52 protein-coding genes and 2 pseudogenes (1 of these 54 running past the window's edge) are annotated in these 57,671 nt (G+C 35.7%); 30 read left to right on the top strand and 24 right to left on the bottom strand.

What is annotated here, in order from left to right:
• From NBX25_RS22685 to atpB, 7 genes are all read right to left on the bottom strand, one after another.
• Positions 1 to 29, bottom strand: the 5' end (the start) of a protein-coding gene (locus NBX25_RS22685; protein WP_250255554.1) for a hemolysin family protein. The gene continues 1,330 nt to the left of window position 1, outside the view; 29 of the gene's 1,359 nt are visible here — the first part of the coding sequence; the start codon lies at positions 27 to 29; its stop codon lies beyond the left edge, outside the window.
• 269 nt (positions 30 to 298) lie between these two features.
• A complete protein-coding gene (gene atpG, locus NBX25_RS22680) occupies positions 299 to 1,162 on the bottom strand; it encodes an ATP synthase F1 subunit gamma (protein ID WP_123911282.1) in 864 nt (287 codons plus the stop codon).
• Positions 1,163 to 1,238: 76 nt separating this feature from the next.
• A complete protein-coding gene (gene atpA / locus NBX25_RS22675) occupies positions 1,239 to 2,816 on the bottom strand; it encodes a F0F1 ATP synthase subunit alpha (RefSeq protein WP_123911281.1) in 1,578 nt (525 codons plus the stop codon).
• A 16-nt stretch (positions 2,817 to 2,832) separates the two neighbouring features.
• Positions 2,833 to 3,372: an ATP synthase F1 subunit delta gene (gene atpH, locus NBX25_RS22670; RefSeq protein ID WP_065394237.1), complete on the bottom strand. Its 540-nt coding sequence runs from the start codon at positions 3,370 to 3,372 to the stop codon at positions 2,833 to 2,835.
• A 2-nt stretch (positions 3,373 to 3,374) separates the two neighbouring features.
• On the bottom strand, positions 3,375 to 3,869 hold the full coding sequence (locus NBX25_RS22665; protein WP_115973782.1) for a F0F1 ATP synthase subunit B: 495 nt from the start codon (positions 3,867 to 3,869) through the stop codon (positions 3,375 to 3,377).
• A gap of 104 nt (positions 3,870 to 3,973) precedes the next feature.
• Positions 3,974 to 4,192: an ATP synthase F0 subunit C gene (locus tag NBX25_RS22660; protein WP_007844726.1), complete on the bottom strand. Its 219-nt coding sequence runs from the start codon at positions 4,190 to 4,192 to the stop codon at positions 3,974 to 3,976.
• 50 nt (positions 4,193 to 4,242) lie between these two features.
• A complete protein-coding gene (atpB, locus tag NBX25_RS22655) occupies positions 4,243 to 5,370 on the bottom strand; it encodes a F0F1 ATP synthase subunit A (RefSeq protein ID WP_123856076.1) in 1,128 nt (375 codons plus the stop codon).
• A gap of 707 nt (positions 5,371 to 6,077) precedes the next feature.
• Between atpB and ffh the strand changes: the two genes are divergently transcribed.
• Positions 6,078 to 7,439: a signal recognition particle protein gene (ffh, locus tag NBX25_RS22650; RefSeq protein WP_123856077.1), complete on the top strand. Its 1,362-nt coding sequence runs from the start codon at positions 6,078 to 6,080 to the stop codon at positions 7,437 to 7,439.
• 82 nt (positions 7,440 to 7,521) lie between these two features.
• Here ffh and NBX25_RS22645 read toward each other — a convergent pair whose 3' ends face one another.
• From NBX25_RS22645 to NBX25_RS22620, 6 genes are all read right to left on the bottom strand, one after another.
• Positions 7,522 to 8,181: an OmpW family outer membrane protein gene (locus NBX25_RS22645; RefSeq protein ID WP_123911280.1), complete on the bottom strand. Its 660-nt coding sequence runs from the start codon at positions 8,179 to 8,181 to the stop codon at positions 7,522 to 7,524.
• A 14-nt stretch (positions 8,182 to 8,195) separates the two neighbouring features.
• Positions 8,196 to 8,849, bottom strand: a complete 654-nt coding sequence (locus tag NBX25_RS22640) for a porin family protein (protein WP_250255553.1) — start codon at positions 8,847 to 8,849, stop codon at positions 8,196 to 8,198.
• Between the two features lie 82 nt (positions 8,850 to 8,931).
• On the bottom strand, positions 8,932 to 9,603 hold the full coding sequence (locus tag NBX25_RS22635; protein WP_250255551.1) for an outer membrane beta-barrel protein: 672 nt from the start codon (positions 9,601 to 9,603) through the stop codon (positions 8,932 to 8,934).
• A gap of 452 nt (positions 9,604 to 10,055) precedes the next feature.
• A complete protein-coding gene (locus NBX25_RS22630; RefSeq protein WP_250255549.1) occupies positions 10,056 to 10,553 on the bottom strand; it encodes a hypothetical protein in 498 nt (165 codons plus the stop codon).
• 148 nt (positions 10,554 to 10,701) lie between these two features.
• Positions 10,702 to 11,367, bottom strand: a complete 666-nt coding sequence (locus tag NBX25_RS22625; RefSeq protein WP_123911276.1) for a porin family protein — start codon at positions 11,365 to 11,367, stop codon at positions 10,702 to 10,704.
• A 116-nt stretch (positions 11,368 to 11,483) separates the two neighbouring features.
• Positions 11,484 to 12,443, bottom strand: a complete 960-nt coding sequence (locus tag NBX25_RS22620) for a PhoH family protein (RefSeq protein ID WP_123911275.1) — start codon at positions 12,441 to 12,443, stop codon at positions 11,484 to 11,486.
• Positions 12,444 to 12,576: 133 nt separating this feature from the next.
• Between NBX25_RS22620 and NBX25_RS22615 the strand changes: the two genes are divergently transcribed.
• The 10 genes from NBX25_RS22615 (at position 12,577) to rplI (ending at position 20,747) form a co-directional block, all read left to right on the top strand.
• Complete coding sequence (locus NBX25_RS22615) at positions 12,577 to 13,404, top strand: SAM hydrolase/SAM-dependent halogenase family protein (protein WP_123911274.1); 828 nt, start codon at positions 12,577 to 12,579, stop codon at positions 13,402 to 13,404.
• A gap of 63 nt (positions 13,405 to 13,467) precedes the next feature.
• Complete coding sequence (locus NBX25_RS22610) at positions 13,468 to 14,775, top strand: dihydrolipoamide acetyltransferase family protein (RefSeq protein WP_250255547.1); 1,308 nt, start codon at positions 13,468 to 13,470, stop codon at positions 14,773 to 14,775.
• 176 nt (positions 14,776 to 14,951) lie between these two features.
• Positions 14,952 to 16,382: a serine hydrolase domain-containing protein gene (locus NBX25_RS22605; RefSeq protein WP_250255545.1), complete on the top strand. Its 1,431-nt coding sequence runs from the start codon at positions 14,952 to 14,954 to the stop codon at positions 16,380 to 16,382.
• 171 nt (positions 16,383 to 16,553) lie between these two features.
• A complete protein-coding gene (locus NBX25_RS22600; protein WP_250255542.1) occupies positions 16,554 to 16,802 on the top strand; it encodes a hypothetical protein in 249 nt (82 codons plus the stop codon).
• 71 nt (positions 16,803 to 16,873) lie between these two features.
• Positions 16,874 to 17,164 carry a hypothetical protein gene (locus NBX25_RS22595; RefSeq protein WP_250255541.1) on the top strand — a complete coding sequence of 97 codons (291 nt, stop codon included), beginning with the start codon at positions 16,874 to 16,876 and terminating at the stop codon, positions 17,162 to 17,164.
• A gap of 43 nt (positions 17,165 to 17,207) precedes the next feature.
• Positions 17,208 to 18,557 (top strand): chloride channel protein, encoded by a 1,350-nt coding sequence (locus NBX25_RS22590; protein ID WP_250255540.1) that lies wholly within the window; start codon positions 17,208 to 17,210, stop codon positions 18,555 to 18,557.
• Positions 18,558 to 18,562: 5 nt separating this feature from the next.
• The gene (locus NBX25_RS22585) at positions 18,563 to 19,321 is read left to right on the top strand and encodes a hypothetical protein (RefSeq protein ID WP_250255539.1); all 759 of its coding nucleotides are present in this window, start codon (positions 18,563 to 18,565) and stop codon (positions 19,319 to 19,321) included.
• A 136-nt stretch (positions 19,322 to 19,457) separates the two neighbouring features.
• A complete protein-coding gene (gene rpsF, locus NBX25_RS22580; protein ID WP_047095723.1) occupies positions 19,458 to 19,799 on the top strand; it encodes a 30S ribosomal protein S6 in 342 nt (113 codons plus the stop codon).
• Positions 19,800 to 19,832: 33 nt separating this feature from the next.
• Complete coding sequence (gene rpsR, locus NBX25_RS22575) at positions 19,833 to 20,135, top strand: 30S ribosomal protein S18 (protein ID WP_034706728.1); 303 nt, start codon at positions 19,833 to 19,835, stop codon at positions 20,133 to 20,135.
• Between the two features lie 108 nt (positions 20,136 to 20,243).
• Complete coding sequence (rplI, locus tag NBX25_RS22570; protein WP_123911268.1) at positions 20,244 to 20,747, top strand: 50S ribosomal protein L9; 504 nt, start codon at positions 20,244 to 20,246, stop codon at positions 20,745 to 20,747.
• 84 nt (positions 20,748 to 20,831) lie between these two features.
• Here rplI and NBX25_RS22565 read toward each other — a convergent pair whose 3' ends face one another.
• Complete coding sequence (locus NBX25_RS22565) at positions 20,832 to 21,635, bottom strand: helix-turn-helix domain-containing protein (protein WP_250255536.1); 804 nt, start codon at positions 21,633 to 21,635, stop codon at positions 20,832 to 20,834.
• Positions 21,636 to 21,848: 213 nt separating this feature from the next.
• Here NBX25_RS22565 and NBX25_RS22560 point away from each other — a divergent pair, with 213 nt between their 5' ends.
• From NBX25_RS22560 to NBX25_RS22545, 4 genes are all read left to right on the top strand, one after another.
• Complete coding sequence (locus tag NBX25_RS22560) at positions 21,849 to 23,105, top strand: TolC family protein (protein ID WP_250255535.1); 1,257 nt, start codon at positions 21,849 to 21,851, stop codon at positions 23,103 to 23,105.
• A 5-nt stretch (positions 23,106 to 23,110) separates the two neighbouring features.
• A complete protein-coding gene (locus NBX25_RS22555) occupies positions 23,111 to 24,157 on the top strand; it encodes an HlyD family secretion protein (RefSeq protein ID WP_250255533.1) in 1,047 nt (348 codons plus the stop codon).
• Between the two features lie 297 nt (positions 24,158 to 24,454).
• Entirely contained in the window at positions 24,455 to 26,017 is a 1,563-nt protein-coding gene (locus NBX25_RS22550; protein ID WP_250255531.1) for an MFS transporter, read from the top strand.
• A gap of 207 nt (positions 26,018 to 26,224) precedes the next feature.
• Positions 26,225 to 27,586, top strand: a complete 1,362-nt coding sequence (locus NBX25_RS22545) for an aldehyde dehydrogenase (protein ID WP_250255529.1) — start codon at positions 26,225 to 26,227, stop codon at positions 27,584 to 27,586.
• A 78-nt stretch (positions 27,587 to 27,664) separates the two neighbouring features.
• Here the strand turns inward: NBX25_RS22545 and NBX25_RS22540 are convergent, their stop codons facing one another.
• Positions 27,665 to 28,234, bottom strand: a complete 570-nt coding sequence (locus NBX25_RS22540; RefSeq protein WP_123911262.1) for a thioredoxin family protein — start codon at positions 28,232 to 28,234, stop codon at positions 27,665 to 27,667.
• Between the two features lie 80 nt (positions 28,235 to 28,314).
• On the opposite strand from NBX25_RS22540, the gene NBX25_RS22535 reads away from it, so the two are divergent.
• The 3 genes from NBX25_RS22535 to NBX25_RS22525 all read left to right on the top strand — a co-directional run bounded on the left by NBX25_RS22535 (position 28,315) and on the right by NBX25_RS22525 (position 30,845).
• Entirely contained in the window at positions 28,315 to 29,199 is an 885-nt protein-coding gene (locus NBX25_RS22535; RefSeq protein WP_123911261.1) for a lysophospholipid acyltransferase family protein, read from the top strand.
• A gap of 6 nt (positions 29,200 to 29,205) precedes the next feature.
• Complete coding sequence (locus tag NBX25_RS22530) at positions 29,206 to 30,189, top strand: glycosyltransferase family 2 protein (protein ID WP_250255528.1); 984 nt, start codon at positions 29,206 to 29,208, stop codon at positions 30,187 to 30,189.
• 101 nt (positions 30,190 to 30,290) lie between these two features.
• On the top strand, positions 30,291 to 30,845 hold the full coding sequence (locus NBX25_RS22525) for a 3'-5' exonuclease (RefSeq protein ID WP_123911259.1): 555 nt from the start codon (positions 30,291 to 30,293) through the stop codon (positions 30,843 to 30,845).
• A 63-nt stretch (positions 30,846 to 30,908) separates the two neighbouring features.
• Here the strand turns inward: NBX25_RS22525 and apaG are convergent, their stop codons facing one another.
• The 7 genes from apaG to glgB form a co-directional block, all read right to left on the bottom strand.
• Complete coding sequence (gene apaG / locus NBX25_RS22520) at positions 30,909 to 31,298, bottom strand: Co2+/Mg2+ efflux facilitator ApaG/CorD (protein ID WP_123911258.1); 390 nt, start codon at positions 31,296 to 31,298, stop codon at positions 30,909 to 30,911.
• 81 nt (positions 31,299 to 31,379) lie between these two features.
• A complete protein-coding gene (gene odhB, locus NBX25_RS22515) occupies positions 31,380 to 32,630 on the bottom strand; it encodes a 2-oxoglutarate dehydrogenase complex dihydrolipoyllysine-residue succinyltransferase (RefSeq protein WP_123911257.1) in 1,251 nt (416 codons plus the stop codon).
• Between the two features lie 39 nt (positions 32,631 to 32,669).
• Entirely contained in the window at positions 32,670 to 35,483 is a 2,814-nt protein-coding gene (locus NBX25_RS22510; protein WP_123911256.1) for a 2-oxoglutarate dehydrogenase E1 component, read from the bottom strand.
• Between the two features lie 125 nt (positions 35,484 to 35,608).
• Entirely contained in the window at positions 35,609 to 36,649 is a 1,041-nt protein-coding gene (locus NBX25_RS22505; RefSeq protein WP_123911255.1) for an SRPBCC domain-containing protein, read from the bottom strand.
• 391 nt (positions 36,650 to 37,040) lie between these two features.
• On the bottom strand, positions 37,041 to 38,309 hold the full coding sequence (locus NBX25_RS22500) for a glucose-1-phosphate adenylyltransferase (protein ID WP_123911254.1): 1,269 nt from the start codon (positions 38,307 to 38,309) through the stop codon (positions 37,041 to 37,043).
• 82 nt (positions 38,310 to 38,391) lie between these two features.
• Positions 38,392 to 39,798 (bottom strand): glycogen synthase, encoded by a 1,407-nt coding sequence (locus NBX25_RS22495; RefSeq protein WP_250255526.1) that lies wholly within the window; start codon positions 39,796 to 39,798, stop codon positions 38,392 to 38,394.
• Between the two features lies 1 nt (position 39,799).
• A complete protein-coding gene (gene glgB, locus NBX25_RS22490; protein WP_250255524.1) occupies positions 39,800 to 41,746 on the bottom strand; it encodes a 1,4-alpha-glucan branching protein GlgB in 1,947 nt (648 codons plus the stop codon).
• A gap of 198 nt (positions 41,747 to 41,944) precedes the next feature.
• Between glgB and NBX25_RS22485 the strand changes: the two genes are divergently transcribed.
• The 8 genes and pseudogenes from NBX25_RS22485 to NBX25_RS22450 all read left to right on the top strand — a co-directional run bounded on the left by NBX25_RS22485 (position 41,945) and on the right by NBX25_RS22450 (position 51,162).
• A complete protein-coding gene (locus NBX25_RS22485) occupies positions 41,945 to 43,069 on the top strand; it encodes an alpha/beta hydrolase-fold protein (RefSeq protein WP_228412791.1) in 1,125 nt (374 codons plus the stop codon).
• Between the two features lie 5 nt (positions 43,070 to 43,074).
• A complete protein-coding gene (locus tag NBX25_RS22480; protein WP_250255522.1) occupies positions 43,075 to 44,490 on the top strand; it encodes a leucyl aminopeptidase family protein in 1,416 nt (471 codons plus the stop codon).
• A gap of 140 nt (positions 44,491 to 44,630) precedes the next feature.
• Positions 44,631 to 45,845 carry an ATP-grasp domain-containing protein gene (locus tag NBX25_RS22475; RefSeq protein WP_250255520.1) on the top strand — a complete coding sequence of 405 codons (1,215 nt, stop codon included), beginning with the start codon at positions 44,631 to 44,633 and terminating at the stop codon, positions 45,843 to 45,845.
• A 29-nt stretch (positions 45,846 to 45,874) separates the two neighbouring features.
• Positions 45,875 to 46,588: an alpha/beta hydrolase-fold protein gene (locus NBX25_RS22470; protein ID WP_250255519.1), complete on the top strand. Its 714-nt coding sequence runs from the start codon at positions 45,875 to 45,877 to the stop codon at positions 46,586 to 46,588.
• Positions 46,589 to 46,762: 174 nt separating this feature from the next.
• Positions 46,763 to 47,716 (top strand): ATP-grasp domain-containing protein, encoded by a 954-nt coding sequence (locus NBX25_RS22465; RefSeq protein ID WP_250255517.1) that lies wholly within the window; start codon positions 46,763 to 46,765, stop codon positions 47,714 to 47,716.
• Positions 47,717 to 47,746: 30 nt separating this feature from the next.
• Positions 47,747 to 48,868: pseudogene (locus NBX25_RS22460) on the top strand (carboxylate-amine ligase).
• Positions 48,869 to 48,901: 33 nt separating this feature from the next.
• Positions 48,902 to 49,735: a type 1 glutamine amidotransferase gene (locus NBX25_RS22455; protein WP_250255515.1), complete on the top strand. Its 834-nt coding sequence runs from the start codon at positions 48,902 to 48,904 to the stop codon at positions 49,733 to 49,735.
• 242 nt (positions 49,736 to 49,977) lie between these two features.
• A complete protein-coding gene (locus NBX25_RS22450) occupies positions 49,978 to 51,162 on the top strand; it encodes a hypothetical protein (RefSeq protein WP_250255513.1) in 1,185 nt (394 codons plus the stop codon).
• Between the two features lie 131 nt (positions 51,163 to 51,293).
• On the opposite strand, the gene cphA is transcribed toward NBX25_RS22450, so the two are convergent.
• Entirely contained in the window at positions 51,294 to 53,924 is a 2,631-nt protein-coding gene (gene cphA, locus NBX25_RS22445; RefSeq protein ID WP_123911246.1) for a cyanophycin synthetase, read from the bottom strand.
• 197 nt (positions 53,925 to 54,121) lie between these two features.
• Here cphA and NBX25_RS22440 point away from each other — a divergent pair, with 197 nt between their 5' ends.
• The 3 genes from NBX25_RS22440 (at position 54,122) to NBX25_RS22430 (ending at position 56,506) form a co-directional block, all read left to right on the top strand.
• Complete coding sequence (locus NBX25_RS22440) at positions 54,122 to 55,012, top strand: cyanophycinase (protein WP_123911245.1); 891 nt, start codon at positions 54,122 to 54,124, stop codon at positions 55,010 to 55,012.
• A gap of 313 nt (positions 55,013 to 55,325) precedes the next feature.
• Positions 55,326 to 56,168, top strand: a complete 843-nt coding sequence (locus tag NBX25_RS22435; RefSeq protein WP_250255512.1) for an isoaspartyl peptidase/L-asparaginase — start codon at positions 55,326 to 55,328, stop codon at positions 56,166 to 56,168.
• Positions 56,169 to 56,269: 101 nt separating this feature from the next.
• Positions 56,270 to 56,506: a YtxH domain-containing protein gene (locus tag NBX25_RS22430; protein ID WP_123911243.1), complete on the top strand. Its 237-nt coding sequence runs from the start codon at positions 56,270 to 56,272 to the stop codon at positions 56,504 to 56,506.
• Between the two features lie 160 nt (positions 56,507 to 56,666).
• Here the strand turns inward: NBX25_RS22430 and NBX25_RS22425 are convergent, their stop codons facing one another.
• Entirely contained in the window at positions 56,667 to 57,458 is a 792-nt protein-coding gene (locus NBX25_RS22425) for a class I SAM-dependent methyltransferase (protein WP_250255510.1), read from the bottom strand.
• A gap of 86 nt (positions 57,459 to 57,544) precedes the next feature.
• Here NBX25_RS22425 and NBX25_RS22420 point away from each other — a divergent pair.
• Positions 57,545 to 57,671, top strand: a pseudogene (locus NBX25_RS22420) (aminopeptidase P family N-terminal domain-containing protein); the annotation flags it as partial.

Raw genomic sequence — 57,671 nt, 5'->3', positions numbered from 1 at the left:
AGCAAAAGCCTGACTATGTCCGAGTCCATTTAGAAGTTGTATAAATTTTATTAGGTACAAAGATATGCAAAATAAAAATAACCTGAATCCTGGATAGATTATTTCAATAAGGTAATTTTTAAACAAAAATTTGACTTCTTAAAACCCATCTATTTTAGAATAAAAAAAACAATTGGATAAAGACATTCATTTCTGTGCAAAAGAATGAATTTTGGACACTTAATTACATTTTCAACCCTTTTGAAATAAAAAAAGCACCGATAAATCGATGCTTTTGATTGTATGTTAAAATAATTCTTTACGAATTTTTCAAAGCTTCTGCTCCGGAAACAATTTCCAAGATTTCGTTGGTAATTGCAGCCTGTCTCGCTTTGTTGTAGAAGATCTTAAGATCATTTCTAAGCGCTTCTGCGTTGTCTGTTGCTTTGTGCATTGCAGTCATTCTCGCTCCGTGTTCAGATGCTACTGAATCTAAGATCGCTTTGAAAACCTGAGTTTTAATTGATTTTGGAATCAAATTATCAAGGATCTCAGCTCTATTAGGTTCAAAGATATAATCTGTTTCAACCTGTGGCTCTGTAGTTTCAGGCATTGAGATTGGAAGAAGCTGTTCTGTAGTTACTTCCTGAGTGGCAGCATTAACGAATTTGTTATAAATAACGTAAACTTCGTCAAATTTACCTTCTTTGAAGCTGGTCATTACACCTTCTGTAATATGAGCAACTGCATCAAAGTTCAAATTATCATAAACAGAACTTCCATTAGCATATACTGAACGATTTCTTCTTACAGCATCATATACTTTTTTACCTACAGGAAGAACTTCAATCTCATATTGAGAATTGTTCTGAAACTGAAGGTTAAGCTCTTTTACGATTGAAGAGTTAAAAGCTCCCGCAAGACCTCTGTTTGAAGTAACAGCGATGAAAAGTATTCTTTTAACCTCTCTTTTCTGAGCATATACAGAAATCTGATCAGGATCAGAGCTAGAATTTACATTCTGGATAAGCTCCTGTAATTTTTCAGAATAAGGTCTTAACATTACGATTGCGTCCTGTGCTTTTTTAAGTTTCGCAGCGGAAACCATTTTCATAGCACGTGTAATCTGCATCGTAGATGAAATTGACGTAATTCTGCCTCGTATTTCTTTTAAGTTTGCCATTAATTTGGGTTCAAAGTTTAAGGTCTAAAGTTTAAGGCTTAAAACTTACATTTCAAACCTTAAACATTGAATTTTTTTAGTTGTATTTAGAAGCTAAATCGTTAGCTGCCTGCTTAAGAACGCTAGTAATATCGTTATCAATTTTCCCAGACTTGATAGCAGCCATAGTATCAGGGTGCTTAGATCTTAGGAACTCGATATACTCGTGTTGGAATTCTTTAATCTTGTTCAATGGAACGTTTCTCATTAAGTTTTCTGTTCCAGCGTATACGATTGCTACCTGACTGTCTACAGGAAGTGGTGCATTTACCGGCTGCTTAAGGATTTCTACGTTTCTTTCTCCTTTAGAGATTACTGCTAAAGTAGAAGCATCAAGGTCAGAACCGAATTTAGCAAACGCTTCAAGTTCTTTATATTGAGCCTGGTCTAATTTAAGAGTACCAGATACTTTTTTCATTGATTTGATCTGAGCGTTACCTCCTACTCTCGATACAGAGATACCTACGTTGATCGCCGGACGAACCCCTGAGTTGAATAGATCAGACTCCAAGAAGATCTGTCCGTCAGTAATAGAGATTACGTTAGTTGGGATATACGCAGAAACGTCACCTGCCTGAGTTTCGATGATTGGAAGAGCAGTTAATGAACCACCTCCTTTCACGATTGGCTTAAGAGACTCTGGTAAGTCATTCATTTGCTTAGCAATTTCGTCATCAGCGATTACTTTTGCAGCTCTTTCCAAAAGTCTTGAGTGAAGATAGAAAACGTCTCCAGGGTAAGCTTCACGGCCCGGTGGTCTTCTTAATAGTAGAGAAAGCTCACGGTAAGCTACAGCTTGTTTAGATAAATCATCATAAACGATAAGCGCTGGTCTACCAGTGTCTCTGAAGAACTCACCGATAGAAGCTCCTGCCATTGCAGAATATACCTGCATTGGAACTGGATCTGATGCGTTAGCTGCAACAATTACAGTATATGCTAAAGCTCCTTTATCAGAAAGCGTTTTAACGATTTGTGCTACAGTAGAAGCTTTCTGACCGATAGCAACATATATACAATATACTGGTTTACCAGCATCAAAGAATTCTTTTTGGTTGATGATCGTATCGATCGCAACAGTAGTTTTACCTGTTTGTCTGTCACCGATGATAAGCTCTCTCTGACCTCTTCCTACAGGAATCATCGCATCAATTGCAACGATACCAGATTGTAAAGGCTCAGTTACCGGTTGTCTGAAGATAACTCCAGGAGCTTTTCTTTCTAATGGCATTTCGTATAAATCTCCTGTGATAGGACCTTTACCATCGATAGGGTTACCAAGAGTATCAACTACTCTTCCTAACATCCCTTCTCCTACTTTAATAGAAGAGATTCTGTTTGTTCTTCTTACTGTATCCCCTTCTTTTACTAATTTACTTTCACCTAATAGAGCAACACCTACGTTGTCTTCTTCAAGGTTAAGTACAATACCTTCTACATCACTAGAAAATTTCACCAACTCTCCGTATTGTACGTTTTCTAACCCGTATACACGAGCAATACCATCACCGATGGTTAAAACTGTACCTACTTCCTCAACGTTTGATTGAGTATCGAAGTTGGCCAATTGCTGTTTTAAGATCGCAGATACTTCTGCCGGATTTATTTCTGCCATTGTATGGTTGTTTTTCTTAATTTAATTGGAAATCTTTTTTAACTTGGTTCAATTTGGTCTTCACAGACGCGTCTACCTGCTGGTCTCCTACTCTTAGGATGTATCCACCTAAAATATCCTGGTTGATATTTACTTTCAAATCGAAGTTTGAATTAGCATTTACCAAGTTGGTGGATCTTAGAATCTGATCAATATTCTCTTTAGAAAGCTGAGTTGCTGTGGTAAGCGTTACTCTCTGCACTCCGTTGATATCTTCAACTTTGTTGATGAATTCCTGAGCGATATTCTTTAATTGGTTCTCACGTCCGTGCTTAATAACCAATCTGATCAAATTCTGGGAAGATGCTGATAAACCTTTGAAAATTTCGTTTGCTACCTCTATTTTCTTTTTTGCATCAATGTAAGGTGTAAGGAAGAATTTGTTCAAATCTTTAGATTCAATCATGATCTTCACTACATCTTTCATTTCAGAAAATACGGCAGCTGTCTGACCTGATTCATTCGTGAAATCAAGTAAACCCTGTGCGTATCTTTTCGCTACTTTAGATGTAAGCATTCTTAGTTAAGGTTAGATTTGTTGATATAATTTTGAACTAATTCGTTTTGAGCTTCAGTGTTATCTAACTTTTGTTTCAAGATAGATTCTGCAATGTTTACAGATAAAGCACCGATTTGAGTTTTGATGTCTGCCATTGCAGCATTTTTCTCAGCGTTGATTGTTTGCTTAGCAGCTTCGATAAGTTTATCTCCTTCAGCTTTAGCAACATCTTTAGCTTCACCTACGATTCTGTCTTTAATTTCTCTAGCTTCTTTAAGGATAGCGTCTCTTTCGATTTTAGCTTCACGAATAATTCTTTCGTTGTCAGCTTTAAGATCTTCCATCTCTTTTTTAGCCAATTTAGCTTGGTTTAATGCATCAATGATAGAAGTTTCTCTTTCATTAACAGCATTTACAATTGGTTTCCAAGCGAATTTAGCTAGAAGAAATAATAGGATAACAAAAGTAAGCGTCATCCAAAACAAAAGTCCAATTCCAGGTTCAATAATTCCCATATCTGTAAATTCTTTTTTTAAATGTTATTTTATGGATCGTTTTTTTAAAAGATTCTTAGCAGCAGCCAACCGCTTTACTGCTAAGAATGTTTTTTGAGGATAGATTACTTGATGAAAGCACCAAAGATGATCGCGATAAGACCAGCACCTTCAATAAGACCAGCAGCAATAAGCATTGCTCCTTGAATCTTACCAGCTTGTTCTGGTTGTCTAGCGATAGCGTCCATTGCGTGACCACCGATTTTACCGATACCTAGACCTACACCTAGTACTGCTAAACCGATACCTACGTAAATTAATCCTGCTCCTGTTGATAAATCCATAATAAATAAATTATATTAGTTAAAAAATTATTTTAAATTCTTTCTTTTAATTAGTGAGCGTGCTCTTCGTGACCGTGCTCATGTTCGTGCTCTGCAACTGCGATTCCGATAAATAATGCGGATAATACAGTGAAGATGTATGCTTGCAATGCTGCTACCAATAATTCCAATACTGAAACAAATAATGCTAATGGTACAGATGCAAATCCTAATAATGGAGTTTTGAAAATGAAGATCAATGAAACGATCGCCAAGATCATAATGTGTCCCGCTGTAACGTTAGCGAAAAGTCGCATCATTAAAGCGAAAGGCTTTGTGAAGATTCCGATAATCTCGATTGGAACCATAATTGGATACAATAAGATTGGAACTGGTGGCATAAAGATGTGTTTCCAGTAATCTTTATTCGCACTGAATAATGTAATTAACAATGTAATAATAGCTAATACTGCTGTGATTGCAATGTTACCTGTAAGGTTTGCCCCGAAAGGAAAGAAAGGAATCAATCCAAATAGGTTGTTAATCCAGATAAAGAAAAATGCAGTTAATAAATAAGGCATGTATCTTTTATATTTAACAGACCCGATATTTGGAATAGCCACCTCGTCTCTGATAAATACAATCACCGGCTCCATTAATTTTCCAATACCTTTTGGAAGTTGTGATTTTTTATAGTTTCTTGCCATTCCTATGAACACTACTGCCATAAAAATTACTGACAAGAACATTGAAGCTGCGTTTTTTGTTACTGAAAGATCAAAAAACACTTCGTTTGATTTTTGCTTTCCACTGATGATTGAAAATAATGTAGCTTTTTCAACTCCTTTAGTAGAAACTACCTGTCCGTGCTCTAAAGTATACCCATCATGTTCGTGTCCGTGAGCAATACTGCTAGAAAGAAAAGTATGCCATCCTTCATTATCTTTAATAATAACAGGCAAAGGGATAGAAACGTGATGTTCTTCACCACTTTCATCTTTTGTAGTCCATAAATGCCATTCATTAGAATCACCAATGTGCTCCATGATCATAGTGGTCGCATTGAAGCCGTCTTTCACTTCTTTGTTCTCTACTTTTTCCGCTGATACTTCTCCTTCTGATTCGTGTTGAGCTGCAGCTAAACTGCTTATAAACACAAATAAAAATGCGAAAAATAATGAAGAAATTTTTCTGTTCATATCTCTTTTTTAATCGTGTGCAAATATATCGATTTTATTAAACTTTACCAATACTAAAAATTGATTTTTATCATCAAAAAAATCAAGACTTATTAATGAGTTTTATTATGGGTAAATAAATAAGGAATGATGCGATGAGAAAACAGATCACTATAAAGAGAAAATTAGCTTTAGTCTTCTCTATGATTATTAAAGACACAATAAGCCAGATCAGATCCTTAGACAGGTTAATGACAAGAAATTTCATTCCTGCATCCTGTTTACCGTACAAATACTTTTTAAATACTATATATACTATTATATTAAGTAATGATATTAATAATACAATAATGAAACTATCAAGAAAATTCATGCTGCAAAAATAGGATTATAATTTTTGAAACAAAACTATTCTGAGTTCTTCTATGCATTAGAAGCCGGAAGCAGAAAAAAAGGATGGAGGTTATATTGTATTTTAATATCAAATCTAAATTATATAATAAAAACTACCTACTCTTACTTCCCACCTTCGTTAAATCTTTTATAAAACACCTAAGATGATCTAAATAGTCCATAAAACAGCCCTCTTTTATATTATCGGCCTCAAAAACACCCCTTCTCCCCGCCTCCAGCTTCCAACTTTAATCAAATCCTTATAATATTAAGTCTATCATACTCAGGTTTCTTAAAAATTCCTTATTTTTGCAAACCTATAATTTACAATAAATATGTTTAATAGTTTACAGGATAAATTAGACAAGGCATTACATAATATTTCCGGACGTGGAAAAATTACCGAAATCAATGTAGCGGAAACCGTAAAGGAAATCCGTAGAGCATTGGTAGATGCCGACGTTAACTATAAAGTTGCAAAGGATCTTACTAAAAGAGTTCAGGATAAAGCTTTAGGCGAAAATGTTCTTACTTCCCTTACTCCAGGGCAGTTGATGACAAAAATCGTTCATGACGAGCTTGTGGATTTGATGGGAGGTTCTCAGGAAGGAATTAATCTTTCAGGAAAACCATCTGTAATCCTTATTGCAGGTCTTCAGGGTTCTGGTAAGACTACTTTCTCCGGAAAACTTGCTAATTATTTACAAACAAAAAGAAATAAAAAGCCTCTTTTGGTAGCATGTGACGTTTACCGTCCTGCTGCAATTGACCAGCTGAAAGTATTAGGAGGACAGATTAATGTTCCTGTTTATACTGAAGAAGGAGCTACCAACCCTTCTACTATTGCTGAAAACGCAATCAACTTTGCAAAGGCTAACAATCACGATGTAGTGATCGTAGATACCGCAGGTCGTTTAGCAATTGATGAGCAGATGATGAACGAGATCAAGTCTGTACATTACTTCATCAAGCCACAGGAAACCCTTTTCGTAGTGGATTCCATGACAGGTCAGGATGCCGTAAATACTGCAAAAGCATTCAACGATGCGTTGAACTTTGACGGAGTTGTTCTAACCAAATTAGATGGTGATACAAGAGGGGGAGCTGCATTAACGATCCGTTCTGTGGTTGAAAAACCTATCAAGTTCATTTCTACAGGAGAGAAAATGGAAGCCCTTGATCTTTTCTACCCGGAAAGGATGGCAGACAGAATCCTGGGAATGGGAGACGTTGTTTCCTTAGTAGAAAGAGCTCAGGAACAGTTTGATGAAGAAGAAGCTAAAAAGCTTCACAAAAAAATCGCTAAAAATGAGTTTGGTTTTGATGATTTCTTAAAGCAGATCAACCAGATCAAGAAGATGGGGAATATGAAAGACCTTATGGGAATGATTCCTGGGGTTGGAAAGGCTATCAAGGATGTAGAGATCAGTGATGATGCATTTAAGCACATTGAAGCGATCATCTACTCTATGACCCCGGAAGAAAGAAGAAAACCTTCTATCATCAATACTCAGAGAAAGAACAGAATTGCAAGAGGTGCAGGAAGAAAAATTGAGGATGTAAACCAACTGATGAAACAGTTCGATCAGATGGGTAAAATGATGAAGATGATGCAGGGACCTCAAGGAAAACAGATGATGCAGATGATGAGCAAAATGCCAAACATGCCTGGAATGGGTGGAATGTTTGGAAAATAACTCAGAAACAATCTAATCAAAATATAAAATCCGACTCAAAATTGAGTCGGATTTTTTGATCTTTTATCTTTAAACAAATTGATTATTTATCAGACTTCTGAGCTTTCCCTTTGATAAAATAAGAGAAACCAACGTTAACCCCGAAAGTTTTAATATTCGTTTTAACATCGGTATTCATAATAGTTTCCTTATTGGAAAACTGGTCATAAGAAATACCTAAATTGACTCCTAAAGACGAAGTAGCCATATAAGTTACCCCTCCTTTTACTTTCCATGCCAAACCATCTGTAGTAACCTCTGTATCTCGCATTAATAAAGGATCAAGCCCTTCATTATTGATGTCTTTATAAAAAGAATACTTTGTTTTATTGGATGCATATCCAATCCCTGCTCCTAAGAATGGTACAAACTTAGTGGAATTAGTAAAATAATAAGTAGCTGTAGGCATTACAGAAAACGTAGAATTTACAGATTTAAGGCCTTGGTATTTAGTCGTAGTGTTTACATATCCTAAGTCGATACCAACTGCTAATTTATCTATAACGAAATATCCTACGGAAGGCGTAATTGAAAATGTATTTACTTTTGGACCGTCAGTAGACTTCCCTCCTACTTTTACTGTAGTTGTAGTGTTATTAAAACCCATTCCTGTGTTTCCACTGATTACCCAGTCCCCTTTAGTCATTTGGGCATTAGAAAGCCCGAAAAGTGCTACTGCACCTGCTAATAATAGTTTTTTCATGATTATTAATTGAATTATTTAAATTTATAACCTACTCCAAGTTGGAAAAAGTTCATTTTTAGTTTTTCACCATCTACAGGATTTTTGATCATATTAGTCAGACCAAAACTATAACGGGCATCTACAAACAACCCTTTATAAAGGGTATAATCTGCTCCTAAGAATAAACCAAACTCTGTAGACTTAAGGCCGTCATCAAAGGTTTTTTCAAGATATTTCTCTCCTTCATTTAAAGCAGCCTGATTAGAAGGTGCTCCACTAACCTCCATTTTAACTTTTGTATTGGTTCTGAAGCTCACATATGGCCCCGCATAAAGCCCTAGTTCCGGCGTAGCATAATATCTTGCGGACACAGGAATTACAATTCTGTTAAAGTTAAGCTTTTCCGTTACCGTAACACCATACGCTTTAACCACTGCTTTACCTCCCAGATTTGCATATTCAACTTCTCCCTGTAATACAAACTTATTATTGAATTTATGTTCTACCAATCCTCCCACATAGAAGCCGGATTTTGACTCCATACTCGCTTTGATTCCTTCAATTTCAAAATTATCATCATTGGAATTCAAAGTTGATAAAGCATAACCTGCTTTTACTCCAAATTTTGTTTGTGCATGAAGCCCTGCAAATAAAGCAATTGCAGATGCTAATAAGATTTTTTTCATGATTATTATATATTTTAATAGTATAAGGTAAAAAAGCCCTAAGATAATAATCCTAGGGCTCTATTGCTATATGCTTTGTTTATTATTTTGCAAATACATACTTAACTCCGAAAGTTACAGAAGTTAAGTTTAAACCGAAGTTATAGTCGTTAACTCTCTTAGCTCCGTCTACATCTTTCTTGTAAGTGTTGTATCCGAATTCACCGATAGTAGCTTCGATAGTCCAGTTTTTGTTTAAGAAATAATCTAAACCTGGCTTAATGTTTACTCCGATTGAAGTGAAGTTATTTTTAGTAGATCCAGAAACAGAAGTCACAGATGTACCTGCTCCAGTTGTAGTTGTAGTAGTTGTAGTACCTTCAACTTTATTTTGTCCAAATGCCATTGGAACTTCTAATTGACCGAAGATATATAATTTATCAGCTAAAGTCCAGTATTTTCTTACGAATGGAGCTACAACGAATGCTGAAGTAGTTTCTTTACCTTCAGTAACGAATAAAGGATTAGATCCTGTAGTTTTAGTAGCTTTTTCGTTTTCGTTTCTGTAACCTACACCTAAACCTACTGCTAAGTTAGTGTTTACAAAATATCCTACAGTTGGAAGAACGTTGAATTTCTCTTTTTTAACATCTGTATTGTTATCTTCATTTTGAGAATAACCTACTTGTCCTGATAAATATGTAGTTCCTTTAGCAATCTGAGCGTTTGATAAACCAAAAAGTGCAACAGCACCCGCTAATAATACTTTTTTCATTTTAAAAATTTTTAATACTTTCTGGAGGCAAATTTACAGTCGTATCCACTAATATTAAAATTTGTTAATGTGATTAATATCATTGTTAAAATTTAAGCTTTTACAAAAATAAATCATATCCAAGAGAGTCTTTTGAGTTTTTCACAATATTATGAATAAAAAAATCACGATTCCTTAACCAGAGCCTAATATGTTTAGGTTTTGAAATTTATAGATTTTCTCAAAATCAGCATAATTTGGGAAAAGACAGCCAAAACACTCTTGTTAAAATGTTAATTTTTAATGAATTAACTGTTAAAATTTAAACAAATGTTTATAATTCGAGACTGATTTCACCCTCTCAAAGCAGTACAAGAGAGTTATATACCCAAAATTCTATAACATCTAAAATGTCAGCCAATAAAAAACTCCGGCCTTTGACCAGAGTTTCGTATGTTTATTTGAATATATTCTTATTTAATAAAGAAGTTGTATCCTAAGTTAACAGCACCTATGTTCCAGCTGTCTCTGTACCAACCGTAATCACGTCTGTTGCTTACAGACTGGTATCCTATGTATAATTCTCCTTTAGACATCTGGTATCCAAATTTAGGCTGTGCATAGAAACCGCCATCTATACCATCTTTAGTAGAAATACCATATCCCAGGTCTAACCCTACAAAGATAGGAGCTCCTTTAAATTTATATTTACCGGAAACGGCTACAGGAATAAATCCGAAATCATCAAAGTGATCTTTACCGAAGAAATGAGAATATCCTGTTGTTACCCCAAGGTCAAAACCTTTAGCAATATTCCACATATAAGCTCCATCTACTCCTAATGTAAATGAAGATACATTGCTCGCATCAGATACAGGCACACCAATATGTCCGCCTAATTTTAAACCTTCCTGCGCCTGAGCAGCCCCTCCTAAAAGTGCAAAAGCACCTACTAATAATAGCTTTTTCATTTTTTAAGTTTAAATTTTACGCCCCAAAAATACTAATTATTTTCATCACAGGGATATATTTCTATAAATGACACCTATTAAAAACAAAAAAGCAGGACAAGTATTTTGTCCTGCTTATCTATAAGTTGTATGTTTTAAATCTTAAGAATTAGTTTCCTCCGAATTTGAAACCAACACCAACCTGAATAAAGCTGTTCGTTGCTTTTTCACCACCTTCAGGGTGTTTGGCCAAGTTAGAAACTCCAAGGTTATATCTTGCATCAAAGAATAAACCATTTTCCAAAGCATACTCAGCACCTACAAATGGAGCGATATTTAAAGTACTTGTCTGGTCTTTAATATCCTCTTCTCTATCTGCATTAAATTCAAATCCTGGAACACTTATTCCAAAATCAGCTGTATATTTTGCTTTGGCAGAAAGAATCACTCCGAAACTTGCTCCAGCAGAAACAGACAATCCTTCAGTAATAAAATATTTCGCAGATACAGGAATCAATAAAGTATGTAACGTCTGCTTTGATTTAAAGTTAAAAAATGTAGCTGGATCGTCTGGATCAGCCTCAGCTACCTTTACTTTACCTCCTAGTGGGGAATATAAAAGTTCTCCCTGAATACCAAAGTTGTCATTGAATTTATACTCAACAATTCCACCTACATAAAATGTATGTACAGGATCTGAAGTTTCAGAATGCCCATCCGCTTTGTACTTTAATGTAGAGTATGAATACCCTGCTTTAGGACCGAATTTTAAAGACTGTGCGCTTGCGTTAATTCCCAATACAGCTACCGCTGCAATAAGTAAAAGTTTTTTCATTGTTAATTAGTTTTTAATTAAGGTTTGCAAAACTAATTATTTTTTTCAAATTAACAAATTTTAAGACAACTTTTGAAGGTTAATAAAAGGTTAGCAGAACTTTTACCTATAAAGAATTAATCATTTCTCAGTCTTTTATCTTCATCATTATAAGCCAGAATAATCTTTCTTACGACAGGATGTCTTACCACATCTTCTTCTGTAAGATGTACAAAACCAATCTCTTTCACTCCATTCAAAATCCTCATGGCTTCTTTCAACCCGGACTGCTGGTTCTTCGGAAGGTCGATCTGGCTTGGATCCCCTGTAATGATAAACTTTGCGTTCATTCCCATCCTTGTCAGAAACATTTTCATCTGGGCATGCGTTGTATTCTGAGCTTCATCAAGAATTACAAAGGCATCATCAAGGGTACGTCCTCTCATGAAAGCTAACGGAGCTACCTCAATTACTTTCTTTTCCATAAAACCTTCCAATTTTTCATGCGGAATCATATCGCGAAGCGCATCGTATAAAGGTTGTAAATACGGATCCAGTTTTTCTTTAAGGTCTCCCGGTAAAAACCCAAGACTCTCCCCTGCTTCTACAGCGGGTCTTGTCAGGATAATTCTCTTAACTTCCTTATCTCTTAGAGCTCTTGCTGCTAAGGCTACACTGGTATATGTTTTTCCGGTTCCCGCAGGTCCAATCGCAAAAACCATATCTTTTTTCTCTGTTTCTTTTACCAGTTTTTTTAGATTGGTCGTCTTTGCTTTGATTACTTTTCCGTTGACACCTTTTACGATGATATCCTGGTCAAAGACTAATTGTTTTTCATTTTCGTCTTTAATATTTAGGATATTTTCAACGTCTTTCAGCCCTATTGAGTTGTTTTTCGAGATAAATTTTACAATATCATCCAGTTTTTGCTTCAGTATATCTAAAGCTTCCTGATTTCCCATCGCAAAAATATAATGGTCTCTTCCAGTAATCTTAATCGTCGGAAAGCTTGATTTTATTAAGTTGAAATATTGGTTATTAACTCCATAGAAGATTTTCGCATCGATATCTTCCAAATCATATGTCAATTCAAACATGCAGTATTTTTATTTTTAGATTTTAAAATTAAAGCTTTTTTTCAAATTTATATCAAATTCTTTTCAACAATCTTTCGGGCTTTCTTTTTATTTTAAATAACTTTGCAAGACTACACTATTCTATAAATTGCTCATGTCAATTATTACCCTTACTTCGGATTTCGGAAATTTAGATTACAGAGTTGCCGCTGTGAAAGGCAAAATTCTGTCTCTAAATCCTGAGGTTAATATTATTGATATAACCCACGACATCCAGGCATTCAATCTCATACAAACGTCTTATATTGTAAGAAATGCTTATAAATATTTTCCCAAAGGAAGTATTCATATCCTTTGTGTAGACAGTTTTTACCATAAATCAAGAAGAAATATCCTTTATAAAGCCGATGGTTCTTACTTTCTGGCTGCAGACAACGGCCTTTTAAGTCTTATCTTCTTTGATATTAAACCGGAAGCCATCTATGAAATCACACTGAATAACCGTTTTGATGATATTATTAATTTCACCTCTACGGATATTTTTGTTCCGGCAGCCGTACATCTTGCCAATGGTGGTCTTCCTGAAGTAATTGGAAGAAAAATAGATTCCGTAAAGCAACTGATGTTCCCAAGGGCTGTTTATAATGAATCTGAAGGAATGATTATTGGTGAAGTTACCTATATTGACAATTTCGGAAATATAATCTCAAATATCAATCAAGATTTCTTTGAAAATATCAGCAAAGGGTACAATGGTTTTACTATAAAATTCAGAAACCTAAGCCTTTCAAGGATCTTTTCCAGCCACACAGAAGTAGTTTCAGACTGGGAAAGGGAGACTGAATTTCATGGGCAGTCTGCTGCAATCTTCAATGACAGTCAGTTGTTGGAGCTTACGATCTATAAAGGAAGTAAGAAAAACGGAGCTAAAAGCCTGTTTGGGTTGAATGTAGGCGAAAATATCTACATTGAGTTCATGTAAAATTATATATTTCATAAAAAAACCGATTTTTTTTATATATTTGTCAAAATCTAAAAATCAAAAATGGCAGAATACAAATTATTGCTTCCTTCCATGGGAGAAGGGGTTATGGAAGCGACAATTATCACTTGGTTATTCAATGAAGGTGATAACGTAAAAGAGGATGACTCTGTAGTAGAAATTGCAACAGATAAAGTAGATTCAGACGTTCCGACACCAGTTTCGGGGAAAATCGTAAAAATTTTAAAGCAAAAAGATGAAGTTGCAAAAGTAGGTGAGGCCATTGCTATTTTAGAAATTGAAGGAGAAGGTTCTGCTTCTGAGGAAGTAACCACTGAAACACCGGCAGCTACTCCGGATACTGAAACATTACAAACCATTGAGCAGCCTTTACAAACAACAGCTGCATCTAATGTAGAATTCTCAGGAGATCTTTATTTATCTCCACTTGTAAAATCAATTGCACAACAGGAAAATATTTCTGAAACTGAACTGAAATCTATCAAAGGAAGCGGTTTAGAAGGAAGAATTACCAAGGAAGATATATTAGCATACGTTGCTACCAAAGGAAGCCAAGCTGCTCAACAGGCTGCTCCTGTACAGACAGCAACGGCTCCAAAACCAGCAGTTTCTGCACCCGCAGCAACAATTACTGCCGCTGCAGGTGATGAGATCATTCCTATGGACAGAATGAGAAAGATCATCGCTGAAAACATGGTTAAAGCAAAACAAATTGCTCCACACGTGACTTCTTTCATTGAAACAGACGTTACCAACGTTGTAAAATGGAGAAACAAAAACAAAGCGATCTTCGAAAAGCGTGAAGGTGAAAAACTAACGTTCATGCCTATTTTCGTAAAAGCTGTAGTAAAAGCAATTCAGGATTTCCCAATGATTAATGTTTCTGTAAGTGGTGAGAATATCATCAAAAAGAAAAATATCAACATCGGTATGGCAACCGCTCTACCAGACGGAAACCTTATTGTTCCTGTAATCAAAAATGCAGATCAGTTATCACTTTCAGGTCTTGCTAAAGCGATCAATGACTTAGCTTACAGAGCAAGAAACAAGAAATTAAGACCGGAAGATACTCAAGGGGCTACCTATACAATCTCTAATGTAGGAAGCTTCGGTAACCTTATGGGAACTCCAATCATCCCTCAGCCTCAGGTAGCGATTTTAGCAATTGGAGCTATCGTGAAAAAACCTGCAGTTCTTGAAACAGCTGACGGTGATGTAATTGCGATCAGAAACTTAATGTTCATGTCTCACTCTTATGACCACAGAGTGGTAGACGGATCTTTAGGAGGAATGATGCTGAAACATGTTCACGACTACCTTGAAAACTGGGATCTCAACACAGAAATATAAGTAATAAGTAATCAGCAATGGGTAGTTTACTTGATGCTGATTATATACCAGATATAAAACCTTCGATTTTTGATCGGAGGTTTTTTTATTTCTCAATCTGAGTATCTTTGAATTGAAGAGTAATACAACTGTAGGTTGAATTGTCTTATATAGAACAGAACCCATTACAATTACTTATGAAACAATTCATTTTGGCCACATTCGCTTTAAGTATTTCGGTGACAGCCTACTCTCAGAAAGCTGTTTCATCAGCATTAATAGATCAATATGTAAAAGAAGTTATTAAAACCAACCAGATTCCAGGTTTGGCTATTGGTATTATAAAAGATGACAAGATCATTTTTCAACAGTATTATGGTACGGAGACTCTTGAAAATAACAAAAAAGTTGATTCAAATTCAATGTTCAGAATATATTCTACATCAAAGTTAATGTCAAATATTGGTATTTTTCAATTGATAGAAAAAGGTCAGTTATCTTTGGAAGACAACCTCTCAAAGTATCTTGAAAATCTACCTAAAGAATGGCAGGATGTGAAGGTAAAAAATCTATTGACTCATTCTTCGGGAATTCCTAATCTTATTGCTTTTAATGATATTTCGGCAGATGATTCTAATGCTAAAGTTTTTGAACGGCTGACAAAAGAAAAAATGGACTTTAAAACAGGAAATCAATTCAGATATAATCAGACAAATTACCTTCTTCTTACTATGATTATTGAAAAAATCACGGGACAGTCTTTTGAGAATTTCATCCTGAACAATCAGTTTTCCGATTCTAAAAACGAAGTTGTTTTTTCTTCAAATGCTATCGAAAAAATACCCAAACGTGTTGTAAAATACAATTACAATCCAGAAAAAAAGCAATATGAAAAATCTACTGATATTAGCGGAACAAGAGCCCATTCGGCCAACGGAATAGCGATAACACTTCCTGCATTTTTAAAATGGAGTATTCATCTTAGTAAAAATGATTTATTAAATCAAAAAACAAAAGAAATGATGTGGCAGCCCTTTGATTTTGGTAATAAAAAAGATGTTTTTGCTTATGGCTGGGACATCAATAAGGTAAACAATATCACTTCTTACGCTTTTTCTGGTGGAAATGTAAGCGCCTATAAAATTTACCCAGAGAATAATATGGCCATCATCATGATGTCTAACGGATATAACTTATTCCCTATTCAGCATAGGATCATTAATCATATTGCTTCTATGATTGATAAAAATCTAACAGATGATTATTCATTGGCAGATGAAACCATTATTTCTGAATTTTCTAAAAAGAATAATCCTGATGCGGAGAAAATCTATTATTCCATAAAAGTAAAAAATCCAAAGTGGAATTTTGAGAACACCCTGAATGATATAGGTTATATTTTACTGAGAAATTCAAGAATTGACGAGGCTGTTAAGGTTTTTGCTTTAAATGCTAAGGAAAATCCACAGTCGGCAAATGCTTTTGATAGTTTGGGTGAAGGTTATTTTTCTGCTAAGAATTACGTTTTGGCTTTAGAGAATTATAAAAAATCATTAGCAATAAATCCTGAAAATACCAATGCTGTAAACATGATTCGAAAAATAGAAGATGTAATGAAAAAGAAATAACACATACTTTATACTCATCCGTTTTTTCTGAGTGTTCTTCCATAACGATTCTTTTTTGTGCATCAATATTTCAGGACAGGACAATTTTAAAATATAAAACCTTCGTTTTGTGATTGAAGGTTTTTTTGGATTTCTGCCTTAATAATTTTACCTTTAAACAAACTACATACAATGGAACTTGATTTCAGAAAACTCTATGTTACTAAATTATTTGATTTTTCCAAAGAAGATGAGGAGCTGATTTTTGAAATACATAAACAGTTATCAGCAGCCTATAATATTTCGATGGCAGATATTGAAAATTCTCCATACAGCAAGTTCCAGTCTCAGGAGATAAATTTTCTACAGGAGCCCAAGCTCTGTTACAAAATTACAGCCAAAAATAAAACAAGTACTTTTTATCTTTTTATGTTAATTTAATAGAAACAACAATCAAAGGAGCCCGTGCCACAGATAAATATGATACTTTAGAAATTTGGGGATTAAAGGAAATGAATGAAGATTTTGGTTTTATTTCCATCAACAGAAAAAAGTTTGCAGACAAAATCGCAGGGATCTTTAGTAATAGTAAGTCTAAAGAAAATAAAGACTTTTATGTTCTAAGTAGTGATTCTTTCAAAGCAATGACATTCCTGAACCCGAAAAGAAAGGAAATCATAAAGTCTATTTCTGATGAGGATTTCAAAATAGAGGTTAAACATACTATTTTCGGCTTGAGAATATCCAAAGCATTGAGCCTTGAAAACGCATTAATCATTTCAAAATTTTTAGAAGAAATATAAGTTTCAGTTTTTTTAACGTAATTTCATCCCTCAAAACCTACAAATGCTGAAAATCCTCATCCTTATTCGTAAATCCATAAAGAAATCGTTTGATAACATCCGGAATGAACAGTTGAAAAACAATCTTCTGCAAGCCATTCCTTTTTGGATCGGATCTGTAATTACCGGTTTTTTTGCAGTATTATATGCTCAAATATTTGCCTGGGGTGAACATCTCATGAACTTTATCTTCGATTGGCACGCATGGATGATTTTTATTATTGCTCCCATAGGTTTTGTGCTTTCCTGGTGGTTGGTAAAGGAATTTGCTCCCAATGCTAAAGGAAGTGGAATTCCACAGGTAATGGCGGCTGTAGAACTAGCCAATCCAAAAGAACATACAAAGATAAGAAGCCTTTTAAGCCTAAAAATCATCATCTTTAAAATCATTTCTTCTGTGGTGCTGGTAATTGGTGGTGGTGCTGTAGGCCGTGAAGGGCCCACCATTCAGATCGCTGGCTCTGTTTTCAGAAAAGTCAATGAATATCTCCCTGATTGGTGGCCCAAGATTTCTAAGAAAAATATGATTATGACAGGTGCTGCTGCCGGACTTGCAGCAGCTTTCAATACTCCTCTTGGTGGAATTGTATTTGCAGTAGAGGAATTATCTAAAACACACATCAACTACTTTAAAACAGCTTTATTTACCGCTGTAATTATAGCAGGTTTAACCGCTCAGACTTTAGCAGGATCCTATTTATACCTTGGATATCCAAAAACAAATGATGTATCCTTAATGGTTATGTTTCCGATTATGCTTGTGGCAGCCACAGCCGGAATTATGGCCAGCCAACTTTCCGTGATTATGCTAAAGATTAACGACTGGAAAAAGAAAACATTAAAAACAGACAGAGCCCATGTTGCATTTCTGGTTATATGCGCTTTAATCATTGCTTCCATTGCTTATTTCATTAATAGGGAAATTCTGGGATCAGGAAAAGAAATTATGGAACGGGTGCTTTTTACAAAAAATAAACATGAAGACTGGTATGTCCCCATTTTGAGAATGCTTGGTCCTGCCCTATCTTTTACTTCCGGAGGAGCTGGTGGTATTTTTGCCCCAGCCCTTACTGCCGGAGCAAGTATCGGATCTGTTATTTCAGGGGTTATTCATTTAACTCCCAATGAAACCAACGTGGTCATTTTAGGTGGAATGGTGGCTTTTCTTACCGGAATTACACGTGCACCATTTACATCAGCCATCATCGTATTGGAAATGACCGACAGGCATTCATTGATTTTCCATCTGATGCTCGCCGGAATGGTTTCCTCTATTGCTTCAATCTTAGTGAGCAGACATTCTTTGTATGATTTATTGAAAATTAATTTTTTAACAGAAATAAGAAAAAACTAAAAACTATGTCACTAAACAAACCATTTAAAAAAATAATTAGACCATTTATTGATGATAATTATTTAAGAACAGTTTCGAATACTTATTTACTCGAAAATGATTACTCAAATGAAAGAATAAGTTCAATTCGAGCCTTTGAAATAATTGTAAAGGACTACTTAGATATTCTTGATTATATAGAACCTAATGACAATAATGAAAATACATATTCTCATAGGATATATGAATTATTTCTGAGAACTTGTACAGAATTTGAATCTAACTGTAAATCAATTTTAAGTTCAAATCAATTTACAAAAGCTGGTAACTGGAATATTCTTGATTATTACAAAATAAATAAAGCGGCAAAATTAAGTGATTACGAAATACATTTGAACATCTGGAGTCCTATTACAAAAGTTTTAAGACCTTTTATAGACTGGAACTCTTCTACACCCAAATCATTGAGTTGGTACATAGCTTACAATAATGTTAAACATGACCGAAATAATAATTTCCATGAAGCAAATCTTAAAAATCTAACATTAGCCTTATCTGGTTTATTTACTATTTTATTTTCTCAATATTTTATATTTTGTTTTGACTCTCATCAAACAACCACATCCAGTTCTACTGATGACCAAAATTTTATATCCACTCCTAAAAGCATTTTCAAAATTAAGCTTCCTGAAACTTGGGTTGATACAGAAAAATATGATTTTGATTGGAATACATTAAAATCTACAGCTAATAAATTTGAGAGCTTTAATTTTGATGCAATTTAAAATACTTAATACCGAAATAAAAACTCACAATCCGGTAAAAGAATAATATGCATTAGTTTTACACAAATACTCTTGTATATTAAAAATATATTTTCTAATTTTGCACCTCGAAATAATTAACAAATATTTTAACATTATGAACAATTACGAAACTGTTTTCATTTTAACTCCCGTTCTATCTGAGTCACAGGTAGAGGAAGCAGTGAACAAGTATGTAGATCTTATCAAAGAAAAGAACTGCGAAATCGTTGCTAAAGAAAACTGGGGATTAAAAAAATTAGCTTACCCAATCCAATTGAAAAAGAATGGGTTCTATACTTTAATCGAATTTAAAGGTGAAGGTTCTGTAGTAGCTGACTTAGAATTGGCATTCAAACGTGACGAGAGAGTTATCCGTTACCTTACTACAAAACTTGACAAGCATGCTGTTGAGTACGCTGTAACAAGAAGAGCTAAAGTAAAAGCAGCTAAAGCTTAATTAATTAACCCTATTTTTTAAAAAAGACAAGACATGGCAATAGATGAAATGGCTAAACAAGCCTCAGCTGGAGGAGAATCAGAAGTTAAATTCCTTACTCCACTTGATATCAATACAAAATCTGAAAAGAAATATTGTAGATTCAAAAAATACGGAATTAAGCACGTTGATTACAAAGATGCTGATTTCTTATTACAGTTTGTAAACGAGCAAGGTAAAATCTTACCAAGAAGATACACTGGAACTTCTTTAAAATACCAAAGAAAAGTTTCTGCTGCTATCAAAAGAGCAAGACACCTTTCTTTACTACCTTACGTAGCTGACTTATTGAAATAAGACAAAATAAATAAAAGAAGAGAGCAATCTCTTCTTTTGTTGCTGAATAAATAATTAATTCTAACTTGATTTTAGACTCGTCTAAAATCTTTAAAAAGGACAACAACAATGGATATCATCCTAAAACAAGACGTAGAAAACTTAGGACTTGAGTTTGATACAGTAAGCGTAAAGCCAGGTTATGCTAGAAACTTCTTACTTCCTCAGGGAATTGCACTTTTAGCTACCCCTAAAAACAAAGCAGCTCTTGAAGCAACTTTGGAAGCTAGAAAAGAAGAAGAAGCTAAATTAATCGCTGCTGCTAACACTGTAGTAGATCAATTGAAGAAAACTTCTATCACTATTCCTGCAAAAGTAGGTTCTGGTGATAAATTATTCGGATCTATCAACAATGCAGATCTTTCTGCTGCTCTTGCTAAAGCTGGAGTTTCTGTAGAGAAGAAATACATCAAAATCCCAGGGAACACTATTAAGAGAACTGGTAAAGTAACTGCAAACATCAGATTACACAGAAACGTTGAGTACAATTTCGAATTCGATATCGTATCTGACGCTCCAGTTGTAGCTGCACCTGCTGCAAAGAAAGAAGAAGCAAAATCTGAAGAAGCTTAATAAGCGACTGAGATTTTCTCACCATACAAGACCACTTCAATTATTTGAAGTGGTTTTTTTGTGATAAAAACAAATGGCTTAAAACTATCTATCCCCTCTTAATTTCTGTTGATATTCCGTTGGGGCTACTCCAATTACCTTTTTAAAAATATTACTGAAAGAAGATAGGCTATTATAGCCAACCATCATCGCAATCTCATACATATTGTATTTCCCTTCAAGCATTAGCTCTAAAGAACGGGTAATTCTTAAAGCTCTCAGGAAACGGACGTAATTCATGCCTAAAATTTCCTTGAATTTTCTGGAAAGGGTTCTTGTACTCATTCCGAACTCTTTCGCTGTGGATTCAATTGTTAAAGGCTTTTCCAGGTTAGCATGAATATACCTGGCAATCTTTAATAATGTTTCATCTTTGGGAAAGGGATGCTGTATTGGAAACGCCAGATGCTTGTGTTTTTTTTCTTGTAAAACACCTTTAAGTGCTTTGAGGAAATAATATTTTGAAGCATCATTTTTTGTGATTTTCCCATTCCAGTCTTTGGTATATAAAATCATCTCCCGAAGTAACTCATTAACTGAATAAATATTGATTTCATCAAAAAAGCCATTTTCTCCTTCTTCTTTTTTAATATAAAAATTATATAAATCCACTTTTAGACTGGTAGAAAAAAGATAATGGGGTGTTCCGGCCGGAATCCACATAAAACATCTGGCTGGAAGATACCAGTGTTTCAAATCTGTAAAAACATGCACAATACCTCCTTCTGCATAGACTAACTGAGCAGAACTATGGTAATGGATATCTGTTGTAACATTTCCGGTGAGGACATGATATACATAAAACTCGGCATCATCGTCTTCTACAGCTTTAAAATGATTATCATTCATGAAATAAAGATAGGCATAATTTTTAAAATGGCGTAAATGAACAAATCTTTTTCTGTTTTCACAAATAGTGTCCGCATACTACCGTCGTAAATTTGCAGTATAAAATCACTTTAGCAAAAACCCTTTAATTAATTTATGAATATAATATTGAACGCATGCCGATATCAGTGCATAGCGTTGTGCTTATTATTGAGCAATTTTTTACACTCACAGATGATAGATTACCAACATCTCGGCTTACAACAGGCTATAGAAATTGGTTTAAAAAACAACAAGAATATTCAAATCAGCCATTTAAAACAGGAAATGTCCGTTACCAAGGAAAAAGACCTGAAAATGGAAAAACTTCCGGATATTGAATTTCATACCAGCTACAACCAGGTCACCAATCTTTTCCAGTATCAGGATGGTGTATTTAACAAACCTACAAAATACAATGCAATTAACGGAATGTACGACTTTACTTTATCTGCTTCTATCCCGGTCTATATGGGTGGAAAAATAAAAAACACAGAAAAAAAAGCCACCGTTGATACTGAAATTTCAGCGTTAAGAACACACCTGGATGAAAGACAGCTTAAAATGGAAGTCATTACAGCCTTTCTTCAAATCCATCATTTAAAAGAACAACAATCTCTTATTAATGATAAGATGAAAGAGGATTCTGTGAACATTAAGCAAGTAAAGGTTTTAAAAGCTAATGGAGTGGTTACCGTAAATGAAGTATTGAGAACTTCACTACAGCTTTCTAACCACAAAATGAGCTGGACAGAACTGGATAATGACATACAGATTGCAGAACATAAGCTGAAAACCATTCTTTCTCTTCCGGAACAGCAGGAAATGCATGTAGATACGGAGGACTTGATCTCTGATAGAGCAGCAATCCCTTATATTGAAGAGTTAACAGAAACAGCCTTGAACAAAAATGAATCGGTTGAAATTACCCACAAGAATCTTTCATTAAAAGAATTGGATCAGAAAATCACCAAAGCCAATTATTTACCTAAAGTAGTGGCTGGTGGAGAATACTTTTTAAAATACCCAAATATGATGTTCTTTCCGCCTGAGCCTTATGCTTACCGCTTAGGAATGATTGGACTGAATCTTACGTATCCAATCGAAAACCTGTATAAAAACAAATACAAAATGCAGGAAGCAAGGGAAAATATTGATCTCGCCAAGCTTCAGATTGAAGAAAACGAAGAAAAGGTAAGACATAATGTGTATGAAGCATACAAAAAGTTTGAGGAGACTGACCAAAAGGTAAAAATTGCAGAGGAAGCTATTAATCAAGCTAAAGAAAACTACCGTATTGTAAAAACAAAATACGCAAACAAACTAAGCCTTATCACTGAATTAATTGATGCAGACAATGCTTATCTGGAAGCTGAATCTAATCTTATTTCCGTAAAAATTAATAGACAACTAAAATACTATCAACTCCAATATACGATTGGAAACTTATAAAAACTATGGCACAGAAACAACTGACACAAAAGGAAAAAAGAATTAACAAGACCATTACGTTATTGGCATGGATTCTTATCATCAGCGGAGTCACGGGGATGGTAAGCTTCTATCTTTTTTCGAGAAAAAATGTTACGACCAACGATGCCCAGATCGAACAATATATTACTCCGGTATCCAGTAAGGTTTCGGGATTTATTAAAACCATAAAGTTTAATGAAAATCAGTTTGTACATAAAGGAGACACATTAATTGTTATTGACAACAGGGAATTTGTCAACCAGGTACATATGGCAGAAGCCAATCTTAATGCCACTACAGAAAATATTACTACCATTCAAAGCAGTGTAAATACAAAGGCAAGCGATACGAAAATTATTGATGCTAAAATTGCCTCTGCAAGAATTGATATCTGGAGAACTGAACAGGATTACAAAAGATACACAAATCTTCTGTCAGAAGATGCCGCTACAGAACAGGAGTTTGAAAATGTAAAAGCATCTTATGAGCAATCCAAAGCAAATCTTCTAGCCCTGGAACAGCAAAAAAACGCGGTAAGAGCAGGTGCTAATGAGCAACAGACAAAAGTAGCACCGGCTAAAAGCCAGATTCAACAGAGTTCAGCCAGTCTTAATAATGCTAAATTATTCCTTTCTTACACTGTAATTACAGCCCCTTATGACGGATGGGTAGGAAAAAAAACAATTCAGGAAGGACAATTGATTAAAGAAGGGCAGGCATTGGTACAAATCGTAAGCAAAGAAAAGTGGATCATTGCCAATTATAAGGAAACCCAACTTGGCCAGATTGATCAGGATCAGGAAGTCATTATCACTGCAGATGCTTATCCCAATGTTGAATTCAAAGGAAAAATTCTTTCAGTATCCCCTGCATCAGGATCTCAGTTCTCTCTTGTAAAACCGGATAATGCAACAGGAAACTTTGTAAAGATCGAGCAAAGATTTCCCGTAAAAATTATTTTGGATAATAACAAAGACAACGAAAAATTGCTTTCCGGAATGAATGTTCTGGTGAGCGCTAAGAAGATTTAGAGTACTAGAGTATTAGAGTATTAGAGTATTAGAGTATTAGAGTATTAGAGTATTAGAGTACAAAAATATTTGGTTTTACTATCATTTTTAAACTCTCACATTTTCAAATCTTCAAATTATTTTTTTTATGCGAAAAGGCAAGACCGCAACGTACAGATCTGCTCAATTTTTTCTTTAAGCGTATTTGTCATTTACCTTTTACTTTTACACCCCCTTTGCTCTTTTGTCTTTTCGCATTTTTAATATAACCAATAACTAAAAGCGAATTCATAGGCTTTATTAGCTTTTAAAATCACTATGCAACACAATACAGTTTATCATAAATGGTTACCGCAATGGCTGAAATTGCCTCTTCTCATACTGGCTTTATTTCCGCACATCATGTTGTTGTCATTATTGCATTCCAATAGTGCCTTTACCTCTTCATTTATGGATGTGGACTCAGATGATATTCAATATTTGATGATGCTGATGTATGGAACTTTTGTAGTCACACTTTTGGTGTTACAGCGGTTTATGTCTTATTTCAGCGTAAAATATTATGTCTTGCTGATGTCTTCCGTTTCCGTCATTCTTCTTTATATCTTATCAGTCACCAATGATTATCATGTAATTCTGGTAATCCGTTTTTTAGAAGGATTCTTCGGATTGTTGGAAGGTGCTATTTTTCTGCCATTAATCATAGCTGAATTAAAAACAAGACATGCTAAAGTGATTGCTTATCTTTTCATGTATGCACTTATGTTGACAGGAGGAACCGTGACAACAACCTTACTGAAATCAAGCATTCAGGATTATGATTATCAGCATATGATTTTAATGATGGCTTATTTTCATGTTTTCGTTTTGATTCTGGGCTTTGTTATTTTTAACAAAAATCGTTTCTTTCCTAAAAAACCATTATATCAAATGGATATTCCAAGTTGGTTTTTGCTTTGGGTTTGTCTTCAATCCGGAGCTTATGCTATTATCTATGGAAAAAGACTGATGTGGCTTGAGTCTGATTCCATCATTATTTGTTTGTTTATATTTCTCATTTCCGGAGGTTTGTTTATGTTGAAACAAAGGAATTCAAAACGCCCTTTATTTCATTTTGAAGTTTTCAGTTCTAAAAATGTGATTGTGGGAATGATCCTGTTTTTCATTTTTTATCTTATTCGTTCAGGGTTAAATAATGTATACAGTATTATGGCAACGGTATGGAAATGGCCATGGGATTATATTGTCAATATCCAATATTGGAATGTGGCTGGGACACTTATAGGCGTACTTTTATCAGGAATTTGCCTGGTTCGTGGTGTTTCTTCCAGAATTGTATTTTTTACAGGTTTTCTTTTACTCGCAATAGACTGTGCCTGGTTTACCTACACCTTTTATCCGGATACCACACTTACAACCATCTGTCCACCTTTATTCCTTCAGGGAGTGGCGCAAGGTCTATTATTTACTCCTCTCGTATTCTTTCTGATTTCAGGAATGCCGGAAGAGTATGTGGCGAACGCCAGTGCAATGGGAACTACGACCCGTTTCTGGGCTACTGCCATTGGATATGCTTTAATGCAAAATGGAATATTATTTTTAACGTTAAAACATTCGGATGTCTTAAGCTTCAATCTTACAGATACCAATCCTGTTTTCTACAGCCAATGGAACCAGATTTTTGGAGCCAATATCTCAAAACTTCCGGTAAATGAATCATTATCGATGACAGCAGGAGCTTTTAAAGCAAAAATAACCGCTCAATCTATTCTGCTTTCCAATATGGAAATATTCACAGGTTTATTCTGGCTCGCTTTCGTTACAGCTCTCCTTTTACTGCTTTACCATCCGGTTAAAATAGCAGTGAGGAATATTATGTAATGAAAAAAGGAGGATAGAAGTTCTTGAAGTATTAAATAACCTGTGACTTCGATTCAGATTAAGGCAATCTTTAAATGAACAACATTTCCCAAACGCCAAAAATGGTCTACAGCTCCCCTCACCCATCTTTCAGCCCAATCAACTTTGGCCGGTTTCTTGTTGCATCCCTCTCATTGTAATTACATCAGCACTTTAAAAAGCCATCGTATGGAAATTGAAAAAATTTTACAGAGCCAAAGAGACTTTTTTAAAACACAGCAAACCAAAAGTCTTGCCTTCAGAAAAATGTATCTTGAAAAGCTCAAAAGTCTTATCATTTCTAACGAAAAACTATTATATGAAGCTATTTACAATGATTTTGGAAAATCTAAATTTGATACCTTCACCACAGAAATCGCATTTGTTCTGAATGATATTGATTATTATCTGAAAAATCTAAAGTCACTTGCAAAGCCCCAAAAAGTAAGTACAAATCTGGCGAATCAGCTTGGAAAAAGTAAAATTTATTCTGAACCCTTGGGTAATATTCTGGTCATCGGGGCATGGAATTATCCTTATCAATTATCCCTCTCTCCTATTGTTGCGGCTATGGCTGCTGGAAACTGTTGTATTTTGAAGCCCAGTGAAATTGCAGAAAATACGATGAAAGCAATGTCTACTATCATCAATAACAACTTTCCTCCGGAATATCTGTATGTATATGAAGGCGGAATTGATGAAACAACAGAGCTCCTGAAGCTAAAGTTTGACAAAATATTTTTTACAGGAAGTACTAAAGTGGGAAAGATAGTATATAAAGCTGCTGCAGAACATTTAACACCAGTTGTTCTTGAATTGGGCGGAAAATCTCCTGCCATTGTTACTAAAAATGCCAATCTTGAAATTGCAGCCAAAAGAATAGTCTGGGGGAAATTCCTGAATGCCGGTCAAACCTGTGTTGCTCCTGATTACTTATTGGTAGAAGAAGCCGTTCAGGAACAGTTTCTGGAAATGTTGAGAAAATACATTAAAGAATTTAAATACAGCCCGGATTCGGAACAGTATACAAAGATCATTAATACAAGAAATTTTCAGCGATTGATCAGTCTTATTGATCACGAGAAAATCTACTTCGGAGGAAATTCTGATGAACAAAAACGATATATAGAACCTACCATTCTTCACAATATAGATTGGGATGATCTTATCATGCAGGAGGAAATTTTCGGACCGCTTTTACCAGTCATCGGTTTTAAAAATTATAATATGGCCCTAAATGCAGTATTGGAACTGGAAAAACCTCTGGCTGCTTATCTTTTCACCAATAATTCTGAAGAAAAGGAAAACTTTACCCAAAGATTATCTTTTGGAGGCGGATGTATTAATGATGTTGTGATGCATTTAAGCAATGATAACCTGCCTTTTGGAGGTATTGGAAACTCAGGAATAGGAAATTATCATGGAAAATTCGGTTTTGAAACTTTTTCTCATCAAAAATCTGTCCTGGAAAAAGCCACATGGGGCGAACCTAATATTAAATACCCACCTTATTCTGAAAAAAAATTAAGCTGGATTAAAAGATTTTTATAATTCTTAAAGATCTCAAATAACATACACTCTTTGTGAAAAATAAAAAAGGTTGTTTCTATTTGAAACAACCTTTTCATTTTATGCTTTAGGCTTCCAGGTATTGAAGAATTCTTTTACCTTGTCCTTGCTGTATCCTTTTCCTTCTTCGAATACATCACTCTGCTGAACTTTAATCATTTTACCGTTTTTATCTAAAACGATAAATACAGGATATCCGAATTTTTCCCCAGGATTATCATATTGAGCAAAAACTTTCTCATTTTTATTATCCGGAGAATAATTCAGGTGATAATATAAGTAGTTTTTATCTACAAGCTGTTTTAATTCAGGAGTTTCATGTACAAAATTGTTGAATCTAAGACACCAAATACACCAGTTTCCACCGGCTTGAAGTATAATATTTTTACCTTCTTTTTTAGCCTGGGCTATTAATTTATTAATATCTGCCTGAGCATCAGCTTTTGGATTATATGGTTTAGGAAGTTTTGCTTTTTCTTCCGCAGCTTTCTTCTTCGCATCCAATTCTGCATGATCAGTTTTTACCAACAGAGTATTATCTCGTACTCTTTCTTCTTTCGGTATATTGGTATTCTGTGAAAAGCCTAATACACTTAATCCCAGAAAAGCTAAAATTGCTGATTTTTTCATAACATAAAAATAAAAAAAAATTACTTATCTCCCTACAAAAATAGAACCATAATTTTATTATCACTAAATTTGCGTGTTTTATGAGCTTTTTAATCAAAATATTATTTTTCATCTCAAAACTTCCGCTTAGAATATTGTATATTTTTTCGGACGTTATATTCTTCTTAAATTACTATCTTGTAGGTTATAGAAAGAAGGTGATTACCCAAAACCTTAGAAATTCCTTTCCTGATAAATCAGATGATGAGATCAGAAAAATTCGAAAAAAATTCTATGGCAATTTTTCCGATTATCTGGTAGAAACTATCAAATCATTCAGCATTTCTGAAACTGAAGCCAGAGTACGAATGCAACATATCAATCAGGATCTGTTTCATGAAGTGAAAGCAGAAGGTAAAAATATTATTTTACTTGCCGGTCATGTCTTTAACTGGGAATGGATTAATGCTTTGGCAAAAATCGTCCCACAAAAGCACTGTCATCCCGTGTACAGAAAGGTAAACAGTAACTTTTGGGAAAATCAGATGAAAAAGGTTCGTAATAAATTTGGGAATGAAGCACTGGAAGCTAATGAAGTCATCAGAAATATATTCAAATCGCCTAATAATGGTGATTCTATTTATATGTTTGTGGCAGATCAGACTCCACATTTTTCTCATGTTACGTATGGTTTAGAGTTTTTAAATCAACGAACGCCTGCTTTCATAGGCTATGATAAATTAGCTACCCGAATGGACCTTGCTTTTATTTATTGTGAAATGAAAAAAGTAAAACGTGGGTATTACCAGGTTAATTACTACAGAATCTATCCGGACCAGGAAAAATTTACAGAGCATGAAGTGGTAAGAAAATTCCATAAAATGCTTGAAAACACCTTGCGTAAGCATCCGGACAATTATCTTTGGTCACACAGAAAGTGGAAGTATCAGGATTCTATCAAGTTTTTTGATTCTGAAAAAAATTAGATGTACATGCAGAAAAAACTGGCGGTTGCCATCTTAAACTGGAATGGGAAAAACTGGCTGGAAAAATTTCTTCCGAGTGTAGTTCAATTTTCTCAAAATGCAGATATTTATGTTATTGATAATCTTTCTACAGATGATTCTATAGCATATCTGAACACAAATTTCCCTACCGTAAAAATTATTAAAAATAATAAAAACTACGGATTTGCCGGCGGATATAATGAAGGGTTAAAGGCAATAACCAATGAATATTACTGCCTTCTTAATTCTGATGTAGAGGTTACTGAAAATTGGATAGAACCCATATTGGCTCTATTTGAAAAAGACATTAAAATTTCGGCTATTCAACCTAAGGTTTTATCCTACAATAATAAAAAATTCTTTGAATTTGCAGGAGCTGGGGGTGGTCTGATTGATAATCTGGGCTATCCTTACTGCCGAGGCCGTGTTTTTGATAATGTTGAAGAGGACAAAGGCCAGTATGATGATGAAACAGCAATCTTTTGGGCATCGGGATGTTGCTTTTTTATCCGCTCCAAAGATTTTTGGGAACAGAAAGGTTTTGATGAACGATTTTTTGCCCATCAGGAAGAGATTGATCTTTGCTGGAGACTTATTAATTCAGGAAAGAAAATCTTTTATACCGGAAAGTCCAAAGTGTATCATGTAGGTGGTGGAACATTGAATAAACAAAGCGCACAGAAAACGTATTTAAACATCAGAAACAACCTGTCTATGATGCTTAAAAACCTGCCTTTTCCTAAACTGATTGGGCTGATCTTTTTCAGACTTTGCCTGGATGGTATCGCAGGAATCTATTTTGGATTAAAACATGGATTCCCTCACCTTTGGGCCGTTGTAAGGGCACATTTTGGTTTCTACGCGCAACTTCCCGGAACATGGAAACTTCGTCAGAATCATCAGCAAGATAAGTTCTATCAGTCGAAATGGTTAATTTTTAAACATTTTTTAGGCAGCAATAAGAACTAGGAGATTAGATAAAATACGATTTCAAAACAGGTTCAATCTTAACTTCAAACTTTAGATCAGTAACTGATACTATAATAACAATTAATCAACATTATATAATTATGGATTTCTGTGCAATAGATTTTGAAACGGCCACTCACGAGAAAAGCTCTGCATGTGAGATGGGAATCTGTGTAGTACAGGATTCTAAAATTGTAGAAACCAAAACATGGTTGATAAAACCTCCTAGTTTTCCTTATTTCAGTAAATTCAATGTTGCTGTACATGGGATACAACCTGAAGATGTACAGGATGCTCCTACCTTTGATGAAATTTGGTATGAGGCACAGGAAATGATGTACGGAAGCTTAATGATTGCTCACAACGCAGGTTTTGATGCTTCTGTTTTAAGAGGCTGCCTGGAATATTATGGTATGTTTACCCCACAACTCAGCTATCTGTGCAGTATACAGCTTGCAAAGAAATCATGGAATTATCTTCCAAAATATGGGCTAAAGCCACTTGCCGAATATCATAACATTAAGTTCAATCACCACAGAGCGGGGGCTGATGCAGAAGTTTGCGCAAAGATATCTTTATTGGCATTTGAGAAACTCTTCCTCACCAGTAATGATGAAGTAAATGAATATATGAAGGCAAAAATTAAAAAGCTCTAATAATACAGCTAACAGACCCGGGTTCCGATACCTGCATCAGTCATTTACTATGACAAAACTATTTTAATTACTTAACACTTCAGAGAGCAGGTTAAATTTTGGGATATCAATCTCGAAAGTCTCCTGTGTCTCAAGATTCTTAACCAGGTATTTTCCACTCATATTTCCCACTCCTGAACGGAGCATTACATTGGAAAAATAAGCGAAATTTTCGCCGGTTCCTATCTCTGGAGTCAATCCGATGACTCCATCTCCTATAATCTCTGTGAATCCGAATCCTACATCAAAGATGAGCCATTTTCTTTTCAGTACTTTTATAGGAAAACTTCCGTCATTTTCTATAGTGATATTGTACTTGAAAACATAACGGTTTTCGGATGGATAACTGTTTTTACTATCATATTCAGGTATTACTGAAACTTTGATATTGGAAGTCATTTTTGAAAACATCATTGTAGTATTTTCTTAATAGATACAAAAATCTCGCCTTTTTTAAGGCGAGATTATATATTTACGTTATAATTTTATTAAAAACTATAATCCAAGGCCTTTTCTTTCATCACCTCCCATTAATACCTGAACAGGATTGTCAATACCTTCTTTTACCGCTACAAGGAATCCTACTGATTCTTTTCCGTCGATAATTCTGTGGTCATAAGACATTGCCACGTACATCATTGGTCTGATTACAACTTGTCCATCAACAGCAACTGGTCTTTGGATAATGTTGTGCATTCCTAAGATTGCAGATTGTGGTGGGTTGATGATTGGTGTAGACAACATAGATCCGAAAGTACCACCGTTTGTAATGGTGAAAGTACCACCAGTCATTTCGTCAACTGTAATTTTACCGTCTCTTACTTTGGTAGCAAGATCTTTGATGTTTGCTTCAACTGCGCTGAAAGACATATTCTCTGCATTTCTCAATACAGGAACCATTAACCCTTTAGGACCAGAAACGGCAATTGAAATGTCGCAGAAATCATAGTTTATTTTGAAATCTCCATCGATAGATGCATTTACATCAGGATACATTTCTAATGCTCTTGTAACCGCTTTTGTAAAGAAAGACATGAAACCAAGTCCAACTCCGTGTTTTTGAGCAAATTCTTCTTTATATAGCTTTCTTAATCTGAAGATTTCAGACATGTCAACTTCGTTGAAAGTTGTTAACATAGCTGTTTCATTCTTCACAGAAACTAGTCTCTGAGCGATCTTTCTTCTTAAAACTGAAAGTTTAGTCGTTGTAGTAGATCTAGAACCTGTAGCGGTAAGAGGACTTCCTCCTAATGCAGGAACTGCAGCTAATTCAGCATCAGTCTTAGTGATTCTTCCATCTCTTCCTGTTCCTGAAACCTGTGCAGCATCCATTCCTTTTTCGTCAAGAATTTTCTTAGCAGCCGGAGATGGAGCTCCTGTAGCATAAGTTTGTGGAGCAGCAACCGGAGCAGCTGGTTTAGGAGCTTCTTGTTTAGCAGGCTCAGCAGCTTTTGCTTCTTCCTGTTTTGGAGCTTCAGCAGCAGGTGCAGCACCAGCTGGTTTTGCAGCATCCATATCAATTAAACAAACTACCTGACCTACTTGTACTACCTCACCTTCTTCTGCTTTTAAAGTGATAACACCACTTTGTTCTGCAGGCAATTCAAGAGTTGCTTTGTCTGAGTCTACTTCAGCGATAGGTTGATCTTTTTCTACATAATCACCATCTTTTACAAGCCAAGTTGCAATTTCAACTTCTGTGATTGATTCGCCCGGTGAAGGAACTTTCATTTCTAAAACTGACATATCGAGTATTTTTTATTTTTTAATTGAATATTATTTAAATTAAGCTGTAACGGGTCTTTTTGCAGGAGCATCGTCTCTATCAAAAACTCTGTTGATTACTGCATTTTGGTTTTTCTCAAACATTTTGTGGCTACCTGGAGCCGGAGCACCACTTGGTACCGGAGATACTACCTGGATTCCTGTATCTCTGAAGTTTCTCAGGATATAAGACCAAGCTCCCATGTTTTCAGGTTCTTCCTGAGCCCACACCAATTGTGTTCTGTTTTCATATTTGTTGAAGATTGCTTCAATAGCATCTGTTTGAAGTGGATATAACTGCTCGAATCTTACTAATGCAATATTTTCACAGTTCAATTCTTCTTTCTTCGCTAATAATTCGAAGTACAGTTTCCCTGAACAAAGAACTAATTTTTCTACTTTTTTAGGATCTGCAGTTGGATCATCTAAGATTGGCTGGAATGTACCTGTTGCAAAATCTTCAAGCGGAGAAACCACTTTAGGGTGTCTCAATAAAGATTTAGGGCTCATTACGATCAATGGCTTTCTGAATGCCCACTTCAACTGTCTTCTCAATAAGTGGAAGTAGTTGGCAGGAGAAGTAATATTCGCTACGACCATGTTTTCGTTAGCACAAAGTGTTAAGAATCTCTCCAATCTTGCTGAAGAGTGTTCTGCACCCTGACCTTCTGAACCGTGAGGTAATAGCATAACCAACCCGTCCTGGATTTTCCATTTTTCTTCTGCAGCTGCTAAATACTGGTCAACAATGATCTGAGCACCGTTCACGAAATCTCCGAACTGAGCTTCCCAGATTGTTAAAGTATTTGGCGAAGCCATAGCATATCCATAGTCGAAACCTAGCACACCATATTCTGAAAGGTGAGAGTTGAATACATCAAATCTGTTTTCTGAAACGTGTCTTAATGGGATATATTCTTCTTCTGTATCTTCTGTTTTTACTACAGCGTGTCTGTGAGAGAATGTACCTCTTTCTACATCTTCCCCGGAGATTCTTACATTGTGACCTTCTACAAGAAGTGTAGCATAAGCTAACCACTCTCCTAGTGCCCAATCTAATGAGTTTCCTTCAATCGCTTTAACACGGTTATCGAAAAGTCTTGTAATCTTGTTGATGAATTTCTTATCAGCTGGAAGCGTTGACATTTTAATCGCCAATTCTTTCAGCTTAGCCAAGTCATATTTTGTATCAACCGGTAACTGAACTGCTCCTCTTTTTCCGATTGGATAGTTTACCCAATCTTCAGACATGAACACGTCCATTACGTTTTTCTCAATTTCTTTAGAAGCATCAAAGTCTTTATCTAAAAGAGCTTTGAATTCCGTTTCCATTTTAGCGATTACATCATTGGAAGTAACACTGTCTTTAAGCAATTTATCTTTATAAATTTCTCTTGGATTCGGGTGTTTTGAAATAGTTTTATATAGGTTTGGCTGAGTAAATCTTGGCTCATCCCCTTCGTTGTGCCCATATTTTCTATATCCTAAAAGGTCGATATAAACGTCTTTTCCGAATTTTGCTCTGAAGTCAGCAGCAAAATGGATTGCATGAACAACAGCTTCTGCATCGTCAGCATTCACGTGCATTACAGGAGATTCTGTAACTTTTGCAATGTCTGTACAGTATGTAGAAGATCTCGCATCCATGTAGTTTGTTGTAAATGAAACCTGGTTGTTTACAACGATATGAACTGTACCTCCTGTTCTATACCCTTCAAGTGTCATCATCTGAGCAACTTCATAAGCAATTCCTTGTCCAGCAATAGCACCATCACCGTGGATGATGATTGGTAATACTTTAGAGTAATCTTTATACTTATCGTCTACTTTCGCACGGCAGATTCCTTCTACCAGAGCTGCTACGGTTTCAAGGTGAGACGGGTTTGGAGTCAGGTTAATACTAACTTCTTCTCCTGAAGCTGTTTTTATTTTTTTAGATGATCCTAAGTGATATTTAACGTCACCAGAGAATACATCCTCTTCAAATTCTTTACCTTCAAATTCTGAGAAGATCTGCTTGTAAGACTTTCCGAAAATATTGGTTAAAACATTTAATCTTCCTCTGTGAGCCATCCCTAGAACAACTTCATCAACTCCTAATTGAGAAGATCTTGAGATCAATTGATCTAAAGCCGGGATTAATGTTTCTCCACCTTCCAGTGAGAATCTTTTCTGACCTACAAATTTTGTATGAAGATAATTTTCAAAGGCTACAGCCTGATTTAATTTTAATAAAATCTCTGTTTTTTCGTTCGCAGAAAGGCTTGGGTGGTTTTCATTTACCTGAAGCCATTTTTTGATGAAATCTTTTTCTTCAACGTTGTTGATGTATGTATATTCTACCCCGATAGAATCACAGTAGATATTCTCAAGATGTTTGATAAGGTCTGCTAAAGTAGCAGGCTCTTTCATCCCTGTTTCAACGGCACAGTTGAATTTTGTATTTAAATCTGCTGTAGATAGACCGAAGTTCTCGATATCTAAAGTAGGTGTATAGTGTCTTCTTTCTCTAACTGGGTTTGTTTTTGTAAACAGGTGCCCTCTTGTTCTGTAAGCCTCAATAAGGTTTACTACCTTAAATTCTTTCTTGATGTGTTCAGGAACTTCTCCGCTTGTTACTGCCTGAGAAATCTGTTGTACTGCCGGAGCAGCGTTGGCCGGAGCCTGAATAAATTGAGTGTTATCGTCATCACCATAGTTCTCTAAAGCAAAATCGAAGCCTTGAAAGAAAGCTTTCCATGATGGTTCTAAAGAATCTGGGAATTTTAAGTACTGTTGGTATAAATCCTCAATTAACTGAGAATGAGCTGCGTTTAGGAATGAAAATCTGTCCATTATTACAGTTTATCTATTTATTAAAATTTATTTGTAGAATTAATCTTCAAATTTAATAAAAAAAACCGAGTTAGAACAGTCTAAAACCGTTAAAAAAACTTAAGAAAAAAATAATTAAAAAATAATTACTTATACACTGATAATGAGAGCTTAATGTTCACGTCCTGACCTTCCATCGGACGTTCAATAAAGGTCTGGCGGATATCTCCAAAGCGCATCTCGTCTTTTTTGGCTTTCTGAATCAGCTGCTGAATTGCCTTAATTCGACCTTCATAGCTCCCTTTGTAGTACATTACGTAGTTTTGTGATGGATTTACGGACCTAAAATTAAAGTTATTGTCAGAGACTCCGATTTTCTTGGAAAGGGGAATTCCGAGGAAGTAAGAAACTTCTTTGTCTTTATAGTTATCTGCATCTGTCATCAAAACCGGATACCCGAATTCATCGTCTTTCTTACCAAGATCCATCGATACAAAATTATACACTTTGTTATAATTCATCACGATATTTTTGTAAAGGGCATCTTTTTTATTGGCCGTACTTACGTTGATTCCCAACAACAGTTTATCTTCTTCATTTTCCACCATCAGACTGTCATACTTGATGGCTGCCATCTGATTATCTTTTTCAACCTTATTTCCTAAAGAATTTTTAAGATTGACCATACTTTTGTTGATGTTTTCAGCAAAACGGTCCTCTGTCCAAAAGTTTTCTACCCTTCTCCATACAGAAAGTTTAGGCGTATGTACATACCACGTAATTTTAGTCTTTTCAGCAGAAACAGGCTTAAATTTAACGTCAACCAATGTTGGATTTTCATTTTCATCCTCAAAAAGCTGGTATTTTAGAGTCTTATTAAGGTTCTCATAACGGATGAACATTTCACCATCGGTATCATTCTGCTTATCTACATAGCTGATGGCACTTCCCTGTCCTTCATAAGGCGTATAATAATCGATGTCCATAGACTGTGAACTGGTAAAAAAATTGTTCCATCTTGTAAAGTTCTGAAGGTTATTGAACTGAGCAAAAACTTTATCTATCGGATAATCAATTTCTTTCTCCACGGTGAAATTCTTGCTTTCATCCACAAAATAATACATGGAAGCTGCATAAGCACCTCCCAAAAGAACAATAAGGACAATTAGATATTTAAAAATACGCATCGCACAAAAGTAATACAAATAAAAAAAGTGACCAATATGCCGATCACTCTGGTTGTATGTTTAACAATAATTAACCTAGTTAAAGGCTGGGAGCCGGATAATGAGAGATGTAAACTATTGTTATTCTATTGATTACCAATCATCCCTTGATTAAAATTAGGTACTGATAAATTTTACCTTATTGTCATTGACTACGTCGAATCTTCGATTTCTGACGAAGGAAGAATCTCATTTATAGTTTAGATTCTTCCTTTCACTTCGTTACATTCAGAATGACAGAGTGAAATAATAACTTAATGTAAAACTATTATCACAGGTCTTTCAATAAAGAGGTATATTCATCACTCCAACTTTGATAACTTCCATCCCCCATCTCCGACTTCCTTTCTTCTTACCCAATATGAGTTCCCGGTGCCAACACTGCTCCTTTTTTCACGACTACAATCCCATCCTGAACAGAATAAGTTCCGTAATCTCCATCAGGAAGGTGCTTTCCACCGATAATTTTTACATTATCTCCAATATAGCAATTTTTGTCAAGGATCGCTTTTTCAATATAACAGTATTTCCCGATTCCCATATTCGGGCGACCACTTCTATCATTAAGAACAATTTCTGTGGTATTTTGATAGAAATCAGCTCCCATTACATAGGAATTGACGATGGTACTTCCTTTATCTATTCGGGTTCTGTTTCCAATCACGGAATTTTCAATTTTATCTGCCATGATGATACATCCATCTCCAAAAACGGCCTTACTTACATAAGAACCGTTGATTTTTGACGGCGGAAGCATTCTCGCTCTTGTATAAATGGGAGAAGATGAAAACAGATTGAACTGCGGAAGATCCAGACAAAGATCCAGATTAGCTTCGTAAAAAGACTCTATAGTTCCGATATCCGTCCAATAGCCTTCATATTGATAGCTTAATGTTTTATATTTCCCAATGGAACTTGGAATAATATCTTTCCCGAAATCATCTCCTGCTCCTTCTTCGAACATTTTCTTCAGGATAGTCTTCGTAAAAATATAAATCCCCATGGAAGCCAGAAACTCTTTTCCTTTATGTTTATTTTCTTCTGAAACTTCAGATTTCAGCCCTTCCAGCATATCATAATCTGGTTTTTCGTAGAAAGAAGTGATATTTCCGTCATCATCAGATTTTAAGATTCCAAAACCGGTGGCATCTTTAGCATTCACAGGAATGGTTGCAATTGTCAGGTCACCTCCGTTTTCTATGTGAAAATCTAACATTTCTCTAAAATCCATCTGGTAAAGCTGATCTCCGGAAAGAATTAGGATATAGTCATAATCATATTTTTCAAGGTGTTTCATAGACTGACGCACCGCATCTGCAGTTCCCTGATACCAGCTGTCATTTTCCACATTCTGTTCAGCAGCCAGGATATCTACAAAGCCCTGACTGAAAATATCAAAATGATAAGAATTTTTAATATGCGAATTCAGCGACGCTGAATTAAACTGGGTCAATACCAGGATTTTATTTAATCCTGAGTTCAGGCAGTTTGAAATAGGAATATCCACCAGTCTGTATTTTCCGGCAATAGGAACTGCCGGTTTTGATCTGGTATACGTTAACGGGAATAATCTTGTTCCTCTGCCTCCGCCCAATACAATAGAGATTACATTTGGATTCATAAATATATTGCGTTTTTATTTTATTAAGTTTAAGGTTTTCTTTTTGGTGTCTGATCAATCTGATATTAAAAACTTTATTATATCAGCTATTATATAAAGCTATATATTTTTCGGCAGATTTCTCCCATGCAAAGTCAAAATTCATATTCGCATGAATAAGTTCTTCCATCATTCCTTTCTGATTGTAGATTCCAATCGCTCTGTTCATCGCATGTACAATATCATCTACGCCAGGATACGTGAAGTTTAGTCCTGCTCCGCCCGTTGAAACATCTTCTACCGTATCCTTCAATCCTCCGGTATATCTTACTACCGGAACCGTTCCATATCTCATGGAATACATTTGATTTAAACCACATGGCTCTACTCTTGATGGCATTAATAGGAAATCTGCCGAGGCATAGATCTTATGAGAAAGATGTTCTTTATACCCTAAATCCAGGGCAAAGTTGGTATAGGTATAGTCGTATTCCTTAAGTTTATTCTCAATATAGGTATTTCCTGACCCCAGAATCATGATATTTAAAGCACCATAGCTTTGTTTGATGCTTTTCCATACCACATCCGGTAATAGGTCTGCTCCTTTTTCCGTAGCGAACCTTCCAATAAATGCAAATAGAGGAAGTTCAGGTTTTAAGCCATACTCTTTACAAAGTTTCTCTTTGTTCTTTTTCTTTTGAGCCACTGCATTTTTACTGCTAAAATTAAAATCCAGCATCGGATCGGTTTTCGGGTTCCAGACTTCCGTATCAATTCCATTGATAATACCATACGCCTTGCCGAATTCCTGGCGGACCAGACTTTCAAGCCCTCTGAAACTGATGAAAAGTTCTTCCAGATATCCTTCGGAAACTGTAGTAAAGGCATCTGAACATTTAATCATACTTGCCAGTGGGTTCACCAATCCATTCCAATCCATTAATCCCCATTTATAAGCATCAAAAGAAGGCATATAATTCGCCATATTCCAGCTCATCATTCCCTGATACTCTCCGTTATGGATCGTTCCAATGGTTTTTACGCCTTTAAGAAAGCTAAATTCCGGACAATGTTCTACCATAAAAGGAACCAATCCGGTATGATAATCATGACAATGGAGAACATCCGGTTTTAATTCCATAGCACATAACCAATGCAGAACTCCCTGTTGGAAAGCCAGAAACTGAAAACTTTCATCCTGATACCCGTAAGGATTATCTCTATCCAGCAGTCCCGGAATTCTCACCATATAAAGTTCAAACCCCAGAACATTTGTTTTTTCCTTCATTACCTGAACCTGCAGCATATTAGCCCCCTGATGAATGAATCCATCAAACACCAAATCAAACTCATGTTCATAAACAAAGGGTTTGTTATACCATGGCATTACCACCTTGGTATCTATTCCTTTTATTTTATTCTGATATTTCGGAAGTGCACCAACAACATCTGCCAGCCCACCCACTTTTGCTACAGGATAACATTCTGTACTTAAATGATAGATAACCATTTTATCTTTTGTGTTTAATTCTGTGTAATTTATACTTTTTATCTTTTTGCTGTCTCAAAATAATCCCTGCCAGAGGAGGTAAATTGATTGTCATAAACTTTTGATGCTCTGTTCCGTCTTCATATTTCTCTTCTAATATATCGGATATTACTCCACTTCCACTATATTCTTCATCATCGGAATTAAGAATAACGTCCCAATGGGTTCCGTTAGGAATCTTTATTCTGTAGTCCAAGACTTTTGGGGTTAGATTTAATACGGTCATCAAAACATCATCCCTTCTTTTTCCTTTTCTGAGATAAACATAAACCGAATTCTCCAGATCATCTGCCTCTATCCATTCAAAACCGTTTTTATCAAACTGATTTTCATACAATGCAGATTCTGATCGGTACAAATGGTTTAGTTCCTTTACTAACCTCTGCAATCCCTTATGCACAGGATACTCCAACAGGTGCCAGTCAAGGCTTCGGGTAAAATTCCATTCGCTGGTTTGCCCGAATTCATCACCCATAAAAAGCAACTTGGCTCCCGGATGGGTATACATATATACGTATAGGGTACGAAGATTGGCGAATTTCTGCCATTCATCGCCTTTCATTTTATAGATCAGACTAGCTTTCCCATGTACCACTTCATCATGAGACAAAGGCATCATATAATTTTCATTATACATATACATGGAAGCAAACGTAAGCTTATGATGATGGAACTTCCTGTTGACAAAATCTTCCTTGAAGTAATCCAGTGTATCGTGCATCCAGCCCATCATCCATTTCATTCCAAAGCCTATACCGCCATCATGAACGGGCTTGGTAAGCATAGGGAAATCTGAACTTTCTTCAGCAATAGTCATAATACTATTCCCGAATTCCTTATAAACAGCGGTATTAAATTCCTGCAGAAATGCTTTGGCTTCAAGATTTACATTTCCGCCATAGATATTGGGCTCCCATTCTCCTTCATTCCTTGAATAATCCAGATGCAGCATTGAAGTTACGGCATCCACACGCAGTCCATCTGCATGATAACGATCCAGCCAAAACATTGCGTTGGAAATCAGGAAAGATTTTACTTCATTTCTTCCATAATTAAAGATATGAGATTTCCAGTCAGGATGAAACCCTTTTCTCGGATCTTCATGTTCATATAAATGAGAACCATCAAAACGATACAGTCCATTAGCATCTCCGGGAAAATGTGAGGGTACCCAATCCAGAATAACACCTACATTATGCTGATGAAGTTCATCAATCAGGAACATCAGATCCTGTGGTGACCCAAATCGTGAAGTGGCGGCATAAAATCCTGTAATCTGATAGCCCCAACTTGGATCATAAGGATATTCCATAACGGGCATAAACTCCACGTGGGTAAACTCCATTTCTTTTATATAGGGGACGAGTTTCTTTGCAATATCACGATAGTTCAAAAATTTATCAGGATCATTACCTTCTCTTACCCATGACCCCAGATGCAACTCATAAACAGACAAAGGGGCATCCAGATTGTTTTTCTCCCTGCGGCTATCCATCCATTCCCTGTCATTCCATTCATACCAGGTTGTAGAAACCAATGATGCTGCCTGAATATTCTGTTCCCAGCTTAAAGCATAAGGATCACTTTTCTCCAGGATTTCTCCTCTTGCTGTTTCAACGGCGTATTTATATAAAGTTCCCCAAGGCAACTCTTCAATAAAGCCTTCCCAAATCCCGGAACCATCCCATCTTGGAAACAAAATATGATCTTTATGGTTCCAGTTATTAAAATCTCCTATTACGGAAACCTTTTTGGCGTTAGGTGCCCAAACCGAAAAATAAACTCCTTTTATACCATCCTTCTCTACAGAATGGGCTCCAAATTTACTATACAGCTTATAGTGTCTACCTTCTTTGAAAAGATACACGTCATGATCGGTGAAAAGCGTATAGGTTTTAACAGAATTCATCAAGATCAGTTTGTATTTATATTTTGTCTGAAACTACGAAAAATACTGATAATAGCGATTAATTATTCATCAAATAATTATCATGTTAGTTTCCCTCTTTCGTTTCCTATCAAATATATCATTTTTTAATTCACTTTTTTATGATTCCCAAACAATCTTTTTTATAAATTTAGCAATCTAATAATTTATTAAACACTTATGATGAGGTTCGAACTTTATACTGATGAAAAAGATGACAGGCCCGTATTTATTACTGGTAATTTCAACAATTGGAATCCAAAAGACTATAATTACCTACTCCAAAGATCAGATTCACATCATTATTTTATAGAAATTGAAGACGAAAAGCTAGCTGATGAAATTGAGTACAAATTCACTAAAGGAGGCTGGGAAAATGTAGAACTGGATAAATATGGAAATATCACTCCTAATCGGAAAACAAAAAAATCACTCCAGAAAGTCTCTGATACTGTAGAAAAATGGAGATTAAACTGGGGACCATTTAAGGAGGAGTTCTTCCCCACTGCTGAAGTCATTTCCGAAAAATTCTATATTCCACAACTGGATCGTTACCGGAAAATCTGGGCCGTACTTCCTTATGACTATCATACTTCGGAGAAGAGCTATCCTGTTTTATATCTTCAGGATGCCCAAAACCTGTTCAATGAAGGAAGTGGTTTTGGAAACTGGGAAATTGATAAAAAGCTATCTATCCTTGCAGAATACGGGCGTGGTGATATTATCGTCATTGCTATAGAACACGGAAGCGAAGAACGGATTAAAGAATATATCTTTGATAATGATAATGTAGCCAATGGCTCTGAGGGAAAAAAATACATCCGTTTTATTGCTGATACTTTAAAGCCTTATGTGGATGAAAATTACCGTACTAAAAAGGACCGCGACAATACAGGAATCGGTGGCAGCTCGCTGGGAGCATTAATCAGTATTTACAGTGGATTCCTTTATCCTGAAGTTTATTCTAAGTTATTAATCTTCTCTCCTTCTCTTTGGGTGGAACCCAATAATAACTTTCCAATGATGAACTTCCGGGTTCCATTTAAAACAAAAATATACTTATATGGCGGTGGACAGGAAGGATCTAAAATGGTCAAAAGAATTCATATTTTTGAAGAATATCTGAAAAGATGGGAAAAAAAGAACCTCTTCGACTTTGAATTCAGAACCAGTATTAATCCTGAAGGAACTCACAATGAATTTTACTGGTCACAGGAGTTTCCGAGAGCTATTGAATGGCTGTTCTATGACAATACAGAAAATCCTGTAGAAGTAAAACCACAACAACAAAGCATTAAGAACTAAATTTTATGAAACTAATCAACAAAAAAAATAGAAACTACACCCAAATATTTCATTTATTCACTGAAGAGGAATGGACCAAAACAAGTAAAAATTTCAATAAAAATATTGCCCTATTCTTCACAGGAAAAAAGCATGAAGTGTTCATCAATGCTCATGAAGAAGGAATTACTTACTTTATCGGACTCGGAAACTCGACTTTACAAAATTTTGAACTCCAACAGGTTGCGGTAAAATTCTCCCAAACCCAAAAGGAAAAACTACAGGCTGCTCCCACTTTACTGCTTGCAGATTCTCTTAATGAAAAACAGTTTGAAGAATTCGTAAAGGGATTACTCATAGGAACTTACAACTATCCTTTTGAAAAAAAACATCCTTTCTGGAATTCAAAATTTGAATTGCATTTTGAAAATTTAAGCCAGAAAAAACTGGATTTTATCAGCCAGAAAGCTGAAGCTTTAAGCAATGGACAAATCGCTTGCCAGGAATGGATGAATAAACCTGCGAATCTAAAAAAACCGGAAGTTTTCAGTTTATACCTTAAAAATCTGGCAAAAAAATATGAATTAAAATATACCGTTTTCAACAGAAAAAAATGCGAAGAACTTGGGCTTGGAGCTTATCTTGCTGTTAACCAAGGAAGCGCTCATGATGCAGCCTTTACTATTTTGGAATATAAGACCACGGTTAAAAATGCCAAAACATTTGGATTGGTTGGAAAATGTGTATTGTTTGATACCGGAGGAATTTCCTTGAAACCTTTTACCAATATGCATTATATGAAATCCGATATGGGTGGGGCAACAGCTGTTTTAGGGACTCTAATCTATGCTGCTGAAATGAATTTACCGGTTAACATTATAGCCGTTCTCCCGATTACTGATAATGCTATTTCCGAAAAAGCCCTTCTTCCAAGTGATGTGATTACCGCTTACAATGGTAAAACTATTGAAGTTATGGATACGGATGCGGAAGGCAGGCTAATTCTTGCTGACGGACTGTCTTATCTAACTAAAAATTACAAAACAGATTTCCTTATTGATCTCGCTACTTTAACGGGAAGTTCAGTAAGAATGTTTGGCGATACTTGTGGAGCTCTATTTTCCAATAATGAAGACCTGAAAAACCTTTTGATAAAAACCGGAGATCACACCAATCAGAGGCTATGGAATTTACCATTATGGGATATCTGGAAAGATGATATACAGTCTGATGTAGCCGACTTAAAAAACATGTCTCTAAAGCCTGTTGGAGATTGTATTATCGCCGCCAAATTCTTACAACAATTCACTGAAAACCACCCTAAATGGGCGCATTTGGATATTGCCGGAGTAGCCTTTGGAAATGTAGGGTATGCTAAAGAAAAAGCAGCAACCGGATATGGGGTTCAATTGCTCACGGATTTAATCGAAAATTATCACTAAAAATTAGTTTATTACAAAAATTCTCTGTATACTTGATTAGTGATTCATAAAAGCATATCATATTTTTATTTTTGATGTTAATCAAATAATAAAGAATTGCTTTTATTTTTGATAATTCACTAAAACTTAAAAAACATTATATGGAGGAGAAAATTATAGTATGTATTTCGTGCTATTACAAGGGCTATGACTTCATGGATGAAATGAAGAGGCTCGGTAATAAAATCATCTTAGTAACATCAGAAAATCTTAAAGAAAAAAACTGGCCCTGGCAAGCCATTGATGAGGTATTTTATATGCCTGAAATCAAACCATCTGTGTGGAACCTGGAACATTTGATTCAGGGATTTTCACACCTGATGAAAACAAGAAAAGTAGATGCTGTAGTTGCTCTTGATGACTACGACGTAGAAAAGGCTGCCCTGATCCGCGAAACGTTTCGTATTCCGGGAATGGGACAGACGACCCACCGCTATTTCAGAGATAAACTGGCGATGCGCCAAAAGGCGAAAGACACAGGCATCAATGTTCCTGAATTTACGGCCGTTTTCAATGACAATACAGTGAATGAATTTGTAGATAAGGTTCCCGCTCCATGGGTATTGAAACCCCGTTCAGAGGCTTCGGCATCAGGAATTAAAAAGATCATGACCAAAGAACAGCTTCATGAGGCGTTGGAAACTCTTGGAGAAGAGCGTCATCTTTTCCTCCTGGAAAGCTTTAAACCGGGAGATGTATATCATGTAGACAGCCTTACCTTCAACAAAGAAATAGTCTTTACTTCTGCATCAAAATATCTGGCTCCGCCTATGCAGGTTTCTCATGAAGGGGGTGTTTTCAGATCTAAAACATTAGGAAGATACTCTGATGAGTTCAAAGCTTTGGAAGAGATCAATTCCAGGGTACTTTCCAACTTTGGATTACTCAACGGAGCCACTCATACGGAATTCATCCGTGGAAAAGAAGACGGAAAATGGTATTTTCTGGAAACCTCCTCACGAGTGGGGGGTGCTCATATTCCTGATTTGGTAGAAGCTTCAAGCAGCATCAATATCTGGAGAGAATGGGCCAAAATTGAAGATGCTCTCTTAAGAAATAAAAACTATAGTGTCTCCCCTCCTACAGGATATTACGCAGGTCTTATTGTTGCGCTTATCAAAGATAAAGAGCCAGATTATAGTAAATTCGCATGTGAGGAAGCCATAAAATTTATTCCCATCGATTATCATGTTGGAATTGTTTACAAATCCAGTGATGCTTCCGTAATAGAAGAAAGACTAGACAGCGCCGCAGAAAAGATCAATGCCGAAATGCTCAACATCCTTCCGCCTAAGACTAGTAAGTTAAGCAGTTAATTATACACAACCTTAAAGTACAAATTTAAATGCCGCATATAGAACATACTGATTACTATTCCAATATATTGGGAACAAGTCTTAAGGTAGAAGTGACCGGATATTCCGGATATCCTATTATCATGTTTCCTACTTCTCAAGGACAATATACCCAGAACCATGACTTTCACCTTAACGGAAGTATCAATTGGTTTGTAGAACAGGGAAAAGTAAAGCTTTATAATATTCAGACCATTGACAGCTGGAGCTTTTATGATAAAACACTATCACCGCAACAGAGAATAAAAAATTACGAACGATACGTGCAGTTTTTGATCGTGGAGTTTGTTCCATACATTCAAAAACTTCATAAAACCCATCGTGTAGCAGTGGCTGGAGCCAGTTTTGGAGGTTATCACGCTGCCAATTTTGCTTTTAGGTTTCCGGATGTAGTTTCTCATTTGTTTTGCCTTTCAGGGGCTTTTAGTATAAGAAATTTTATGGACGGTTATTCCGATGACCTGGTGTATTTCAATTGTCCAAGAGAGTTTGTAAGAAATGATGAAGCATGGAAATATAAGCATATGCACATTGTATTGAGCACCTCCGATCAGGATATCTGCAAAGACAAGAATATTGAAATGGCAGAAATCTTAAGGGTAAAAGGTATTGATTTCTGGTATGATGAAAGAAAATGGATTGGTCACGACTGGCCGTTGTGGAGAATGGTTTTTCCAATCTTTATTGGAGCTTATTTCTCTTAAAAAACATCCAAATAAAAACAAAAAATCAGTTTGTAAAATAACTTAAGTGTTTAAAATAAAGATTTTTAAATGAAAAAGAGAATCAATACTTTAACGCTTAAGTTTTAAAAATCTAAAGAATCATAGATTCTGTTGAGAAATAAAGTATAGTATACACCATTAAAAACAAAAATTATGACAAAAAAAGTAGGAATTCTATTCGGTATGGAAGACACATTTCCCTGGGCATTTATAGACAAAGTAAATGAATTGGGAGGTGGAGATATCGTGGCTGAACCTGTTACCATTGACAAATTAGAACAAGGGGCAGATTATGGTTATGCAGTGATCATCGACAGAATTTCGCAGAATGTTCCTTTTTACAGAGCTTATCTGAAAAACGCCGCACTAAACGGCACTTATGTAATCAATAATCCGTTTTGGTGGAGTGCTGATGAAAAATTTTTCAATAATGCACTTATGAGCAAATTAGGAATTCCGTTGCCCAAAACAGTATTGCTTCCATCCCATGAGAGGCCAACCGATACTTCGGAAACTTCATTCAGGAACCTTAAATTTCCCCATGACTGGGAATATATTTTTGATTATGTTGGATTTCCTGCTTATATGAAACCTCACAATGGTGGCGGCTGGAAGAATGTTTACAGGGTAGAAAATCCGGATGATCTTTGGAACAAGCTTGGAGAAACAGAACAGCTGGTGATGATGGTTCAGGAAGAAATTATTTTTGATGATTATTACCGAGTGTATTGTCTGGGCAGAAAATATGTTCATATCATGCCTTACGAACCTAGGAACCCACATCACTTAAGGTATGCCACTACTCACCAGACACAAGGGGAAGAGCTTGAAAAATTATTAAAAACCATTCATGATTATACAATCAAAATGAATGAAGCGTTAGGATATGATTTCAACACTGTTGAATTTGCTGTAAGGGATGGTATTCCTTATGCTATTGACTTCTGCAATCCGGCTCCGGATGCAGACAGAAATTCTGTAGGAGAAGAGAATTTCGCATGGATTATAGAACATGCTGCTAAGCTTGCTATTGAAAAAGCTAAGGAATATGTTCCGGGAAAACCTAATATCACTTGGGGAACCTTCGTGAAAGATTCCATAAAATAATATTGAAAAAGAATAAAAAAACACAAGACAATGCATCATCAGTTTACTATTGGAATCGAAGAAGAATATCAGATCATTGATGTTGAAAGCAGGGATCTGATTTCGCACGTATCAAAAATCATTGAAGGCGGAAAAGCGGTATTGAGTGAAAATCTAAAGCATGAAATGCACGAATCCATGATTGAAATGGAGACCGGCATCTGCCAGAATATTCAGGAAGCCCGGGCAGAATTAACCAATTTAAGAAGGCATCTCATCAATACAGCCCATGAACAGGGACTTCGCGTTTCCGGAGGAGGAACCCACCCTTTTTCTCATTGGTCTGACAATACGATTACTCAGGGAGAGAGATATATCAAAATTGTTGATGATATGGGGGATGTTGCCCGTGAGAACCTGATTTTTGGACTTCATGTTCATATTGGAATTCCTAATCGTGAGGAAGGCGTAAGAATTCAGAATGTAATGCGTTATTTTCTGCCTCACGTCTATGCCCTTTCTACCAATTCTCCTTTCTGGATCGGAAGGTATACAGGTTTTAAATCTTACAGACAGGAAATTTTCGTTAAATTTCCGAGAACCGGTATTCCCAGTTACTTCAATTCATTGGCAGAATTTGATAGTTATGTTGATCTTTTGGTAAAAACAGGAACCATTGATAATGCTAAAAAAATATGGTGGGATTTAAGGGTTCATCCGTTCTAATCTACCATTGAGTTCAGGATTTGCGATATGCCTTTAAGAATTGATGAAACAGTATGTCTTGCAGCCATTATGCAGAGTTTAGTGGCTAAAATTTATAAACTCCACCAACAAAATCTGAGTTTTAGAAGCTACAGAAGACTTTTATTGAATGAAAATAAATGGCGTGCTTCCAAAAGCGGTATTGAGGCTCATCTGATTGATTTTGGAAAAGAAGAATCGGTTCCTTATCCCCATTTGTTAAAAGAACTCTTAGAGTTTATTGATGATGTAGTAGATGATTTAGGATGCCGACAAGAAGTTGAATATGCCTGGAAAATTCTTGAAAATGGTACGGGTGCCGATCGACAGCTTCAGATCTTCAAAGAAACCGGGGATCTTACTAAGGTTGTGGATTATATGATCTCGGAAACAGAATACGGCATTACACATGGTGAATCCGCTTCATAATATTTTTGGTAACTTTACAAAAAATATGATGTAATGAAAGATATTCGAATTGCTCTGCTGGACATGAACAACAATCATGTTAATCAAGGCTTTAGAAACATTAAAGAAATTTCTGAAACGTTTCAGCAGAACTCTGAAGAAAATGTAATCATCGAGACATTTGATGTCAGGTTTAAAGATGAAATGCCGGAGATTGGAGACTTTGATATTTTTATTTCTTCAGGCGGACCAGGAACCCCGCATCGTGAAGGTTTCGAATGGGAAAATAGGTTTGCTCAATTTTTAGATTCCGTTTTTGAACATAATAAATACAATGAGGATAAAAAGTATCTTTTCCTGATTTGTCATTCTTTTCAGTTGGCAAGTATTCATTGGAAATTAGGGAATATCTGTAAAAGAAAATCCTATTCTTTTGGGGTAATGCCAATTCATAAAACAAAAGAAGGCCGGGAGGAATTTTTATTCAAAAATCTTCAGGATCCTTTTTATGCAGTAGATTCCAGAGCTTATCAATTCATTGAGCCGGATCACGACCGTTTTGAAGAATTGGGAATGACTGTTATGGCTATTGAAAAGTTCCGACCTCATATCAATTTGGAGAGAGCGATAATGGCTGTTCGTTTTTCTGATGAAATATTCGGGACCCAATTTCACCCGGAAGCAAGCCCTGAAGCTTTAATAGAAAATCTTAAGGACGATAAGAACAGAGAAGCTATGATTGAAAACTTCGGAATGGAAAAATATCTTGAAACCATGGACAGAATAGATGATGAAGATAAAATCATCCTGACCAGAAATCAGATCCTCCCGAGATTTCTTCAGTTCGCAAAAAAAAACATTTTGAAGAACGTTGAATCTTTGGCTTAAAAAATTAAAATAAACCACAAAAGCCACAAAAGCTTAACCCTAAGTTCTTTTTAAGTTACTACTAAACTGTTTGAAAAGTACATTTAGGTGTTTTGAAAATCTTTGATTTTCATCTTATGTGAATTTATTATACATCCATTTATATTTTTAATAAAAACTTTTGTGACTTTTGTGGTTAAATTTATTTCAAATATCAAATCGAGCAAAAATGCTCGATTTTTTACCACCACAAAAGAAAAAATATGATCCCAAAATACAGAAAGCATTTCAATCAGGAGTTTTCAGATGAAAAGTACAAACAGCTTAAAGAGATTTTAACACGCAAAGGCGGTATAGAACCGGGTTTCAGAATTTCAGAAAGCCCGATTTTCCTTACCAAAGAATTTGAAGGTAAATTGCTTGATGCCAGTGAAAGTATCATTAGCCAGATCAAAGCGCTTCCGGCTGAAACCCTTCAAAAAGCAATTCCTGACAACTGCAGGGTTCCCAATGACGCAGACCAACCCCATTTTTTCACCATCGATTTTGGAGTCTGTAAAAGTGAAGATGGAACAATTGAACCACAGCTGATAGAGCTTCAGGCTTTTCCTTCATTATATGTTTTCCAAAAGATTTATGAAGAAACGTTCTGTGAAGTTTATCCTTTTCTTTCATCGATTCGTAATCCTATGTCTCATGCAGACTTTAAACAGTATTTAAAAGATCTGATTGTAGGGGATGAAAATCCGGAGAATGTCATTCTTCTTGAAATCTTTCCTGAAAAGCAGAAAACAGCCATCGACTTTACTTTAACCGAGCAATTACTCGGTATCAAAACGGTGTGTTTGACCAAAATAAAGAAGGAAGGTAAAAAGCTTTACTATGAAAATGACAGCAAACTTGTTGAAATTAAAAGAATCTACAATCGTGTTATATTTGATGAACTGGATAGGATTCCCGATCTTAAAACTGAGTTTGATTTCCGTGAAGAAGTAGATGTACAATGGATCACTCATCCGAACTGGTTCTTTAAGATTTCTAAGTTTATTTTACCATTCCTGAAACATCAATTTGTTCCTAAAAGTTATTTCTTACATGAATTTCCGGAACATGAAAACCTTGAGAATTTTGTATTAAAACCATTATTTTCATTTGCAGGCAGTGGTGTAAATTTAAATCCGACCAAAGAAATCACAAACACTATTGAAGATAAGGAAAACTATATCCTACAGAGAAAAGTAACTTATGAACCACTTTTTGAAGATATCAATGGGGAATTTTCAAAGGCAGAGATCCGGTTGCTGTATATTTGGAAAGAAAATGATGAGCGTCCTATTTTACTTGAAAATTTAGGAAGAATGACCAAAGCAGCCATGGTCAATGTGGATTTCAATAAGAAAGATGCTATCTGGATTGGGAGTTCTAATGCTTTTTTTGGAGAGCTATAAAGTAAAAGCTGAGCTCTCGCAAATTTTGCAGATGCTTATGATAACTTATTAATCAGTGAGATCATCAGAATTTATAATAAAGCGGCTGCACTATGAAGTACAGCCGCTTTTTTTATCTCAATCTCAAATGTTTACAAATTCTTGTCATCTTCCAGCAATTCTCTTGCCTGATATTCCTGAACAAGATCAATAGCATTGGAAATTACATCACTTAAAGCCGTAATGAATGTTCCGTCTTCAGCCATTCCCATGGCATGCTTCAATGCTTCAATTTCTTTAGGAATAATTTCGTAGCTGACATCTTTTCCTGAAGACTGCATGCCTTCGATAATCAATCCATTGATCTCCTCTTCTGTTCTTCCACGAAGATGTTTTTCATTTCGGATGATGATATGATCGAACATTCTTCCTGCAATTTTCCCACATTCTCTGATATCATTGTCTCTTCTGTCTCCAACACCGGAAATAATCCCTATTTTTTTGGTAGATTCCACATTTTTCAGGTAATCTTCTATTGCTTCATATCCGGATGGGTTGTGAGCAAAGTCGATCAACACTTTAAAGCTTTTAAACTTAAAGACATTTAATCTTCCGGGAGTAAGTTGCGCACTTGGAATAAAGGTTCTTAACGAATTGGAAATATCCTCAATTCCAAATCCATGAAGATAACTTGCCAAACTGGCCGCCAAAACATTTTCGATCATGAATCTGGCTTTACCATCCATTGTAATCGGGAAATCTTTGGCTTTACCTATTCTAATCTTCCAGTCACCTTTCTTAATGGTTACAAAACCTTCTTCATAAACGCAGGTAATTCTTCCTTCTTTGGCAAATTTTACAATATGAGGATTATTCTCATCCATGCTGAAAATAGCTACATTACAATCAAGATTGTTAACAATTTTCATGGAATACTCATTGTCTGCATTCAGCACACTCCAACCGGTTTTCTTTACACTGTCTAATACAACCCGCTTTACTTTAGTAAGATCTTTCAGGTTATGGATATCATTCATTCCCAAATGATCTTCCTCAATATTGGTCAGAACGCCAATATCACATTGTGAAAATCCTAACCCGGAACGGAGAATTCCACCTCTGGCTGTCTCCAGAACAGCAAACTCCACGGTAGGATCTTTTAAAATAAACTCTGCTGACAATGGTCCTGTGGTATCTCCTTTCGACAGCATTGTATTTTGAATATAAATTCCATCTGAAGTAGTAAATCCTACTCTATAACCATTGCTTTTTACAATGTGGGAAATTAATCTTGTTGTGGTTGTTTTTCCGTTGGTTCCGGTTACTGCAATAATCGGAATGGTAAAAGGTTTTCCCTGTGGATATAGCATATCCACTACCGGAGCCGCTACATTTCTTGGTAACCCTTCACTTGGAGCTAGGTGCATCCTAAATCCTGGAGCAGCATTGACTTCTATAATAGCCCCACCACTTTCTTTTAAAGGTTGTGTAAGGTTTTCTGCCATAATATCAATCCCGCAAACATCCAGTCCGATAATCTTGGAAATCCTTTCCGCCATTGTAATATTTTCCGGGTGCACCATATCGGTAACATCTATTGATGTTCCTCCTGTAGAAAGATTGGCTGTAGATTTCAGATAAACCACCTCTCCTCTTTGCGGAACTGTTTCCAAAGTATATTGAAGCTTTTCAAGCAGTTCTAAAGTATCTTTATCCACTGCAATTTCGGTAAGAACATTTTCATGGCCATACCCTCTTCGTGGATCTTTATTTTCTTTATCAATAAGCTGCTGAATATTCAGTTCCCCGTCTCCAACGATATGGGCAGGAACTCTTCTTGCTGCCGCCACCATTTTATTATCAATAACCAATACCCTGAAATCATATCCTGTAATGTATTTTTCAACGATTACTTTTCGGGAGTATTTCTGGGCATGTTCCAATCCAATTTTGGCAGCCTCCCAATCATTAACATTGATAGAAGAGCCTTTTCCATGATTCCCATCCAAAGGTTTTAAAACAATGGGATACCCTATTTTTTTGATAACGTTATTTAAATCTTCCTCATCAACCACCAAGTCACCTATAGGTACCGGAATAGCAGCATCGTGAAGCATCCTTTTGGTTAATTCTTTATTGCAGGCAATATCTACCGCAATAGAGCTTGTTTTTCCGGTAATTGTCGCTTGAAAACGCTGTTGATTGACTCCATATCCCAACTGTACCAATGAATTTGTTCCCAACCGGATCCAGGGTATTTTTCTGGAAACGGCTTCTTCTACAATACTTCCGGTAGATGGACCCAGACGTACACGTTCTCTGATCTCTTTCAGTTTCTGAATACAGGCATTCAGGTTGTAATCTTTTCCTTCAATTAAAGCTTCTGCAATCTTGACGGATTCCTCAGCAGCATAAATTCCTACATTTTCTTCAAGATAATTGAAGACTACATTATACACTCCCGGCGTTTTGGTTTCCCGGGTTCTTCCAAAGCCAACATCCATCCCCGCCAGGGTCTGTATTTCCAAGGCAATATGCTCAATGACATGTCCCATCCAGGTTCCTGTTTCCACTCTATGGAAAAAACCACCTTCCACTCCTTCTGAACACCTGTGGGTAATCAGTGACGGGATTAATTTTTCAATTCTATCCCTGAATCCTTCTATTTTATTGGTAGGATAATTCTCCATTTCTTCAAGATCCAACCTCATCTGTATCAGCTTCTTTCTTCTGATACTCCAGATATTAGGACCTCGTAGTGCCTGAATCTTTTCGATTTTCATAGTCTATTGGCATTTTGTCAGTTAATAATAACTTATTTTATAATCAAATATAATATAAAACCCTAAACGAAACTATACCACACTTGAAGATTTATTAAAAAAAAATTAATCTTTATTCACATTTGTAAAACATTAAAAATCAACTAAAGATGGCACGAAATTCGCCAAATATGTTAATTATTTTTTAATTTTGTACCATGACTAAACCTGTAGGAAAATTAATTGTTATCGGAGGTGCTGTAAATAAAGGAAGCTTTGCAGAAACCGATTATGATCAGAATATTGAAAAGAATCTTAATTTTTTTGAGCGCGGAATTTTGCGAAAGATCATCAACGAATCAAAACACAAAGAAGATTCTGTGATTGAAGTGGTAACAACGGCCTCTCAAATTCCTCAGATTGTAGGTGCTGAATATAAAAAGGCATTCGAATTCCTTGGTGCTAAAAATGTAAACATTCTTGATATTCATAACCGTGAAGAAGCTAATTCTGATGCGATGGTAGCCAGAGCGAATGCTGCAGACGTCATGATGTTTACAGGAGGTGACCAGTTGAGACTGACATCTATTCTGGGCGGAACCCGATTTCACGATACTATTTTATTAAAATATCAGGAACAGGACTTTATTTATTCAGGAACTTCTGCCGGTGCAGCTGCTGCCTCAGAAAATATGATTTATCAGGGAAGTAGTTCTGAAGCTCTGTTGAAGGGAGAAATTAAAACAACACAAGGTTTAGGTTTAATAGATAACGTCATCATCGATACGCATTTTGTACAACGAGGCAGAATCGGACGTCTTTTCCAGGCAGTAGTGAATAACCCAAGAACATTGGGAATCGGACTTGGGGAAGATACCGGGCTTTTCATTCATAATGATGTGATGACTGCTGTAGGTTCCGGACTTGTGATTTTGGTAGATGGAAGATTTATTAAGGATACCAACCTTACCAATATTAATCTTGGAGAACCTATCTCTATTGATAACTTAACGGTTCATGTGATGTCTATGAACGATCACTACGATCTTACCACTAAGACGTTAACAATTGAGAATTCACAGTTCAATCCAATTCCTTTGGACAAATAGTAAAATTCATACTTTATATAAATATAAACGGGACCTTGGTTCCGTTTTTTGTTTTTTAAAAATCACCGTTTAGATTATAACAGACTATCAAATAAGTTTGGGCTAAAGCTAAGGGGTTGAATATTTTTTCAGATTAGCTAAAGCCTACCTCTATTGATGTTGACATCCGTGTGGATATACATATGGGTAATTGTTATTTAAAGACAAGATCTTTTATCTTTTATCTTTTATCTTTTATCTTTTATCTTTTATCTTTTATCTTTTATTTATAAATTACCTTCGTAAAAAATTTATCAATTATCATTTATATTCTATGAAAATCATCATTCACGGAGGCTTTTTCTCGGAAAGTGACCAAAGCCATGAAGTAAAAACAGCCAAACAGAACTCTTTAAAAGAAATTGCTGAAAAGGTATTTCATTATCTTCATACCCATTCTGCCTTTGATTCAGTGGCTTATGCTGTTTCTTTGCTGGAAGATGATCCTTTATACAATGCCGGAATAGGTTCACAGATTCAAAGTGATGGTGTCATCCGTATGAGTGCAGCTATTATGAATGGTGAAACCCAGAAATTAAGTGGTGTTATCAATATTCAGGATGTAAAAAATCCAATTTTTGTAGCCAAAGACCTGATTGGAGAAGATGACAGGGTTTTAGGTGACCAAGGGGCGAAACGTTATGCTGCAGAACACGGGTTTGAAAACTTTTCAACGGAAATTCCACAGAGAAGAACAGAATATGAAGCTAAACTGAATAGCGGCGGTAAAGGAACTGTAGGCTGTGTAGCCATCGACAAAGATGGGAAACTGGCTGTTGCTACTTCTACAGGTGGAAAAGGTTTTGAGATTCCGGGAAGGATTTCAGATTCTGCCACTGTGGCCGGGAATTATGCCAATGCATTCTGTGCGGTAAGCTGCACAGGTGTGGGGGAAGATATTGTAAGCAATGCTACTGCCGCAAAAATTGTAACCCGTGTGACGGATGGAATGAGCCTTGAAACGGCTTTCAGTAAAACCTTTGATGAACTTAAAACAATTGACGGATTTGCAGGTGCCATTGCCATTGATAAAGATGGAAATGTTTATCATCAGGATTCCTATCCTACTATGGTTTTCGCCAGTTTTGACGGTGAAAATTTTGATATCTTTTCTTAATTTTAACATTTTTTTATAATTCAACTTAATTTTTTGGCACGTATTTTACATATGTATTAATAACAAATTTTAATATTAATATCTTTTAAAAAATAGAAATCATGGGAAACAAAACAAAAGGTTTATTAGCTTTACTAGGATTAGGTGCTTTAGCATATTGGAAATATAAAAATTCAAGTCCTGAAGATCAACAAGCCGTAAAGGATAAGCTTAATACAGCAAAGGATAATCTTAACAAATGGGGAAATGATATTAAGAGTAAAGCCAATGATGTTGCTTCCCAGGTTCAAAATAAAGTAGACGAGGCAAAAACAAAAGCCGAGGATTCTTTAAGCTAAAAAAGACAGTAGTTTTTTTAACATTCATATATAGAAAAAGTCATCGTAGTAGTTTGCGATGACTTTTTGTTTATTCATCAGAATAAATGAAGTGTATTTAAGGCAAAATCTTTGATTTTTTAGCCAGATCTCCTTCGTAATGGTTGGATATTACAATACTTTATTTTTTCTGTGCTATTAACGCAAATATCAGCGGAATTTTATTTCCAAACTGTGGAATTCGCCATTTTCCTTTTTCAACTTCTTCTACATGTCTGAAACACGGATATGGTGACCAATCAAACTCCTGAAAAGTATTCAGTTGCAGATCTTTTTTAATCAGGTTGTCAAGAACTTCCGATAAAGAGTGATTCCACATGATATATTCCTGTACAATAGGTGCAGACTGATCTGCGTAGGTTCCTTCATACGTTTCTACAATCGGTTTTTCATTGAAATAGTTATAGGTGACTTTTGTAAAGTCATCATCAAACATCCAAACGACAGGATGAAATTCTGCCATGATAAACTTCCCGCCAGATTTTAGAAAGTGATTGACAACATCTGCCCATTTTCCAAGATCTGGAAGCCAGCCTATTGTACCATAGCTTGTATATACAATATCAAATTTCTGACCCAGAACATTAGGTAGATCATATACATCCGAACAGATAAATGCTGTATCAGTTCCACACTTTTGTGCAAGATCTCTGGCTGTATCAACTGCTTTATCAGAAAGATCAATCCCGGTAACTTTTGCCCCCATTCTTGACAGTGAAATAGAATCCTGCCCAAAATGACACTGCAAATGCAGAATAGTTTTTCCTTTTATATCTCCCAGAAGTCCCAGCTCAATTGAATTCAGTGAGGTTCTTCCTTTTAAAAATTCATCTAAAAAGTAGAAATCCGACTTCAAATGCGGTTCTACTTTTGCATTCCATGATTTTTTATTTATTTCTAAGTAATTTTCCATTGTTTAATTTTAATTTCCCTGAATAATATAATTTTTTTCTAATAATTTTCTTTCAGGTGTATTGGAATTATCCGGCTGAAACCAAACTGTCAGGATTCTTAGGTTCTGCCGGTTTTGTGGTTGTGACTAAGGACAAAGCAGGGCTTTGGACAGACGGAAGATACTTTACACAAGCTGCTATTGAACTGGACGGTTCAGGAATCGAACTTTTCA

Origin of the sequence: Chryseobacterium sp. Marseille-Q3244, from assembly GCF_940807095.1 — a bacterium.
GTDB lineage: Bacteria > Bacteroidota > Bacteroidia > Flavobacteriales > Weeksellaceae > Chryseobacterium.
This window is presented reverse-complemented; position numbering and strand designations above follow the sequence as displayed.

Excerpts from the sequence above, each read along its gene's own strand:
- NBX25_RS22550 (WP_250255531.1), top strand. The coding sequence starts at position 24,455 with ATGCAACACAATACAGTTTATCATAAATGGTTACCGCAATGGCTGAAA.
- rplI (WP_123911268.1), top strand. The coding sequence starts at position 20,244 with ATGGATATCATCCTAAAACAAGACGTAGAAAACTTAGGACTTGAGTTT.
- NBX25_RS22640 (WP_250255553.1), bottom strand. The coding sequence starts at position 8,849 with ATGAAAAAAATCTTATTAGCATCTGCAATTGCTTTATTTGCAGGGCTT.
- NBX25_RS22615 (WP_123911274.1), top strand. The coding sequence starts at position 12,577 with ATGTCAATTATTACCCTTACTTCGGATTTCGGAAATTTAGATTACAGA.
- odhB (WP_123911257.1), bottom strand. The coding sequence starts at position 32,630 with ATGTCAGTTTTAGAAATGAAAGTTCCTTCACCGGGCGAATCAATCACA.
- NBX25_RS22600 (WP_250255542.1), top strand. The coding sequence starts at position 16,554 with ATGGAACTTGATTTCAGAAAACTCTATGTTACTAAATTATTTGATTTT.
- NBX25_RS22495 (WP_250255526.1), bottom strand. The coding sequence starts at position 39,798 with ATGGTTATCTATCATTTAAGTACAGAATGTTATCCTGTAGCAAAAGTG.
- ffh (WP_123856077.1), top strand. The coding sequence starts at position 6,078 with ATGTTTAATAGTTTACAGGATAAATTAGACAAGGCATTACATAATATT.
- NBX25_RS22435 (WP_250255512.1), top strand. The coding sequence starts at position 55,326 with ATGAAAATCATCATTCACGGAGGCTTTTTCTCGGAAAGTGACCAAAGC.
- NBX25_RS22510 (WP_123911256.1), bottom strand. The coding sequence starts at position 35,483 with ATGGACAGATTTTCATTCCTAAACGCAGCTCATTCTCAGTTAATTGAG.
- atpA (WP_123911281.1), bottom strand. The coding sequence starts at position 2,816 with ATGGCAGAAATAAATCCGGCAGAAGTATCTGCGATCTTAAAACAGCAA.
- NBX25_RS22660 (WP_007844726.1), bottom strand. The coding sequence starts at position 4,192 with ATGGATTTATCAACAGGAGCAGGATTAATTTACGTAGGTATCGGTTTA.
- NBX25_RS22535 (WP_123911261.1), top strand. The coding sequence starts at position 28,315 with ATGAGCTTTTTAATCAAAATATTATTTTTCATCTCAAAACTTCCGCTT.
- NBX25_RS22635 (WP_250255551.1), bottom strand. The coding sequence starts at position 9,603 with ATGAAAAAAGTATTATTAGCGGGTGCTGTTGCACTTTTTGGTTTATCA.
- rpsF (WP_047095723.1), top strand. The coding sequence starts at position 19,458 with ATGAACAATTACGAAACTGTTTTCATTTTAACTCCCGTTCTATCTGAG.
- NBX25_RS22555 (WP_250255533.1), top strand. The coding sequence starts at position 23,111 with ATGGCACAGAAACAACTGACACAAAAGGAAAAAAGAATTAACAAGACC.
- NBX25_RS22610 (WP_250255547.1), top strand. The coding sequence starts at position 13,468 with ATGGCAGAATACAAATTATTGCTTCCTTCCATGGGAGAAGGGGTTATG.
- NBX25_RS22540 (WP_123911262.1), bottom strand. The coding sequence starts at position 28,234 with ATGAAAAAATCAGCAATTTTAGCTTTTCTGGGATTAAGTGTATTAGGC.
- NBX25_RS22590 (WP_250255540.1), top strand. The coding sequence starts at position 17,208 with ATGCTGAAAATCCTCATCCTTATTCGTAAATCCATAAAGAAATCGTTT.
- NBX25_RS22545 (WP_250255529.1), top strand. The coding sequence starts at position 26,225 with ATGGAAATTGAAAAAATTTTACAGAGCCAAAGAGACTTTTTTAAAACA.
- atpB (WP_123856076.1), bottom strand. The coding sequence starts at position 5,370 with ATGAACAGAAAAATTTCTTCATTATTTTTCGCATTTTTATTTGTGTTT.
- NBX25_RS22430 (WP_123911243.1), top strand. The coding sequence starts at position 56,270 with ATGGGAAACAAAACAAAAGGTTTATTAGCTTTACTAGGATTAGGTGCT.
- NBX25_RS22465 (WP_250255517.1), top strand. The coding sequence starts at position 46,763 with ATGACAAAAAAAGTAGGAATTCTATTCGGTATGGAAGACACATTTCCC.
- apaG (WP_123911258.1), bottom strand. The coding sequence starts at position 31,298 with ATGATGTTTTCAAAAATGACTTCCAATATCAAAGTTTCAGTAATACCT.
- NBX25_RS22470 (WP_250255519.1), top strand. The coding sequence starts at position 45,875 with ATGCCGCATATAGAACATACTGATTACTATTCCAATATATTGGGAACA.
- NBX25_RS22585 (WP_250255539.1), top strand. The coding sequence starts at position 18,563 with ATGTCACTAAACAAACCATTTAAAAAAATAATTAGACCATTTATTGAT.
- atpG (WP_123911282.1), bottom strand. The coding sequence starts at position 1,162 with ATGGCAAACTTAAAAGAAATACGAGGCAGAATTACGTCAATTTCATCT.
- NBX25_RS22625 (WP_123911276.1), bottom strand. The coding sequence starts at position 11,367 with ATGAAAAAACTTTTACTTATTGCAGCGGTAGCTGTATTGGGAATTAAC.
- NBX25_RS22665 (WP_115973782.1), bottom strand. The coding sequence starts at position 3,869 with ATGGGAATTATTGAACCTGGAATTGGACTTTTGTTTTGGATGACGCTT.
- NBX25_RS22455 (WP_250255515.1), top strand. The coding sequence starts at position 48,902 with ATGAAAGATATTCGAATTGCTCTGCTGGACATGAACAACAATCATGTT.
- NBX25_RS22525 (WP_123911259.1), top strand. The coding sequence starts at position 30,291 with ATGGATTTCTGTGCAATAGATTTTGAAACGGCCACTCACGAGAAAAGC.
- NBX25_RS22425 (WP_250255510.1), bottom strand. The coding sequence starts at position 57,458 with ATGGAAAATTACTTAGAAATAAATAAAAAATCATGGAATGCAAAAGTA.
- cphA (WP_123911246.1), bottom strand. The coding sequence starts at position 53,924 with ATGAAAATCGAAAAGATTCAGGCACTACGAGGTCCTAATATCTGGAGT.
- NBX25_RS22560 (WP_250255535.1), top strand. The coding sequence starts at position 21,849 with ATGATAGATTACCAACATCTCGGCTTACAACAGGCTATAGAAATTGGT.
- NBX25_RS22645 (WP_123911280.1), bottom strand. The coding sequence starts at position 8,181 with ATGAAAAAACTATTATTAGCAGGTGCAGTAGCACTTTTCGGGCTTTCT.
- NBX25_RS22505 (WP_123911255.1), bottom strand. The coding sequence starts at position 36,649 with ATGCGTATTTTTAAATATCTAATTGTCCTTATTGTTCTTTTGGGAGGT.
- glgB (WP_250255524.1), bottom strand. The coding sequence starts at position 41,746 with ATGAATTCTGTTAAAACCTATACGCTTTTCACCGATCATGACGTGTAT.
- NBX25_RS22630 (WP_250255549.1), bottom strand. The coding sequence starts at position 10,553 with ATGAAAAAGCTATTATTAGTAGGTGCTTTTGCACTTTTAGGAGGGGCT.
- rpsR (WP_034706728.1), top strand. The coding sequence starts at position 19,833 with ATGGCAATAGATGAAATGGCTAAACAAGCCTCAGCTGGAGGAGAATCA.
- NBX25_RS22475 (WP_250255520.1), top strand. The coding sequence starts at position 44,631 with ATGGAGGAGAAAATTATAGTATGTATTTCGTGCTATTACAAGGGCTAT.
- NBX25_RS22440 (WP_123911245.1), top strand. The coding sequence starts at position 54,122 with ATGACTAAACCTGTAGGAAAATTAATTGTTATCGGAGGTGCTGTAAAT.
- NBX25_RS22480 (WP_250255522.1), top strand. The coding sequence starts at position 43,075 with ATGAAACTAATCAACAAAAAAAATAGAAACTACACCCAAATATTTCAT.
- NBX25_RS22595 (WP_250255541.1), top strand. The coding sequence starts at position 16,874 with ATGAATGAAGATTTTGGTTTTATTTCCATCAACAGAAAAAAGTTTGCA.
- NBX25_RS22500 (WP_123911254.1), bottom strand. The coding sequence starts at position 38,309 with ATGAATCCAAATGTAATCTCTATTGTATTGGGCGGAGGCAGAGGAACA.
- NBX25_RS22605 (WP_250255545.1), top strand. The coding sequence starts at position 14,952 with ATGAAACAATTCATTTTGGCCACATTCGCTTTAAGTATTTCGGTGACA.
- NBX25_RS22565 (WP_250255536.1), bottom strand. The coding sequence starts at position 21,635 with ATGAATGATAATCATTTTAAAGCTGTAGAAGACGATGATGCCGAGTTT.
- NBX25_RS22450 (WP_250255513.1), top strand. The coding sequence starts at position 49,978 with ATGATCCCAAAATACAGAAAGCATTTCAATCAGGAGTTTTCAGATGAA.
- atpH (WP_065394237.1), bottom strand. The coding sequence starts at position 3,372 with ATGCTTACATCTAAAGTAGCGAAAAGATACGCACAGGGTTTACTTGAT.
- NBX25_RS22530 (WP_250255528.1), top strand. The coding sequence starts at position 29,206 with ATGCAGAAAAAACTGGCGGTTGCCATCTTAAACTGGAATGGGAAAAAC.
- NBX25_RS22485 (WP_228412791.1), top strand. The coding sequence starts at position 41,945 with ATGATGAGGTTCGAACTTTATACTGATGAAAAAGATGACAGGCCCGTA.
- NBX25_RS22620 (WP_123911275.1), bottom strand. The coding sequence starts at position 12,443 with ATGTTTGAATTGACATATGATTTGGAAGATATCGATGCGAAAATCTTC.